The following is a 50,059-nucleotide window of genomic DNA, read 5'->3' on the forward strand; positions in this document are numbered from 1 at the left end:
TCTGACCACCGCCGAAAGGACGGCTGACACTGTTGGACAAGCGAACTTCCTGTATCAACCCTTTTGGTATCTCGCGCACGAAGCGTGAAACCTTGTTGTAGGTTTCACTGCCGTAGAGGCGACGGGTTTCAGCATAGGTCATCACCAGGTTTTGCATCGCGCGGGTGATGCCGACATAGGCCAGACGGCGTTCCTCTTCAAGGCGGCCGGGTTCTTCAAGGCTCATCTTGTGCGGGAACAGGCCCTCTTCCATGCCCACAAGAAACACATACGGGAACTCCAGGCCTTTTGCGCTGTGCAGCGTCATCAACTGGATACCGTCTTCGTGTTCTTCTGCCTGAGTGTCGCCAGCCTCCAGTGATGCGTGGCCAAGGAATGCGGCTAATGGCGAGAGCTCTTCGTCTTCTTCGTTGTTCTCGAAGTTACGTGCAGCGCTGACCAGCTCCTCAAGGTTTTCTACCCGGGCTTGGCCTTTTTCGCCCTTTTCGGCTTGATGGTAGGCAATGAGCCCGCTTTGCTCGATTACTGTTTGAGTCATGAGGTGAAGCGGCATCTCCATGACTTTTGCAGCGAGGCCTTCGATCAGCTCAATAAAGCCTGCGATAGCGCCCGAAGCACGACCAGGCAACGCTTTATTAGCGATGAGCTGGCGCATGGCTTCCCACATGGACACATCACTGTGACGGGCGTGCTCACGAATGGCTTCAACTGTTTTTTCGCCGATCCCGCGAGCCGGAACGTTAATGACTCGTTCCAGTGCCGCGTCGTTGCCACGGCCCTCCAGCAGTCGCATGTAGGCCATGGCATTTTTGATTTCAGCACGTTCAAAGAAGCGCTGACCGCCATAAATACGGTACGGAATACGTTCGCGAAGTAACGCTTCTTCCAGCACCCGTGATTGGGCGTTGGAACGGTACAAAATAGCGATGTCTTTATGAGCCAGGCCCGTTTTCAGGGCGCTTTCAATGGTTTCGACGACGTAGCGCGCTTCATCGTGTTCGTTGAAAGCCGCGTACAAATTAATCGCTTCGCCTTCGCCGCCATCCGTCCACAGTTCTTTACCCATGCGCCCACTGTTGTTGGCAATCAGGGCGTTGGCCGCTTTAAGAATGCCAGCAGTTGAACGGTAGTTCTGTTCCAGACGAATGGTTTCCGCATCCGGGAAGTCAGTGGAGTATTGGTAGATATTTTCAATCTTCGCGCCACGCCATCCGTAGATCGACTGATCGTCATCGCCCACGACCATCAAGCTGTCGCCGCCTTGTGCCAACAGACGCAGCCACGCGTATTGCACGGCGTTGGTGTCCTGGAACTCGTCCACCAGAATGTGCCGGAAGCGTTTCTGGTAGTGCGCCAGTAAGCCTGGGTTATCACGCCACAGATCCAGGGCGCGCAGGAGCAGTTCAGAGAAATCAATCACGCCTGCCCGCTGGCACGCAACCTCATAGGCCTCGTAAATGCTGCGCATGGTGGCCAGGAATAAATCACCACTGGCTTGAATGTGTTGTGGGCGCAGGCCTTCATCTTTTTGGCCGTTGATGAACCATTGCGCCTGCCGCACAGGCCAGCGCTGTTCGTCCAGCCCCAGTTCTCGGATCACCCGTTTGACCAAGCGTTGTTGGTCATCGCTGTCGAGAATCTGGAACGTCTGGCTCAGACCGGCTTCCTGCCAATGAGCACGCAGCAGGCGGTGTGCCAGGCCGTGGAAAGTACCCACCCACATACCGGCCGGGTTGATACCCATAAGCTGTTCGATGCGGTGGCGCATCTCGGCAGCGGCCTTGTTGGTGAAGGTCACCGACAGCACTGAGTGCGGGGACGCGTTTTCGACCTGGATTAACCAAGCGATACGGTGCACCAGCACACGGGTTTTGCCGGAACCTGCGCCGGCCAGAACCAACTGACGCCCGACACTGGCCGTGACGGCCTGACGTTGGGCATCGTTGAGAGAATTTAACAAGAGAGAGAGATCATCGCGCATCTGAGCATTCTAGGGCGCGCGGCCAACCCCGGCAAACCCCAATGCCGATCGGCCCCGCCTTATTTTGTCGTCCGTAAGGCTGTTTATATGAACAGTCATACAGAGGGGTATGCCTTTATTTGAATAGTTTGGGGGAATTGGATCCATTCATAAGCGTTTTATCCCGTTTGGACATATGCATTGCTTGTGTATGCTCGGGGGTACTTTTAGTCACCCTCTTATAAGAATTATGCTGATGATTCAGGGTTTTAGCTCGCTGGGTACTTCTTTCGGCATAGGCGCTGGGTGTTTGCTGTCCTTAGGCGCTGTTCTTGTCTGGCAAGTCAAAAAACGCTATGTCGCAGGGAATGCGCAGCAACAAAAACTCTTGGATGATCTGCAACTCGCCAATGCTCGCAGCGAGCAATTAAACGCTGTGCTTGCCCGAGAAATAGAGCAACGGCGTTTAGCGGCCACTGTGTTTGAAGCAGCCAGTGAAGGCATCGTTATTCTTGATCCGGCTTACACCATACTGGCCGTCAACCAGGCATTTAGCTGTATCAGCGGTTATTCGGTTGAGGAGTTGGTTGGGCATCGAGTGATTGAACTGGCGTGCGGTCGCGACGCCTTTCGGCATTCTCTGACAATTCAAGGCTCGCTAGATCTGCAGGACAGTTGGCAGGGTGAGTTAGTTGAAGCCCGTAAAAACGGCGAGCTTTACCCGCAATGGTTACAACTCAAAGTGGTACGCGATGGCGCCGATACAATCAGCCATATCGTGGCATTCATAAGTGATCTTTCGGCGCGACGAATTTCTGAAGAGCGAGTGCGGCATCTCACTCATTTTGATGAACTGACGGGGTTGGCCAACCGCCTTTTGTTTAAAGAGCGCCTGGAAGAAGCCAATCAACGTTCGCGACCAGGTTCAAGCAGCCTCGCATTGCTGCACATCGACCTAGACCGTTTCAAACGACTCAATGACAGCCTTGGGCATGAGCTGGCCGACCAAGTGCTGCAACACGTCGCTGAGCGCATGAAAAAGGCCATGCCCGAGGCCGACACCATTGCGCGATTATCCGGCGACGAATTTGCGGTGTTGTTTGACACCTATGGCAGCTTGACCAGCTTGGCGCGTGTCACTACCCGGCTTTTAAGCAAGCTTGGCAGACCGCTGATGATCGACGGCCATGAATTGGTGATCAGTGCATCAATTGGCATCAGCTTAATGAATGACAGCGCTCGTGACAGTGCGATGTTGGTCAATCAGGCCAGTCAAGCCATGCAGCAAGCCAAGCACATAGGTGGCGGTACTTTTCAATTTTTCAGTCATAGCTTGCAACACAGCACACTTGAACGATTTCAGCTGGAAAATCAGCTGCGCAAGGCGATTGTCGAAGACCAGCTCAACGTGTTCTACCAGCCAAAGTTATGCCTGAAAACCGGTCGTCTGCATGCCGCTGAAGCGTTGGTGCGTTGGGACCATCCACAGTTGGGCAGCGTGCCTCCCAGCGACTTTATCGCACTGGCTGAAGAAACGGGGCTGATAGCTGCCATTGGCGAGTTCGTACTTCGTGAAGCCTGTCGACAGGCGTGTGAATGGCAGCGCGCAGGGCTGGCGCCGATACGGGTATCGGTGAACTTGTCGGGGCATCAGTTACGTCAAGGCAAGCTGGTCAGTCAGGTGCGACAAGTCCTTGAAGAAACCGGGCTGGCGCCGCACTGTCTTGAGCTTGAATTAACCGAAAGTCAGTTGCTCGATAATGTCGAAAGCGTAATTGTGGCCTTTCAACAGTTGCATGAGCTGGGGGTAAAGCTGGCGATTGATGATTTTGGCACCGGGTATTCGTCGCTCAGCTATCTCAAACGATTTGCTGTCGACTATGTGAAGATCGATAAGACCTTCATTCGCGGTGTAGGGCGTTGCAGTGAAGACGATGCAATCACCATTGCAATTATTGCGATGGCCCACAGCCTCGACCTGCAAGTGGTTGCCGAAGGGGTTGAAGACGAGACCCAGCTCGCGTTTCTTAAGCATCAGCAGTGTGACGAAGTGCAGGGGTACTTGATCAGCCGACCGGTTAACGCAACGGCTTTGGGTGATTTATTGCGCTGCGGTGTCGTTATTTTGTAGTGCTCAAAAGTGCGGCTTCACAGGGGGTACAGGTTTTTAGGTGACGTATTGGTTGGGCAAAAAGCGAATTCTTGTAGTATAACTACAAGATTGCTACATCCCCGGCGCCTGCCGCTTACAGACCGAGTCCAGTCATTTGAACCTGCTGCAACATATCGCCCAGTCACGCCACCTGTTACGTAAATCGGAACTCAAGGTTGCCGATCACGTGCTGCTTGATCCTGCGGCTGTAATGCACAGTTCCATGGCAGACCTTGCGCATAGCGTCGGAATCAGCGAACCCACTATCGTGCGTTTTTGCCGTGCGATAGGTTGTTCAGGGTTTCAGGATCTAAAACTCAAGCTTGCGCAAAGCTTGGCTGCGGGTGCCAGTTTTGGCCAATTTGCGATCCATGAAGACGATTCGGTTGCTGATTACAGCCTGAAAATCTTTGACACGACGTTGCACACGTTAATGGACGTGCGCGAGAAGCTTGACCCGGTTGCATTGCAAAGAGCCGTGACGGCCATGTCGCAAGCTCAACGTGTTGAGTTTTATGGTTTTGGAGCCTCGGGTGCTGTCGCAGCAGATGCTCAACACAAGTTCTTTCGCCTGTTACTGACGGCGGCTGCGTATTCTGACCCCCACATGCAAGCTATGTCGGCTGTGACGTTAAAGCCTACCGACGTGGCGATCTGTATTTCTCAGTCAGGCCGCTCCAAGGATTTGCTGATTTCCGCCAACCTGGTTCGCGAGAGTGGCGCTACGTTGATTACGTTATGTCCTAGCCAAACACCCTTGGCTGAACTGGCGACCATCAACCTTGCAATTGATGTGCATGAAGACACCGAAATCTATACTCCGTTAACCTCTCGTATTGCCCACCTGGTGGTGATTGATGTGCTGGCGATGGGCGTTGCCATGGCTCGCGGGCCGAGCTTGGTCAACCACCTCAAAAGCGTTAAACGTAGCCTTCGCAGTTTGCGCTTGTCGCCTAAATCGCTAAAAAGCCACGAAGATTAATAGCACGCTAACCGTCTCCCAAAGGGAGAGGGCTAGGGAGAGGGGATTTGGATTCAGCGTTCATTCCCCTGTCATCTCTTCTTCGCAATGCCGTCACAAACAAAGCGCATCGTAAAGCTCCCGTACACGCCTTGGGAGACTCGAAATGGCCCAGCCTTACGAAGAACGCAACAGCGCCGTCAAAACCCGCCGTCAGCAAGAAGACCAGCGCCGCATGGCTTTTCGTCGCGCGATCGAAGACCGTACGGACCAGCGTCAGCTGCGTCTGGAAACAGCCGATTACCCCGATCTCAACGGTCTCAATTACTGGCATACCGCCCCGGCAACTGACCGTCGAAGCGCTCAACCAACGCGCTGATTTGCTGGCGCTCCGTGCGTATAAATCCCAGAAATGCATGCGCCACGGGAGACAGACGTTTCGCCTTGGCCTGCACCACACACCAACTGCGATACAGCGGTAACTCCTCAACCGGCAACTCACGCAACAGGCCGGTCGCCAGTTCCAGGCTGACGGCGTGGCGGGTTAACAGCGCCACGCCCAATCCTGCAACCGCGCATTCGCGCTGCGATTCGTTGGATGACACTTCAAGGGTTTGACCGAAGTGCACACGCTTTTCTTTGAAATACTCTTCACACGCCAAGCGCGTGCCCGAACCTTGCTCACGCATCAGCAAGGTATACGGCTCCAGGTCTTGCAAATGCAGCGACCCGCGCTCACACAGCGGATGATCAGCAGGCGCTACCGCGACAATCGGATTATTCAAAAACGGCAAAAACTCCAGGCCCATGTCTTGCGGCACCATCGACATGATCACCAAATCATCACGGTTATCCGAAAGCCGACGAACCGCCTGTGCCCGGTTGACCACTGTGAGCTGCAAATTAACCTCGGGATGCTGGCGCTTAAACGCTGCAAATAAATGCGGCACAAAATATTTTGCACTCGATTCGATGGCTAATTTCAACTGGCCCTGCAACGAACCCAGCATGTCCGATAACTGCATATCGAGATTTTCAAGCCGCCCAAAAATGTCACGACTGGCTAACTGAAGCGCTTCAGCGGCTTCGGTCATGTACAGCTTTTTGCCTACGTAATCGAATAATGGCTGACCAATCAGCTCTTCCAACTGACGAATTTGTAGACTTACGGCGGGTTGCGTCAGCGACATTTCCTCTGCTGCTCGGCTGTAAGAGCGCAAATCACAGACTTCATTGAAGATCTGTAATTGTCGAAAAGTTATACGCATCAATGACTTACGCATTTTATTGAAGTTATCCGAAGCAATAAGTTTTCTGACTATAAGTCTTTACTTATGCACGACCCAAGAATTATTGATTTTTGTTTATTGTTGCGTGGGTCTAGTGTGGCGACACAACGGTTCAGACACATTTGGACACGTGCCGACCTGGTCTAGCAGGTCGTTTGTTCCATGGGCTTTAGGGAAAATCCAAGTGATAAAAAAGATCCTGATCGCCAACCGCGGAGAAATTGCTGTCCGTATCGTGCGTGCTTGCGCCGAGATGGGCATTCGTTCCGTAGCGGTCTATTCCGAAGCGGACCGCCATGCTCTGCACGTAAAACGGGCCGACGAAGCGCATAGCATTGGCGAAGACCCGCTAGCCGGTTATCTGAATCCGCGCAAGCTAGTGAATCTGGCGGTTGAAACAGGCTGTGATGCGCTGCATCCGGGCTATGGTTTCCTGTCGGAAAACGCTGAACTGGCAGATATTTGCGCCGAGCGCGGAATCAAGTTCATCGGCCCAGCCGCAGAAGTTATCCGCCGCATGGGCGACAAAACTGAAGCGCGTCGCAGCATGATCAAGGCGGGTGTACCGGTTACGCCGGGCACTGAAGGCAACGTTGCCGACATTCATGAGGCCCTGCTTGAAGGCGAGCGCATTGGCTATCCGGTCATGCTCAAGGCCACGTCAGGTGGTGGCGGTCGTGGGATTCGTCGTTGCAACAGCCGTGAAGAGCTGGAGCAAGCCTTTCCACGCGTGATCTCTGAAGCGACCAAAGCATTCGGTTCGGCTGAAGTATTTCTCGAAAAATGCATCGTCAACCCTAAGCACATCGAAGCGCAGATTCTCGGTGACAGCTTTGGCAACGTGGTGCACCTGTTCGAGCGCGACTGCTCGATCCAGCGGCGTAACCAAAAGCTCATCGAAATTGCCCCAAGCCCTCAACTGACCCCGGAACAGCGCGCCTATATCGGTGACCTGTCAGTGCGTGCAGCCAAGGCAGTGGGTTACGAGAATGCCGGTACTGTGGAGTTCCTGCTCGCCGAGGGCGAGGTGTACTTCATGGAGATGAACACACGGGTGCAGGTGGAACACACCATCACCGAAGAAATCACCGGCATCGACATTGTTCGTGAGCAGATTCGCATCGCCTCTGGCCTGCCTCTCTCGATCAAGCAAGAAGATATTCAGCACCGTGGGTTTGCCCTGCAATTCAGGATTAACGCTGAAGACCCGAAAAACAACTTCCTGCCCAGCTTCGGCAAGATCACCCGTTACTACGCCCCCGGCGGGCCTGGAGTGCGTACCGACACGGCGATCTATACCGGCTACACCATCCCGCCGTACTACGACTCTATGTGTCTGAAACTGGTGGTATGGGCGTTGACGTGGGAAGAAGCGATGGACCGTGGTTTGCGCGCCCTCGACGACATGCGTCTGCAAGGGGTCAAAACCACTGCCGCGTACTACCAGGAAATCCTGCGTAACCCGGAATTTCGTAGTGGCCAGTTCAACACCAGCTTCGTAGAAAGCCACCCGGAACTGACCAATTATTCGATCAAGCGCAAACCCGAAGAGCTGGCTCTGGCCATCGCTGCTGCCATTGCCGCCCACGCAGGCCTGTGAGGAATACAACAATGTCTAAAAAGATTTTCGTTACCGACACCATCCTGCGTGACGCCCATCAGTCGCTGCTGGCCACTCGCATGCGTACCGAAGACATGCTGCCGATTTGCGACAAGCTCGACAAAGTCGGCTACTGGTCGCTTGAAGTGTGGGGCGGCGCGACCTTTGACGCCTGTGTACGTTTTCTTAAAGAAGACCCGTGGGAGCGTCTGCGCCAACTGCGTGCGGCATTGCCTAACACTCGTCTGCAAATGCTGCTGCGCGGTCAGAACCTGCTGGGCTATCGCCATTACAGCGACGACGTCGTTAAAGCATTCGTCGCTAAAGCGGCTGTCAACGGCATCGACGTCTTCCGCATCTTCGATGCCATGAACGACGTACGTAACCTGCGTGTAGCCATTGAAGCTGTCAAAGCCGCTGGCAAGCACGCTCAGGGCACCATCGCCTACACCACCAGCCCGGTGCACACCGTTGAAGCGTTTGTGGCTCAGGCCAAGCAAATGGAAGCCATGGGTTGCGACTCGATCGCGATCAAAGACATGGCTGGCCTGCTTACACCGTTCGCCACGGGCGACCTGGTTAAAGCACTGAAAGCTGAAGTCAGCCTGCCGATCTTCATCCACTCCCACGACACGGCCGGTCTGGCGAGCATGTGCCAGCTCAAGGCCATCGAGAACGGCGCTGATCACATCGACACCGCGATCTCCAGCTTTGCGTGGGGCACCAGCCACCCGGGCACTGAGTCCATGGTTGCGGCCCTTAAGGGCAGCGAATACGACACCGGCATCGACTTGGCGCTGTTGCAGGAAATTGGCCTGTATTTCTATGCCGTGCGTAAGAAATACCATCAGTTCGAAAGCGAATTCACCGCTGTCGACACTCGCGTACAAGTGAACCAGGTGCCGGGCGGGATGATCTCCAACCTCGCCAACCAGCTCAAAGAGCAGGGCGCTCTGAACCGCATGAGCGAAGTGCTGGCCGAGATCCCGCGTGTGCGTGAAGACTTGGGCTTCCCACCGCTGGTAACACCGACCTCACAAATCGTGGGCACTCAAGCGTTCTTCAACGTTTTGGCAGGTGAGCGCTACAAAACCATCACCAACGAAGTGAAGCTTTACCTGCAAGGCGGCTACGGTAAGGCGCCGGGCGTTGTGAACGAACAACTGCGTCGTCAGGCCATTGGTAACGAAGAGCTGATCGACGTACGTCCAGCTGATCTGCTCAAGCCAGAAATGGTCAAACTGCGTGCCGAAATTGGAGCACTGGCCAAGTCCGAAGAAGACGTCCTGACCTTCGCCATGTTCCCGGACATCGGTCGCAAGTTTTTGGAAGAGCGAGCGGCGGGCATCCTGACTCCCGAAGTGCTGCTGCCTATTCCTGAGGCGGGTGGCGTGAGCAAGGCGGGCGGCGAAGGCGTACCGACCGAATTCGTGATCGACGTGCACGGCGAAAGCTACCGCGTCGACATCACCGGCGTAGGCGTCAAGGCAGAGGGCAAGCGTCACTTCTATCTGTCGATCGATGGCATGCCGGAAGAGGTGGTGTTTGAGCCGCTCAACGAATTCGTGGGGGGCAGCTCGAGCAAGCGCAAGCAGGCCAGCGAGCCAGGCCACGTCAGCACGGCCATGCCAGGCAATATCGTCGATGTGCTGGTCAGTGTGGGCGATACGGTCAAGGCTGGCCAATCGGTACTGATCACCGAAGCCATGAAGATGGAGACCGAAGTACAGGCCGCCATTGCCGGCAAAATCATCACCATCCATGTCATCAAAGGCGACCGCGTTAACCCGGGCGAAATTCTGATCGAAATCGAAGCCTGATACTGCCTTTGATACAAACGCTTTAAACCTCGGGGGAGCATGTGCTCCCCTTTTTTTTTGCCTGTGTGACATCTTCATTTGCTCTTTAAGCGTCAACACAAGTAGCAATAGATCACTGATAAGAACCAACGATTGAATACAGTGAATATCCATTGCGATGCTGAAGTATGTCTGTGTTGGTCACGCTTCTCTTATCGTTCGCTTGCTTTGCGGCTGACTCAATCAAACCAAGGTATAAGCCCTGAGAGGTTAATAGCCGCACGGGGATATTAATCCAGGTGCTGAGCCCTTTTGCATCTGCTACGACCCCCAATGCAGAGTCTGTAGAGCTCTTGAGGTTTGAGTAGGCTGGGAAGTCTACTCGGTCAATGTCATGTTGATCCATGATCAATTGTGCGTGTGCATACAGCACATTTGCAGGCTTATAGTCACGCCACACGCGTTCGCCTTCACTCATGCCAGAGGCCAGTTGAGCGTCTCGCAAGTAAGCGCTCAGCCCGATCCATGGAACTTTGGTGTCACGGTGACTGAGTGGTTGCAGAAGTCCTGATGTCTGCTTGCGGAACTCAATATCGCGCTCTGTCAGATCCAGAAATGCGACCTGGCGTTCAATGGGCGTAAACGCTCCGCAAGCATCAAATGCGATGTGTGAAAGCGAAAGCCTGTCCAGCCCTTCAAATGGATTATTAGAAGAAACATTGGCATGCAGTTTTTCTTGGCCGTAAAAGGACTTCAAAAGATAGTTGCTCGCCTGCATGGACAGGGCGATACGTTGTCGCGTTTGTGGTTCAGGTAACTCACGCAAGGCTAACGCGTCTAGACCCTGCGTAGAGAGTTGTAGATGAAGGTTTTGTATAAAGCGCTCAAATCCATCTGCCGCAGATGAGTTGTTGGCTTCAGTGCGTTGCAATAGGGCGGTTATTTGCAAAGCGGCAGAAGACAAGGACACTTGGATCGCGGTACTGGGAGTTATTGCTTCGGCGGCAGCCGCCTTGGGCGTATCGGTAACCAGATTGTCGACCATCTTCAGCGTTGTACCGGCTGCAATGGACCGATAGCTCATCAAAAAATTAGCTCGAATTTCGGCCATAGGAATTCCTCGGATTCTGCATGCCACATTCTTATGGCGCAGATCTGTTTTTGTTTGGGAAGTATTTAATGCCTGTGTCGAAAACTACATCGACACTTTATCGAGATAACTTTAATGAGCTGACGACAGTTAGACGGTAAATGTAAAAATTTCAGAAGTTGCTAATAGTAGAATGCGAAAGTTGCTGTGTAGCTGTAGGGGATTTTCCACTTTGGAGATTGGAATGTAAGACATGTGGCGGAATTTTCTCCAATGGACGTAGCGTTTTTAAAGAAACGTGGCCCTGAAACATGTACTACATGTGAAGCAGAAAACCTGCATGTTGTACCTGCACCTACACGCCTGTAGGTAGCGCTGACCTCTGAAGAGGTTCCTCCAAACGTAAAAGAAATAGGGAGGATTTGACCGGGGCCAAGGGTGGTTGGGAATTGACTGTTGTGAGAGCTGGATAAAAGTCTAAGAACATCAGGTGTTGAATTTTGTAGCGTGAGATTGACTGAGTTTGCATGCGCGACATGAGCTAAAAGCCAAGGGCAGCTAAAAGCAATGGAAAGTGCAATCGTTTTTAAAGTCGAGAGGTTCATTTATATAGTCCATTATATTCAAGGTAGTCGTTAATTCTGGGTAAGAATTTAACGCTCACAGGTCTGAATAAAGGATATTTAATTGTTTTTTAATAATGGAGCTCTGGTGTCTCAAGGGGTGCCGAGTCCATTGGCTTGTGCGAGGTATGTCATGCATATCTGGCGTCTATAAAAGGTTTTATATATTTCGTGCGCGGTAGGAAATACGCCCTTGTGAGCCACTTGGGTCACCTCGGGTGGAGCTCTTATCCTGCCAGCTCAGGTATTCATGAAGCGGGTCGGAAATCCCTTTGGCCTCGTTTTCTGTTTCGCGCGCAGTGTGCGAGGTTGCATACCAGCAGCAGACTTGGAGCTGTACGGGATTTGTTGTCTGCAATTTTTGTCTCGTCCCCAAACAAAAACGCCCAACATTCCTTGTAGGGCGTATTGATCAAAATTTATACAGCGACACGCCTGCATTCTTCCAGCGTCTTGATTTGACCGTTTTCAGATTGGTTATCCAGTGCCAGCCATTTTTCAAAGCCTGCCGCTATAGGGGGCCATTCCGTACCAATAATGCTGTACCACGTGGTATCTCTATTTTTACCTTTAACCACCATATGCTGACGAAATACGCCTTCGTATGTGTACCCTAATCGTACTGCGGTACGTTTGGAGCGGGCGTTGTCATTGTTGCACTTCCACTCCAAACGGCGATTGCCCAACGCAAAGGCTTCCTTGGCCAGCAAGTAAACCGCTTCGGTACTTTTAGGCGAACGCTGCATCGGGGCACCGAAGGTGACGTGGCCGATTTCTATTCGCCCGTGATCCGGCACGATGCACATCAAACTGATGGTGCCTTGAGCCTGGCCGGTCTTTAAGTCGATTACGGTATAAAAGTGCGGGTCGCGACTGGCCGCGTTGTTTTGCAGCCACGCGTCAAATGCCTCACGTTCAGTGAACGGCCCATAGGGCAAGTAATCCCATAGCGCGGGATCACTGTCTGGCCCTTGGAAGGCTAGCCATAATTCATCGCCATGACGGGTCGGGTCGAGCTTTTCCAGACGAATGTATCGCCCTTCCAGTGTTCGGTTGTCCGGGGTTTTGGCCGGTTGCCAGTGTTGTAGATCTTCAGGCATTGCGGGCTCCTTTTTTATGACAAGGCTTTGCGAAACTGAATAAACCCAGGCCGTTCGGCAAGGCGTTCATAGAGGGCAATCGCGGTGGCGTTGGTTTCGTGGGTCAACCAATGAACTTTGGCACACTGTGCAGCGCGGGCCGTGGCGTACACATGTTCGATCAACTGGCGGCCCACACTGGTGCCCCGCGCGTCCGGGCTAACGAAAAGATCTTGCAGATAGCATGAATTACCAATGCTCCAGTTGGAGCGGTGATAAATGAACTGAACCATGCCGACTGCCTTTTCACCCTGCCAAGCCAGCGCAAGGTGGGTCGGTTCCACTGGATCCAGAAAGCGCTGCCACGTTGAGTCGGTGACGTTGACGGGCAGTTCAGTCTCGTAGAAATGCAGATAGGCCTGCCACAGCGGTCTCCATGCATCGTAATCCGCAGCGGTGGCGGGTTTAATCTGGATGGGCAGCGTCATGGGGGCTATTCCTTAGCAATTAATCTAGCGAGTGCATGGTCGTGTGGGTTGCTGTTGGCCAGCAGCCCATCGCGTACGCCTGCCTGATCGGCAGCGCTGCGATTTTGGCTGAGTTTGCGTTTGCCAATGAGGCGCGCGATGGGCAAGCGGAAACCGACGATGGCCTTAAGCATGCTGTCGATGTAGTCCGCAGGCGCATCACTCACCGCCCAGGGGTGTGGTCGGTTGGCTTCATGGCGGTTGCTGAGTTGGCTGACCAGTTCAAGCAAGCGAGGTGCATCTTCAAACACTTCAGGCTGCGCATAGGCGTGTACCGCTACATAGTTCCAGGTAGGCACCGCTTTGCCATGTTCGGCTTTGCTGGGGTAGAACGACGGGCTGATATAGGCTTGTTCGCCCGCAAAGATAACCAGCGCTTGCGCCCCTTCAGCCAGCTCCTGGCACTGCGGGTTGGCGCGGGCCAGGTGTCCGTAAAGCGTGCCGTATTGACCTTCCTCAGGGGTGAGCAGCAAGGGCACATGACTGGCTATCAAACCTTGGCGACCCTGTGTGATGAGCACTGGGAGGGCGGTGGCCTGCATCTGTTCCTGCAGCGTCCGGGTGTCGTTTTCTGCGAAAGCGCGAGGTACGTACATGGATATTTCCCTTGGCGAATGGCTGCATCCTAGGCAGGCTAATGGTTCGTTGTAAGAGCCACTAATGACCATTTTCGTAGGTCCAATGTATGCCTGACTCTGCGTTGTCCATCGCCTTCAATCCTGCCGGTATTGAGCTTGATCCGAAAAAGGGGTTAAGCCGCCAGCTTTATCAGGCATTGCGCCTGCGTGTGCTGGATGGTCGCTTAAGCAGCGGCTCACGATTGCCTGCCAGTCGTGACTTGGCTGTGGCGTTGGGTATTTCGCGTAATAGCGTAGTGCGAGCGTACGATCAGCTCTATGCCGAAGGCTTTATTGAAGGGCGTATTGGAAATGGTACATATGTGGCGCACCTGCCAGAAAAAACCGCGCCGACAAAAAAGTTGTCCACCAAGTTGTCCACAGGCTTTTCAACAAGGTTATCCCCAGCCTTATCCACAAAATCGGCGGTTTTACCTGTAATTACATCCAGTAAAGTTATCCACAGCTCGGCTTTGTGCAGGGTCTCCAAACACGCTTTGGACCTGCCTCCGAGTGGCCCGCCGCGTGCTTTTCGAGTGGGTGTGCCTGCCTTCGACTTATTTCCTTTCCCGGTCTGGAGCAAGCTGCAAGCGGCATTTTGGCGCAAGCCCGATCTTGAACAGCTGTGTTATGGCAACCCGGCAGGTGATAAGCGTCTGCGTGAGCTTATTGCTGCTTATTTGCGAACTTCGCGGGGGCTTGCCTGCTCCGCTGAGCAAATTTTGATCACAAGCGGTGCGCAGCAGGGAATTAGCCTTTGTGCACAGCTGCTGGTTGAGCCTGGTGAGGGGGTTGCGGTGGAGAATCCAGGCTATCGCGCAGCGGCTCATGCGTTTTCGATTGCGGGGGCTGCTGTGCAGGGTGTCGCGGTGGATGAACAGGGCATGAGGTGCGATGCCTTGGCCCATTTGAACAATTGCCGGCTGGCATATGTCACCCCGTCACATCAATACCCCACCGGCGTCACCATGAGTTTGGCTCGGCGCTTTGAGCTGCTGGAGTGGGCAGAGCGAAATCAGAGCTGGATTGTCGAGGACGACTACGACGGTGAATACCGGTATAGCGGTGCGCCACTGGCCCCTTTGGCGGCGCTGGATCGTCAGGGCCGGGTCATTTATGTGGGCACGTTCGGCAAGATCGCATTTCCCGCATTACGCCTTGGGTATTTGGTATTGCCTGAAGGTCTGGTCGAGTCTTTTGCCCGGCGACGCTCTCTGGATATGCGCCATTCGGAGGTCAGCACCCAAGTGGTCATGGCCGAATTTATGGCCGCAGGACACTTTCAGCGGCACATCCGGCGCATGCGCCGGGCGGCGCTGAGTCGGCGTAACACGTTACTGACGCATTGGCCTCAGGGCGTTGAGGGCGTCGGGCCGATGCCGAGCATTGTCGCGGGGCTGCATGTGGCGGTGCCTGTTGTCAGCTGCGAGCGTGAGCAGGTATTGCTGGCGCGGGCCAAAGAGGCCGAAGTGGAAATAGTCGGGCTGAGTCGTTATTGGCTGGAAGATACAGTTGAACCTGTGGATAACCGCGCAGGCCTGGTATTGGGATTTGCGGCGGTACCGGAGGTTGAGATCAAAGCAGCTTTGGAACGGTTGGCTAAGGTGTGGCGCTAAAAACTCTCGCCCTTGATCGCCGGGCGAGGGTCAGTTCAGGGCGCTGTTTCAAACATCACTACGGCTTTCAAATCCTTCCAGCACATTGACCGCATTGATGCCGATTTCTTCAACGGCATAACCGCCTTCCATCACAAATAGCGTGGGCTTGCCTAAACCCGCAATGCGCTCACCCATACGCAGATAATCCGGGCTATCGAGTTTGAACTGGGAAATGGGGTCGTTTTTGAACGTGTCCACACCGAGCGAAACCACAATCACATCCGCGTCGTAGCGTTCTATTTCAACGCAGGCCAATTCCAGCGCCTCACTCCAGCGGTCCCAGGCAGAACCTGCGGCCAAGGGATAGTTAATGTTGAACCCTTCACCAGCCCCTTCTCCGCGCTCATCCTCATAGCCTAGAAAGAACGGAAACTCCGCCTCGGGGTGGCCATGAATCGAAGTGAACAATACGTCGTTGCGTGTATAGAAAATTGACTGTGTGCCATTGCCGTGGTGGTAGTCCACGTCGAGGATTGCGACCTTGCGACGGCCCTGATCAATGAATGCCTGAGCTGCAATTGCCGCATTGTTGAGGTAGCAGTAACCGCCCATCAAATCGCTGGCAGCGTGATGACCCGGCGGGCGGCACAGTGCAAAAGCGCTGTGTGCGCCATTTTGAATGGCCGCCTGAGCCGTAAGGGCAACTTGTGCAGCGCTGTAGGCTGCTTGCCACGTGCCGGCTGTAATCGGTGCGCCGCCGTCAAAGCTGTAATAACCCAGTTGGCCGTGCAGGCTGGTGGGTATTACGGCGCGAAGTGTGCGGGCCGGCCAAGTGTAAGGCAGCAAATCGCCGTCACGGCCATGCGCGGTCCAGCGATCCCACGCGCCTTCGAAAAAGGCCAGATACGCCGCGTCGTGTACGCGCAGAATCGGCTCTCGACCAAAGTCTTTTGGGGGCTGCACAGCGCCCAGTTTGCGTGAGTGCACTCGCTGCAATATATGATCGGCGCGCGAAGGCATTTCGAAGCAAGGCAACAGCTGTCCGTCCATCAACTCGCAGCGGCCATGATGCAGATGGTGATCATCGGAATAGATTGTCAGCATTTTTGTTGTTCTCCGCGGGCGTAATCAATGACTTCCAGTGTTGCGGCATCGGGTATTTCAGAGAACGACTGGAATGGCCAAAAAGAGATTTATGTGGCCGAAATGTATGACCGTAATTCGTCCCATTTTGGACGCGAGTGCCCTGTTCAAGCGCGAAACTGGCTGGGGGCTACGCCGCTCCAGCGGATAAAGGCATGGCGAAAACTGGCGGTCTCGCTAAAGCCCAGCGTCTCCGCAATTCGATAAATCGGCCATTCGGTTTCATGCAGTAACAGTTTGGCGCGCTCAAAGCGCAACTCATCGAGCAGGTTCTGATAGCTGCACCCGGCCTCATGCAAATGCCGGCGCAAGGTGCGCGGTGAGCTGTTCATTTGTTCCGCCAGCCCTTCGAGTCCCGGCGCAGCATGGAGCTGGACGGCGAGCAGTTTGCGAATCTTCGCCAACCAGGTTTGTCGCCCTGTGAACTCCAGATTTTGCTTTCGGCAACGTTCAGCCATGGCTTGATGGGTGATCGGATCAGCCAGCGGCAGAGGTTGGTCGAGCCAGTGGCGGGAAAAAGCGAAGGCGTTGTCTGGGGCGTTAAATGTACTCGGGCAGTCGAACGTGCTGGCATAGCGCGCGTGATAGTCAGGTCGACTGTGAGTAAAACGCGCAGCCATCAAGGCAAACGGCTGCCCGAGCAAGTCCTCGCAGATCACCTTCAAAGAGGCCAGACACAGTTCGGCATTGAATATGGCCAGTAACGGGCTTGCCGAGTAGTGATCAGCGCAGAACCAAACCTGATTGCCTTCAACCTTCAGGCTTAACTGGAAAAGTGTTCCCAGCAGCGCCGGGTAGCGAAGGGCCAGTTGTAAAGCGTCACCTAACGTTGCACTGGTGAGCAGGGCGTAGCCCAGCATGCCGTAGGACGATACGTGCATGCGCTGGCCTAATTCCAGGCCGATTTCGCGGCGCAGAGCGACGGCGTTGGCGCATACCTGCATCTCTTGTGTGGTGGTAATTCGCGTGTCTGAGCGGCTCAAGTCAGCAGGTCGTATGCCACTGCCTGTCAACAACGTGTCGCAGGGCAAGCCTTGAGCCTTGAAAGTGCTGAGCACCAGCGAGACCGCATTGAGGGTGGTGAGGTGGGAGTGCAGCATGTTCGCTTCCTGCCTGGGGGTGCAGGAAGCGAGCAAGTTGTGTGCCGTTGCTGAGCCTTGCCTTAGGCCAACTCTCCACACACATCCAGTTCTACCAACTGACGTACTTCAGCCAGTGGCAGATCAGCCCCCAGCAACGCATGTAGCTTGCCGAACGCTGCTTCGCGGGTCATGCCGCCACCCGACAGAACGCCAGCCGCGCGCAACCGGCTGCCAGCTTCGTACACGTCGAGCTCCACACCGCCTTCGTGGCATTGAGTAATTGCGACCACCACGATGCCGTTTTCTTGCGCCCGTTGCAGGCTGGCCAGAAAATCCGGGTTATCACTGGGGCCGGTGCCGCTGCCGAAGCATTCCAGCACCAGCGCCTCTATCCCGCTGTTGAGCAACGCATCGAGCTGAGCGGCGCCAATGCCAGGTACCAGCGGTAAGACGCCCACACTGGCTTCGTGCTTGGCTTGGCGGTACATCAGCTCGCCCGGTAATGCATCCGCTTTCGCCGCGCCGCCATTGCGCTTGAGCGCCACAAAAGGGTTGCGCCCGAAGCTGCGTACTTTGGCACAGCGCGTCGGCGCCAGCAGTGCGCCGTGGAAGTAAAGCTGAACGCCACTGGGTTGCCCTTGAGCCAGCGCGCTCAAGGCGCCGCTAACGTTTTCCCAGGCATCGCTGTCAGGTACGCCTGCCGGCAGCATGGAGCCTGTGAACAGCACTGGCGCAGGCAAGCCTACAAGTTGAAAGCACATCGCCGCAGCGCTGTAGGCCAGTGTATCGGTGCCATGCAGGACCAATACCGAGTCGCAGCCATCCTGGTCAATTGCGTCGATGATTGCCTGGCGCAGACGTAGCCAATAGGCGGGCGTCATGTTGGCGCTGTCGATCAGCGGGTCCATCTCGCGAAAGCGCCATTGCGATACTTGCAGGTGGGGTTGGCTGGCGAGGTATTCAGCCATGCGCGCTTCGAAGCCGGAAGCGGGAGCCAGACCGTTAGCGCTGGCTTGCATGCCAATTGTTCCGCCGGTGTAGAGCACCATCACGCGTTGGGCGCTGGGATGAGGGGCTGGCGTCATTAACAGGGTCTCCATAAGCAAAAACGCGGCGATTCTGTGAAGAATCGCCGCGTGAGTGTCAGCGTTTTATTTCTTCGGCCTTGGCGGCCGGGAGGGGCGGCCAGGCCTTCAGATCGAGATTCAGATCCGGGAATTTACTGGAATCGAACACCGGTGTCTTGATACCCGCACGTCGTTGGTCGTCGTAGTCCTTGAGCACGCGCATGCAGATCTTGAACAGCATGGCCAAGGCGACCAGGTTGACGAAGGCCAGCATGGTCATGGCGATGTCTGCGAAGGCGAAGACGGTTTGCAGGTTTTCAATCGACCCCCAAAAAATCAGCACCAGCACCAGCGCGCGGTAACCCATCAGCGCCTTGCGGCTTTCACCGACCAGGAAGCGCAGGTTGTTTTCGCCCAGGTAGTAGTTGTAGAGCATCGAGGTGAACACGAACAATGCCAATGCCACGCTGATGAACACGCGGCCCCACTCGCCTACAACGGCGGCCAGCGAGTTTTGGGTCAGGGCAATACCATCACCTTCAAAGCCCGGCGTGTAAAAGCCGGAAAGAAGAATCAGAAGCGCGGTACAGGTGCAAATCACGAAGGTGTCGAGGAACACGCTGAACGCTTGAACTACACCTTGTGCGATTGGATGTTCTACGTCCGCCACGGCGGCCACGTTCGGGGCGCTGCCCAGACCGGCTTCGTTGGCGAACACGCCGCGTTTTACACCCATCACAATGGCGCTGCCGATCAAGCCGCCAAACACTGGGTCGAGGCCGAAGGCGCTTTTAACGATATGGCCCAGCATGGCCGGTACGTGATCGAACTGCAGCACGATGACGTAGAGGGTCACGGCGATGTAAGCCAAGGTTTTGACCGGCACCAGCAGGTCAGCAACCGAAGCGATACGTTTGATCCCGCCGATAAACACCAGACCCAGCAGGATGGCGATGGCAAAACCCGAGTAGCTCACTTTAAAGCCGAAGGCATCTTGCAGCGAGTGGGTAACGGCGTGAGCTTGCAGGCCCATAAACGCGAAACCGAATGTGATAAGCAGCAGGACGGCCATCAGTTTGCCCATCCAGATTTTACCCAAGCCATACTTCATATAGAAGGACGGACCGCCGCGCAGTTGGCCTTCAGCGTCGCGACGCTTGTACAGCTGGCCCAGCGAGCACTCGATCAAGCTGCTGGACATGCCGACCAGTGCGGTCACCCACATCCAGAACACGGCACCGGGGCCACCGAGGGTGACGGCAATGCCGACGCCGGCAATGTTGCCTGCACCTACACGGCCCGCCAGGCTCAGCATCAAGGCCTGAAACGAACTGAGTTCGCCAGCGCTGCTGCGCAGGCTGTCTTTGAAAACCGAAAACATGTGCAGGAAGTAACGGAACTGTACGAAACGCGAGCGGATCGTGAAGTAACCACCGAGCCCGACCATGAGCACGATCAGCACTTTCCCTGAGAGGAAGTCATTGATGACTTCAAGCATGGATTATTCCTCGCTGTTTTTATCTGATGGCAAAACGGCCGGATCACGATCACGCATTACGCCCGTCGAGACAGGGCATAAAACGAGGCGATCAAGTGGATACTGGCCATCTTGCTGCTTGGTTTACGATGCTGTTTCCGTGCTGTTGTTGGCCGCTGGTGCTGGGGCCGGGCACAGGAAGAGGGGCGGCACTATACCTAGGAGTGTAGGAATCGTCTCCATAAGTGACGGTTTTTTCATCTACTCGCTGTCAGAAATGCCCTTAAAGCTACCCGTTACTTCGTTGAGGGGGTGGGGTTAAAGGTCAAATCGCGGGCAAAAAAAAGGGCTTGCAGACGTGTCTGCAAGCCCTCAAAAGGTGAGAGGTGTCTAGTCCCTCGACCTGGTGAGCGTAAAGCGTGTTACAGCATCAGGCCTTTAGAGGCACCAGACGCGGAGCAATCATGTTTTCCGGGCGCAGGATGTCGTCGAGCATGGCGTCGTCGAGCAAACCTTCTTCGCGCACCAGTTCCAGCACGCCACGACCGCTTTCAAGGGCGATACGGGCGATGCGGGTGGCGTTTTCGTAGCCGATGTACGGGTTCAGTGCTGTCACCAGACCAATCGAGTGTTCAACCAGTTCACGGCAACGTGCTTCGTTGGCGGTGATGCCGACGATGCAGTGCTCGCGAAGCATGTCCATTGCACGTTGCAGCAGGCGGATCGAGTCGAAGATTTTGAAAGCGATCAGCGGCTCCATCACGTTCAGTTGCAGTTGACCGCCCTCGGCTGCGATGGTCAGGGCCAAGTCGTTACCGATGATTTGGAAAGCCACTTGGTTAACGGCTTCCGGGATTACCGGATTGACCTTGCCAGGCATGATCGAGCTGCCTGGCTGACGCGCTGGCAGGTTGATTTCGTTGATGCCAGTGCGTGGGCCGCTGGACAGCAGGCGCAGGTCGTTGCAGATCTTCGACAGTTTGACCGCAGTACGCTTGAGCATGCCGGAGAACAGGACGAAAGCGCCCATGTCGGAGGTGGCTTCGATCAAGTCAGCTGCTGGAACCAGCGGGTGGCCGCTGATGGTCGCCAGACGAGTCACGGCCAGGTGCTGGTAACGCGGGTCGGCGTTGATGCCAGTACCGATTGCGGTACCGCCCAGGTTCACCTCGGTCAACAGCTCGGGTGCCAGTGTTTTCAGGCGAGCCAAGTCTTCGCCCAGCGTAGTGGCGAAAGCACGGAACTCTTGACCCAGCGTCATGGGTACAGCGTCTTGCAACTGGGTGCGACCCATTTTCAGCACGTGGCTGAACTCAACACCTTTAGCAGCGAAGGCTTGAATCAGGCTGTCAAGGCTGGCCAACAGAGCGTCATGACCCAACAACAGGCCCAGACGGATGGCCGTCGGGTAGGCGTCGTTGGTGGACTGCGCCATGTTGACGTCGTTGTTGGGGTGCAGGTACTGGTACTCGCCCTTCTGATGGCCCATGGCCTCCAGCGCGATGTTGGCGATGACTTCGTTGGCATTCATGTTGGTTGAAGTGCCAGCGCCGCCTTGAATCATGTCCACCACGAACTCTTCGTGGAAATCGCCTCGAATCAGGCGGGCACAGGCTTCACTGATAGCAGCGTGCTTGGCGTCGCTCAGATGACCCAACTCACGGTTGGCGTCAGCAGCGGCCTGTTTAACCATGGCCAGGCCCACAACCAGCTTAGGGTAATGCGAAATCGGAACACCGGAGAGACGGAAGTTATTCACCGCTCGCAGGGTCTGGATGCCGTAATACGCTTGAGCGGGTACTTCGAGTACGCCAAGCAGGTCTTTTTCAGTACGGAAAGATGCAGCGGAGGACATGATAGAAATCATCTCGATAAGGACCCGGTCAAGGCCGGAACGCTGCGAATCCTAGGCTTGCGGACTATTAAGGGCCAATGCCTTTAAACACTATCCTATGCAGAAACGGCATAATGCATACGTGACGCGAACGCAGCGTCGAGCGTGTGATCCATTTTGGTGCGCGTCCGGGAGGACTCAATGAATCTAGAAAGTAAATGGTTAGAGGACTTCAGTGCCCTGGCCGCGACTCGCAGCTTTTCGCAGGCGGCAGAACGTCGTTTCGTCACGCAGCCCGCCTTCAGCCGACGTATTCGCAGCCTGGAAGCCGCGCTGGGACTGACCTTGGTGAACCGTTCCCGCACTCCTGTCGAGTTGACTGCAGCCGGTCAGCTGTTTTTGGTCACGGCACGCACGGTGGTCGAACAGTTGGGTGAAGTGTTGCGTCACCTTCATCACCTCGAAGGAGGGCAGGGCGAAGTGATCCAGGTGGCCGCTGCGCACTCCCTGGCTTTAGGGTTTTTCCCGCGGTGGATTGCCCAGTTGCGCAATGACGGGTTGAACATCGCGACGCGTCTAGTTGCGACTAACGTCGGGGACGCCGTTCATGCTCTGCGCGAAGGCGGCTGCGATTTGATGCTGGCTTTCTACGATCCGGATGCGGCGCTACAGATGGACCCGGAAATATTTCCGTCTTTGCATTTGGGCAATACCGAAATGCTGCCGATCTGTGCAGCCGATACGGACGGCAAGCCTTTGTTTGATTTGGAAGGCGATGTGAGTGTGCCGTTGCTGGCCTACAGCGCGGGCGCCTTTTTAGGCCGGTCGGTGAATTTGTTGCTGCGCCAGCGCAGCCTGCGCTTCACCACTATTTACGAGACGGCCATGGCCGACAGCCTCAAAAGCATGGCGCTTGAAGGGCTGGGCATTGCCTGGGTACCGCATTTGAGCGTGCGCGCTGAGCTCGCGCGAGGCGAGCTGGTGGTCTGCGGTGGCCCGCAGTGGCATGTGCCGCTGGAGATTCGCTTGTACCGCTGTGCCTTGGTGCGCAAGGCCAATGTACGGTTGCTGTGGCGCAAGCTGGAGAACCCGACCGGCCTGGCACCGACCTGATGCGTTTTTTCGTCTGACCTAAGAGTCAATAAAACCGGGTGTCCGGACGGTTTTTGCCGGGCAAGACAGATGGTCGCCAAAGGTGCTTTTAACGCACTTCTTTGGGGTATACTGCGCGGCCTTCGGCCGGCACGACCGGCCTTAATTCCTATAACAAGCCACGTCGGTTCCCCCGCGTGGCTTGTTGTTTTTTGACGCGCCTGCGGGCGCCCAAGAGAAGAGGCGCGACGATGAGTGCATTAGTAGGCGTGATCATGGGCTCCAAGTCCGATTGGTCCACCCTCAGCCACACCGCCGATATGCTGGAAAAACTCGGCATCCCTTACGAAGTCAAAGTGGTCTCTGCCCACCGCACTCCGGATCTGCTGTTTCAGTATGCTGCCGAGGCCGAAGGCCGCGGAATTGAGGTCATCATTGCCGGTGCCGGTGGCGCGGCACATTTGCCGGGCATGTGCGCCGCTAAAACGCATTTGCCGGTGCTCGGCGTTCCGGTGCAATCGGCCATGTTGTCAGGTGTCGATTCGTTGCTGTCGATCGTGCAAATGCCAGCGGGTATTCCAGTTGCAACCCTGGCCATCGGCAAAGCGGGCGCGATCAATGCCGCGCTGCTGTCAGCCAGTATCCTGGGCGCCAAGCACCCACAGTTTCATGCCGTGTTGAAAACATTCCGGGCTGAACAGACAGACACCGTGCTGGACAATCCAGACCCACGCGTAGCCTGAGGTTTTTGACGATGAAAATCGGTGTAATCGGTGGCGGTCAGTTGGGCCGCATGCTGGCTTTGGCGGGCACTCCGCTGGGCATGAACTTCGCCTTCCTTGACCCTGCGCCAGACGCCTGTGCGGCTGCGTTGGGTGAGCATATCCGTGCTGACTATGGCGATCAGGATCACTTGCGCCAATTGGCGGATGAAGTGGATCTGGTGACGTTTGAGTTTGAAAGTGTGCCGGCTGAGACCGTGGCATTCCTGTCGCAATTTGTGCCGGTTTATCCGAGTGCCGATGCGCTGCGTATTGCCCGTGACCGCTGGTTCGAAAAAAGCATGTTCAAAGACCTGGGCATTCCGACCCCGGCGTTTGCCGACATTCAGTCCCAGGCTGATCTCGATGCCGCGGTCGCCAGCATCGGTCTGCCTGCCGTGCTCAAAACCCGCACCTTGGGTTATGACGGCAAGGGTCAAAAAGTGCTTCGTTCCCCTGAAGATGTCGTTGGTACGTTTGCCGAATTGGGCAGTGTGGCGTGTTTGCTGGAAGGCTTTGTACCTTTTACCGGTGAAGTGTCGCTGATTGCTGTGCGCGGTCGTGATGGCGAAACACAGTTTTACCCGCTGGTGCACAACACTCACGACAGCGGCATTCTCAAGTTGTCCGTGGCCAGCACCGACCACCCGTTGCAGGCACTGGCTGAAGATTACTCCAGCCGTGTGCTCGAACAGCTGGATTACGTCGGGGTGATGGCGTTCGAGTTCTTTGAAGTCGACGGCGGGCTCAAAGCCAACGAAATTGCACCGCGTGTGCATAACTCCGGCCACTGGACGACTGAAGGCGCTGAATGCAGTCAGTTCGAGAACCACTTGCGCGCCATTGCCGGCTTACCTCTGGGGTCGACGGCCAAAGTGGGCGAAAGCGCCATGCTCAACTTTATCGGCACAGTACCGCCGGTGGAGAAAGTCATTGCCATCGCTGACTGCCATTTGCATCACTACGGCAAGGCTTTCAAAGTAGGTCGCAAGGTCGGTCATGCCAACCTGCGTTGTGCCGACATGGCCACGTTGCGAACGCAGATCCAACAGGTTGAAGCGTTGATCGACGAAGCTTGAATCATTAATCGGCGGGAACCATTCGGTTGTCGCCGCTCTCAGATGGCGTGATGCCAAAGTGCTGACTAGGCTTTGGCTTACGCCATCAAATGAGAGGACGCGTCTATGGGCATCATCGGAACCATTTTTATCGGCCTGATCGTTGGCCTGCTGGCTCGCTTCCTGAAACCGGGTGACGACAGCATGGGCTGGATCATGACCATCCTGTTGGGTATCGGCGGCTCGTTGGCGGCAACCTATGGTGGTCAAGCGTTGGGTATTTACCACGCAGGCGAAGGTGCAGGCTTCATCGGTGCGGTGATTGGTGCGGTGATCTTGCTGGTGATCTACGGCCTGGTTACGAAAAAGAGCTGATCGCGTGTTTAGCCCTCTCTGCGCCACGCCCGGAGAGGGCTAAACTGCACGCCGTCTTCAGCCCTTCTTGATCGAGCCAGTCATGCGCCGTTTTTTATTAATCTTCCTTTTGCTGGGCGCAGGCCTGGTCCACGCGGCAGAACTGCCCGAAACCGACTGGCTGGAGCTGATGCCCAAGTCGGATCAAAAAGCCCTCGAAGAAATGCCCGAAATCGACCATGACTCGCCTGAGGCCATGGGTACGTTTACCGATAAGGGCGGAATGAAACAAAGCAAAGGCCTGCCTGCCGTCATGTATTCCACTAAAACGGTGCCTGCCATGAACGGCAAGACAATCCGTTTAGGCGGCTATCCTGTGCCGCTGGAAACCGACTCGAAGGGACGCAGTACGTTGTTTTTCCTGGTGCCTTACCCTGGGGCATGCATTCACGTGCCACCTCCGCCGCCTAATCAATTGGTGTTGGTGCGTTATCCAAAAGGCTTGAAGCTGGACGATATTTACACGCCCTTGTGGGTGATGGGCACGCTGAAAGTTGAGAGTGTGAGCAATGACCTGGCTGATGCAGCCTATGCGCTGGACGCCAGCAAGGTGCGGGTGGTGGTTGAGGAGGATTTGTAAGCGATACGTCACACCCTCACGCTAGCCGTCTCTCAGAGAGAGAGGGAATCGATTGAGCGATGCTTAAAGTTGATAGCAATCTGACAGAACGGCTTTGAATCCAAAATGGACTCGGTCAGACCCCTCTCCCGCCGGGAGAGGGTGAGGGCAGGCCTTACCTACCCCCGCAAGCGACCACTGCCAATGCTCACACCCAGCGTATGTTTGGCCCCCGGCGCCAGCGTTATCACATCGTCCATCACATTGGCCGTCTCGATGCACAGCATGCGCTGCCAGCCATCTGCGGCCATATCGCTGAACGTGGCGGTTTTGTCGATCCACGGGTTCCAGATCACGGCAGAGTTCGAGCCACAACTGGTCAGTTCAATGCGGCGCGACCAATCGGGATCGACGATGCTCAGATGCTTAGGGGTGTTGAGATAAATGCGATCGGTCTCGCCAGTAAAGGTTAAGTCCCCCGCTTGCTGAACACGTTTCCAGTCGTCCAGTGTTTCGATATAGGTCAGCCCGTCGACGCCTTCGACCTTAACCTTGCGCACATCGCTGACCGCAAAGTAGCTGTGCAGCGCTTGGCTGATACTGACCGGGATGCTGCTGCGGTTGTGGCTGGTGAGGCTGATGTGCAGTTGCGAGTCCAGACTTACAGTCATCGTCAGCTCAACATCATGTGGCCAGCCGGGCAGGCCGCCTTCAACATGCGGCAGCCTCAATTCGACACGCAGTGCTTCCCCGGCATTATTAATCTCAACCAGTTCCCACTCACGGGTGCGCACCAGGCCGTGGGCCGATGCGGGTTCATCCGACTTGCGCATGGCTTGAACGCTGGCCGGGTTGAGTGCCAGATTGCCAAACCATGGCCAGCACACCGGCACGCCGGTGCGAATACCTTTGCCGTGCTTGTACTGAGCTTTCTCATTGAGCCAGATAATCGGCGGCTCATCGCCCACTTGATAGCTGAGCACTTGAGCGCCTTGTTTGGCGATCAAGAGTTGTGCCTGCCCATGCTGGAAGTGCCAGCACTCCAGTTCGTCCAGGGTGACTGACTCAATATGATGCATGACAGGCTCTCTGTTTCAGTAGTAAGGACGGCAGTAGACCAGCAATTAGCGACGAGGTTTAACCGCGAGATGGAACTGCGCGCGTACGACCGCTGCCATCAATCGCGACGAATACAAATACTGCCTCGGTAACTTTGCGCCATTCGCTGGACAGCGGGTCGTCGCTCCATACTTCAACCATCATCTGGATTGAGCTGCGGCCAATTTCCAGCGCTTCGGTATAAAACGATAACTGAGCACCGACGGCCACAGGAACCAGAAACGCCATACGATCAATCGCGACTGTGGCTACGCGGCCGCCGGCAACTTTGCTGGCCATTGCGGTGCCCGCCAGGTCCATTTGAGACACCAGCCAACCACCGAAAATATCGCCAAAGCCGTTGGTCTCACGGGGTAGGGCAGTGATTTGCAAGGCCAGATCGCCCTGCGGAATTGGATCTTCTTGTTCGAGCTCTAACATGCCGAAGGGCCTCTGACCCGTGATTCATTAAGGTAGTGCGGGTGAATAAGCGTCTTTAGAAAAACGATTCAGCCCGAACATACTACGTTCGTCACGTTCTTCATAAGCCGCGCTAAAGAAAACTCTGCGAAATCGGCTGGAGATGCCCAGCAGGCGCTTTCGCACAGCAATCTTAATGTTTCAGGATGTTTGTGCGGTCAACGAGTATATCGGGGGATAGCCGGGCCGACGACCTTCTGATTCTGCTTTTTGAGTGCGTCATGCGTCTAGCTCTACGCATTTGCAAACAATTTGTTATCTTTCAACGCCTGTCTAGCCCCTGCCGGTGCAGTTGCAGCTTGCGCCGAGCCTAATAAGAGATACCTGACCTCATGATCACCGAAGCTTCCAGTGCTGCGCCGCCATCGCGGCCGTTAACCCGTAATGATTACAAAACCTTGTCGCTGTCTGCTTTGGGTGGTGCGCTGGAGTTTTACGATTTCATTATTTTTGTGTTCTTCGCCACCGTGGTCGGGAAATTATTTTTCCCGGCGGATATGCCCGAGTGGCTGCGCCTGATGCAAACCTTCGGCATTTTCGCCGCCGGCTACCTTGCCCGGCCGTTGGGTGGCATTGTCATGGCGCACTTCGGCGATTTGCTGGGGCGTAAGAAGATGTTCACCTTGAGCATCTTTATGATGGCGGTGCCGACGTTGATCATGGGCTTGCTGCCGACCTATGAACAAATTGGCATGTGGGCGCCGATTCTGTTGCTGTTGATGCGCGTTATTCAAGGTGCAGCCATTGGTGGCGAAGTGCCGGGGGCTTGGGTGTTTGTTGCAGAGCACGTCCCCCCGCGTCACGTGGGCTATGCCTGCGGCACGCTGACTTGCGGGCTGACAGCGGGCATTTTGCTGGGCTCGCTCATGGCTACCGCGATCAATTCGATTTATACCCCGGCTGAAGTCTCTGATTACGCGTGGCGGATTCCTTTCTTGATGGGGGGTGTATTCGGTCTGTTTTCGGTATACCTGCGCCGTTGGTTGCACGAAACGCCGGTGTTCGCCGAACTGCAACTGCGTAAGGCGCTGGCCGAAGAAGTACCGCTCAAAGCTGTACTGCGTGAGCATCGCGGGGCCATTGTTATTTCAATGCTTCTGACCTGGTTGCTGTCTGCCGGAATCATCGTGGTCATTTTGATGACCCCGACCGTTCTGCAAACGGTGTACGGGTTTTCCGCCACTACGTCGCTGCAAGCGAACAGTTTGGCGATTGTGTTCTTGAGCGTGGGCTGCATCGCTTCGGGTGCTCTGGCTGATCGCTTCGGGGCGGGCAAGGTGTTTGTCATCGGCTGTGCCGCATTGCTGATCACCTCGTGGACGTTCTATCACAGCCTGTTGCAACACCCGGACTGGCTATTCCCGTTGTACGCGCTGAGTGGTTTGTTTGTTGGCACCATCGGAGCAGTACCCTATGTGATGGTTAAAGCCTTTCCGGCGGTGGTGCGTTTTAGCGGCTTGTCGTTTTCCTATAACTTGGCCTACGCCATCTTTGGGGGCCTGACGCCAATGGCAGTGACGCTGTTGTTGAAAGAAAGCCCGATGGGCCCGGCGTACTACGTAGCAATCATTTGCACGATGGGGCTGCTGGTGGGCGCGTATTTGTGGAACAAAGGTCGCTGACCTGTCGTCACACTGTCTTGCCCTCCCCCTCGAAAGGCCATCATTTTTCAACGAATGATGGCCTTTCATCTAATTGTCACAATCGGTTCATAGAGTGGTCACACGGCCTGCTGATACTGGCCACCGATTCTTCTAACCCCGTTTGCTAGGAGTAAGGCATGAAACTGAAGCGTGTGATGGCGGCCCTGACTTTTGTCGCCGCAGGCGTTGCAACTGCGAATGCGGTTGCCGCGGGTGTTGATCCGGCGATCCAGCCGTACGTTAAGACCACTGGTGTGTCGGGCAACCTTTCCAGCGTTGGTTCCGATACCTTGGCGAACTTGATGACGCTGTGGGCTGAGGCGTACAAAAAAGAATATCCAAACGTAAATATCCAGATTCAGGCTGCCGGTTCCTCGACCGCGCCTCCGGCCATCACTGAAGGCACCGCTAACCTGGGCCCGATGAGCCGCAAGATGAAAGATAACGAGCTGGCTGCCTTCGAACAGAAGTACGGCTACAAGCCAACCGCTATCCCGGTGGCGGTCGATGCATTGGCCGTGTTCGTGCACAAGGACAACCCGATCAAGCACCTGACCATGGAACAGGTGGATGCGATCTTCTCTTCAACCCGTCTGTGTGGCGCCAAAGCTGACGTTAAAACCTGGGGTGATCTGGGTGTGACCGGCGACCTGGCCAACAAGCCGGTGCAGCTGTTTGGTCGTAACTCGGTCTCCGGCACTTACGGTTACTTCAAGGAAGAAGCGCTGTGCAAAGGCGACTACAAGCCTAACGTGAACGAACAACCAGGCTCGGCTTCGGTTGTACAGTCGATCAGCAGCTCGCTAAACGGTGTGGGTTACTCGGGCATTGGTTATAAAACTGCCAGTGTAAAAACCGTGCCTTTGGCTAAAAAGGGCAGCACAGAGTTCGTCGAAGACACCGAAGAAAACGCACTGAACGGCAAATATCCGCTGTCGCGTTTCCTCTATGTGTATGTGAACAAAGCGCCAAACAAGCCGTTGAACCCGCTGGAAGCCGAGTTCATCAAGCTGGTGCTGTCCAAGCAAGGTCAGGAAGTGGTCGTGAAAGACGGTTACATCCCGCTGCCAGCCAAAGTCGCCGCAAAAGCCTTGGCTGACCTGGGTCTGAAAGAAGGTAACTAAACCCGTAGCAGTTGCCGAAGGCGACGTCCGATCGCGCAGCGATCGCAAGAATAAAGCATGCGGTTTAACTGAAAGCCCGCGTGACTGAATTTACGACGGCTACGCCGCCGGACGCCGCCTGCAGCAGCTGCTACGAGTTTGAGCATTATTGGTTTCACCACAGTTTTTCACTCCGCTGCCAGCACCGTCGGGCGGCGGATTTTTTGCGTCACTGCTTTGTCATCTTTCTGTCATACAGGACCGCTAGGGTGTGCGCATGAATGATCTGGCCAATTCCCCAATGACTACGACTTCCGCTCCCAAGCGCATTGATTTCAATACGCCTGAACTGCAACGCAAGCGGCGCATTCGCGCGCTTAAAGATCACCTGACCCGCTGGTACGTGTTTGTTGGCGGTCTAGCTGTGCTCGGTGCAATCACCCTGATTTTCTTCTTCCTCGGCTATGTGGTTTTCCCGTTGTTTCAGGGCGCAGACCTCACAGCCAAACAGGCGATTACCCCGGTGTGGATGCAAGATGCCGGCAAGCCGCTGATGCTCTCCGTCGAGGAGCAGAATCAGGTGGGTATGCGGGTCTCCGATCAAGGCTTGGTGTTGTTCTTCAATGTGAAGAACGGCGATGAGCTGTCGCGGGTCAATTTGCCGCTGCCGGCAGACACGCACGTCACATCGATTGGTGAAGATCAACCGGGTAACCCGGTGGTGGCGCTCGGCTTGTCCAATGGTCAGGCGCTGGTGTTCCGCCACACTTACCGGGTCAGCTATCCGGACGGTAAAAAGACCATCACCCCGGCCGTTGAGTACCCCTATGGCGAAACGCCCATTGCGCTCGACCCGCAAGGGCGCCCACTGGACCACGTTAACCTGAGTGTCAATGATTCGACGCTGGTGGTGGCAGCTTCCACGGGCGCGCAATTGAATGTGGTGTCGCTGGCCAGCGAAGAAAACATGATGACCGGTGAGGTGACGAACTCCGAAACCCGCATTGACCTGCCGCAGATGACTGAGCAGGTGAAAGCTCTCTATGTCGACCCGCGTCAGCAATGGTTGTATGTGATCAACGGCCGCGCGCAAGCCGATGTGTTCAGCCTGCGCGACAAGAGCCTCAACGGGCGGTACAAGCTGGTTGATGATGCCACGACCGAAATTACCGCCAGCACTCAGTTAGTAGGCGGTATCTCGCTGATCTTCGGTGATTCTACAGGTGGTCTGAGCCAGTGGTTTATGGCTCGCGACCCGGATGGCGAGCAACGCTTCAAGCATATCCGCAGTTTCCAGATGGGCACTTCACCGATCGTCGAGATCACGGCCGAACAGCGTCGTAAAGGCTTCCTGGCCCTGGATGCGGCCGGTGAAATCGGTGTGTTCCACAGCACGGCGCACCGTACCCTGCTGGTAGAAAAGGTTGCTGAAGGCCCGGGCATCATGGCGCTGTCGCCCCGTGCCAACCGCATCATCGTGGAGGAGGGCGGCAAGCTTGTCCCTCTGACGCTGAAGAACCCGCACCCGGAAGTCTCCTGGAGCGCGTTATGGAGCAAGGTCTGGTACGAAAACTACGACGAACCTAAATACGTGTGGCAATCGACGGCGGCCAACACCGACTTCGAACCGAAGATGAGCTTGGCACCGTTGACCTTCGGCACATTGAAGGCGGCGTTCTACGCCATGCTGCTGGCGGCGCCGCTGGCCGTTGCGGCTGCCATCTATACCGCTTACTTCATGGCTCCGAGCCTGCGCCGCAAGGTCAAGCCGGTCATTGAATTGATGGAAGCGATGCCGACCGTGATTTTGGGCTTCTTTGCCGGCCTGTTTCTGGCGCCGTACGTAGAAGGCCACTTGCCGGGGATTTTCAGCCTGCTGATGCTGCTGCCCATCGGTATCCTGGTCGCGGGCTTCGCCTGGAGCCGCCTGCCTGAGTCGATCCGCCTGCGCGTGCCGGATGGCTGGGAAAGCATGATTCTGATCCCGGTTATCCTCTTTATTGGCTGGTTGTCGCTGTACATGAGCCCGTTTATGGAAGCGTGGTTCTTCGGTGGCGACATGCGCCTGTGGATCTCTCACGACCTGGGCATCACTTACGATCAGCGCAACGCGTTGGTGGTGGGTTTGGCGATGGGCTTTGCGGTCATCCCCAACATTTACTCGATCGCTGAAGATGCCGTGTTCAGCGTGCCGCGCGGCCTGACCCTGGGTTCGTTGGCACTGGGCGCCACGCCGTGGCAGACCATGACCCGCGTGGTCATCCTGACCGCCAGCCCGGGGATTTTCTCGGCACTGATGATCGGCATGGGCCGCGCCGTGGGCGAGACCATGATCGTGTTGATGGCCACGGGCAACACGCCAGTCATGGAAATGAACCTGTTCGAAGGTCTGCGCACCTTGGCGGCGAACGTGGCGGTGGAGATGCCTGAGTCGGAAGTGGGCGGCAGTCACTACCGCGTGCTCTTCCTCTCGGCGCTGGTGCTGCTGTTATTCACCTTCATCATGAACACACTTGCCGAGCTGATTCGTCAGCGTCTGCGCAAGAAATATTCGTCGCTTTAAGGAAGGTAGAAGTCTGTGAAACAGAATTCCCTCAAAGGTTGGTTCAAGAGCGGCGCTCCCGGTGTGTGGATCAGCGGTGGTGCGGTGTCGCTGGCGGTGATCATGACCATTGGCTTGCTGGCAGTGATCGCCGTGCGCGGGCTGGGGCATTTCTGGCCTGCTGATCTGGTGCTGGCGCAATACAACGTGCCGGGCTCTGCCAATCACGTGGTGCTGGGCGAGGTGGTGCAAAAAGAAGAAGTGCCGCGCGAGCGCCTCAAAAGTGCCGGTCTACCTGTCCCTGATCAAGGCCCGGAGTTTATGACCCGCGAGCTGATCAAGGTGGGCAACCGTGACCTCAACGGCAACGACTTTACCTGGGTAGTGGGCGAATGGTTGACCAATCAGACCACGCCGCCAGAACTGTTAGCCATTGAGCGCCGCGAGTGGGGCAACTTCTACGGTTACCTGGTCAATGTGAAAGAAGACGGCAAGGTGGTCGCTGAAGGCGCTGCTGCCTGGCCAGAGCTGCAAGCCAGGGTCAAACGCGTCAATGACCTGGCCAAACAACTGAGCCAGTTGGAAAAGAAAGACATTGGCGCCATCAACTATGGGCTAGAGCGTATCCGTCTGCATGGCCGCAAGCTGGAGCTGGAAGGCAAGCTGACCCCACAGGCTCAAGCGGACATGGAAACCGAACGTGCCGAACTCAATGCGCGTTACAAAGCCATTGAGGATCGCCTGGGCGACTTGCACGCACAATTCAACCGCGACAGCCTGACAGCCCGCGATGCCAACGGCAAAGAGCTGGAAATCAGCATTGGCAAAGTGGTTAAGGCTTATCAACCGAACGCCATGAACAGCTGGCAGAAGCTGGCCATGTATTTCAGCAACATCTGGGAATTCCTTAGCGAAGACCCGCGTGAAGCCAACACCGAAGGAGGCATTTTCCCGGCGATTTTCGGCACCGTGATGATGACATTGATCATGGCGGTGATCGTGACTCCGTTCGGCGTGCTCGCAGCGGTGTACCTGCGCGAATATGCCAAACAGAACACCCTGACCCGTGTGATCAGGATCGCGGTCAACAACTTGGCGGGTGTGCCGGCGATTGTGTACGGGGTGTTCGGTCTGGGCTTCTTTGTTTACGTGCTGGGCGGCTCTGTTGACCGCCTGTTCTTCGCCGAAGCCTTGCCAGCACCGACCTTTGGTACGCCTGGCCTGATGTGGGCGTCATTGACATTGGCGCTACTGGCTGTGCCTGTTGTAATCGTGGCCACTGAAGAAGGGCTGGCGCGTATCCCGCGTACGGTGCGCGAAGGTTCGCTGGCGCTGGGTGCAACCAAGTCCGAGACCTTATGGAAGATCGTGCTGCCTATGGCCAGCCCGGCCATGATGACCGGCATGATCCTCGCCGTGGCCCGTGCTGCGGGTGAAGTTGCGCCGTTGATGCTGGTGGGCGTGGTCAAACTGGCACCGTCGCTGCCCTTGGATGGCAACTACCCCTATTTGCACCTTGATCAGAAAATCATGCACTTGGGCTTCCATATTTATGACGTCGGGTTCCAGAGCCCGAACGTCGAAGCGGCACGGCCGTTGGTCTACGCCACGGCGTTGTTGCTGGTCATGGTGATTGCAACGCTCAACTTGTCGGCCGTGTGGATACGTAACCACTTGCGCGAGAAGTACAAGGCGCTGGAAAGCTAATAGATACGCCTCAAGCGGCAAGCTACCAACGGCAAGTCAATGCCGCCGCCGCTTTTGCTCAAAACTTGCAGCTTGCAGCTAGAAGCTTGCAGCTACGAACGGAGTGAGACCATGCAGCATGAAACCTCAACCCACGGCATTAATATGTCTGCCCTGGGTCGCACCAAACAGAGCCTGAACCTGGAAAATGAAGAAGTAGCCATTGAAGTGCCAGGCCTGAATCTTTACTACGGCGATAAGCAGGCGCTGTTCGACGTTAACCTGAACATCCCGAAGCAACGGGTGACGGCGTTTATCGGCCCGTCGGGCTGTGGCAAGTCCACCTTGCTGCGTACCTTTAACCGCATGAACGACCTGGTTGATGGCTGCCGCGTTGAAGGTGAAATCAACCTGTACGGTAATAACATTTACCGTAAGGGCGAAGACGTGGCCGAGCTGCGCCGTCGTGTCGGGATGGTGTTTCAAAAGCCGAACCCATTCCCCAAGACGATCTACGAAAACGTGGTGTACGGTCTGCGCATTCAGGGCATCAACAAAAAGCGCATTCTTGATGAAGCGGTTGAGTGGGCGCTTAAAGGTGCAGCCTTGTGGGACGAAGTCAAAGACCGCTTGCATGACTCGGCGCTGGGCTTGTCCGGCGGCCAACAACAGCGTCTGGTGATTGCCCGTACCATCGCGGTCGAGCCTGAAGTGCTGTTGCTTGATGAACCGTGTTCGGCACTGGACCCGATTTCGACACTCAAAGTCGAAGAGTTGATTTATGAACTCAAGTCCAAGTTCACCATCGTCATCGTGACCCACAACATGCAGCAGGCGGCGCGGGTGTCGGATTACACCGCGTTCATGTACATGGGCAAAATGGTGGAGTACGGCGACACCGATACCCTGTTCACCAATCCGGCCAAAAAACAGACCGAAGACTACATCACCGGGCGCTATGGCTAGACGCAGCTGCAAGCCGTCAGCTTCACGCGGCGAGAACATGCAGATCGGCGTTACGACACAATCAACTTGTAGCTTGAAGCTTGTCGCTTGAGGCTTTTGCGGAGCAAACCCATGATTTCAAAGGATGGCCTCACCCATCACATTTCCGCGCAGTTCAATGCGGAGCTCGAAGACGTACGCAGCCACTTGCTGGCAATGGGTGGTCTGGTCGAGAAGCAGGTTAACGATGCGGTCACGGCGTTGATCGAGGCCGATTCGGGTTTGGCGCAACAGGTACGTGAGGTCGATGACCAAATCAATCAGATGGAGCGCAACATCGACGAAGAGTGCCTGCGCATTCTGGCCCGTCGACAGCCTGCAGCCTCTGACTTGCGCTTGATCATCAGCATTTCCAAATCGGTGATCGATCTGGAGCGCATTGGTGATGAGGCGACCAAAATTGCTCGCCGTGCAATCCAGCTGTGTGAAGAAGGTGAAGCACCGCGCGGTTACGTTGAAGTGCGGCACATCGGCGATCAGGTGCGCAACATGGTGCGTGATGCACTGGATGCATTTGCCCGCTTCGACGCCGATTTGGCCCTGTCGGTGGCGCAATACGACAAGATCATCGACCGCGAATACAAGACAGCACTGCGTGAGTTGGCCACCTACATGATGGAAGACCCGCGTTCTATTTCGCGTGTTCTGAGCATTATCTGGGTACTGCGTTCGCTGGAGCGCATCGGCGACCACGCACGTAATATCTCCGAGTTGGTGATTTATCTGGTACGCGGCACCGACGTACGGCACATGGGCCTAAAGCGCATGAAGCAAGAAGTTGAAGGCACGGGCGGTGATAACGCTCATGTTGTGCCCCCGGCTGACGATAAATAAGACTGCCCGAGTCAAAAAACGCCCGGCTTAATGCCGGGCGTTTTGCTTTTCGGCGTTTATATTCAAGGCACATGGCTATCATTTGGCGCATGGTGGGCGGAATTTTAAGGAGCGGTCGATGAGCAAGGTCAGTGTGCTGGTGGTGGATGACGCGTCGTTTATTCGCGATCTGATTAAGAATTGCCTGCGTAATTATTTTCCGGGCATCAGGATCGAAGACGCCGTCAACGGCCGCAAAGCTCAAGCGCTGCTGGCTCGCGAGTCGTTCGACCTGGTGCTTTGTGATTGGGAAATGCCGGAAATGTCGGGTCTTGAGTTACTGACCTGGTGCCGTGAGCAGGATCACCTCAAAACCCTACCCTTCATCATGGTCACCAGCCGTGGCGATAAAGAAAACGTGATTCAGGCCATTCAGGCCGGAGTTTCGGACTTCGTTAGCAAGCCTTTTACCAATGAGCAATTGCTGACCAAAGTGAAGAAGGCGTTTACCAAAGCGGGTTTGCTGGACGCGGTGATGAGTAGCGCGCCTGCACGTACCAGTACCGGGTTCGGGAATGACTCATTGAACGCCCTTACGGGTGGCAAGGCTCAAGTGGTCGCGCCTGCTGCACGTCCGGCTTCGGCCCCGGCAGCACCCACCTCGCCGCCCGCTGCCACACAATCGCTGTCAGGCCGCGGGCAGGGACAACTCCGGCTGCCTAGCGGAACGCTGCCTTGCGTCATCAAAGCGTTGAGCTTGAAGGAGGCGTTGCTGGTGGTACGTCGTGGCGATGTGCTGCCACAGGTGCTGGCAAGTGCAGTGTTGGACCTTGAGCAAGGCGAGAGCGCCGAGGTGGCGCGCTTAAATGGCTACCTGCACGCCATCGTGGCTTTCGAGCCCAAGCCCGACAGCGACTGGCTGCAATTAACGTTTCGGTTTGTGGACCAGGATGCCGAGAAAATGAACTACCTGTCGCGGCTGATTGCCTTCGGTACGGCGCAAAAGCACTTCGTACCGGGTGCGTAACACCGTTACCCAAATGGTGTAGCCGCTGCCGCAGGCTGCGATAAGGTCCGCAAGACCTTCGCTTTGAATTTAATAAAGCGGGTTGCTACGCAACCCATCGCAGCCTGCGGCAGCGACCGCAGGTGTTCAATTCAAGGCAACTGCAACCCGCCAGAGGCTTTATGCAACGCTCGCAGATGTTCACCAATCTGTTTGACGTTGGCTTCGGTGGCGGCAATTTCGGCGGCGCGAGAAGGCTCCAGCAAGCTGCGTACCTCTTTGTCCAAATCACCGGTCAGACGCAGTAATTGTTGCTGGCGCTGGCTGCTCTCGGACTCAAGCATTTCCCACTCTTTGGCTTGTGGCAGGCCATAGCCACTGCTGCCCAACAATTCGGCCGGACGACTAAGAAAACCGCTACTGGCGAGAATTTCTTGCAAGGTCTTGTTGGCTTTATCCATGCCGCCATCTTTAAGTCCGCGGGCCCCCAGGTACTTCTGTTTCACCTCGTCCTGAGCCAGCAGGAGCTGGCGCCTGAAGCCGGCTTGCTCCAGCAGCAGTAGCGCTGCGCTGGCGCGTATATCCGCCTGTTCGATCCAGGGCCTGCGCTCATCTGCGTTCAAGGCCAGCCAGTCATCAACGTTGCTCTGCTTGATCGGCAACCGGGTCTTGAGCACGTCAAACATGGCCTGATAACGGTCTCGGTAGGAGTCGAACCGATAGCCTAAGCGCAGCGCTTCTTTCGGATCATCCAGCACGCTGGTGTCTGCCAGCCCGCGGGCCTTGAGCACGTCAAGCAGACCATTGGGCATGATGCTGTCCAGGCCCTGGAGCTGAGTGTTGCCGCTACCACTGCGCAACAGCTTGAGGGTCTCAACCGCACAGTTATTGGAAATAAAGTAATAGTCGCCGTCGTAACTCCAGTGCATCTCGGCGGCGTGCTCGACCACCTCTTCAATTTCAGAGCGATTTAGATTGAGCGGCACAGAAGCCAGGCTGCGTAATTCTGTCTTGGTGTATTCATCGATGACTTGCGCCAAGGGCAGCACGAACAGCCGTGACGGGTACGCCCCCGTCAGACCATCCCAGCTTGAAAGCTGTACGTCGTTCACGAATGCGCGGTAGGACAACACCAAGTGTTCCTGCAAATCCAGGCGGCAGTCGGGGCCACGTGGGCGGCCAGGAGCACAGATCACCAGGCGCAACATGCTGTGGCCCCAGCGGCTGGCCCACTCTTGGTTGGCTTCTGCCAGCAAGTAGTCAACGGCATACACACGCTCGGGATCGACGGTGCCCAATGGCTGTTTGCCAAAGTCGTTGCCTGCATTAAGAAAAGCGAATGCCTGGGGGCATTTGTCTTTGGCGGCAGGTGCCCAGCCAAAATGCTCTTTGTAGTAGCGATACAGGGCCGGACGACGGCACGCGTAAGCCGGGTCAAGGAGAAAGTACTCCATATTGACCGCAACAAATTCTTTGGGGTTGGTGACTTCGTATAAATCGGGACTGCGAACAATCTGGTGGTTATCTTGCTCGCGTTCGCCACGGCGGCCTACATATTGCTGCCATCCGGCAAGGTCCAGCAGTCGAGGGTCATCACTGAGGGTAAAGCGTCGTTCGGTTTGACCCCGGCACTCATCGGGCAAGCCGATCAAGCCAGCACTGCTGCTTTGTCGAGTGCAACGCTGGATCAGAGTCCGTTGTGTGGCAGGCCAGAGGCGGGCGCGGTCATATAAGTGGGTCAATTCATGCAGCACGGTGGCGAGTAATTCGCGACGAACAGTGCCATGCGGGCGCTGGGTCTGCTGGGTTGCAGCTGATCCGTCTGTCAGCCCCGCCAGTAACTTGCGATTGAGGTCAAGTTCAGACACCAGAGACGCCTGTCCATAGGCGTTACTCGGCATGTCATCGGTCCAGCCCACTAGAATCTGACGATCCAGTTGCTCGACAAAGCGCGGTGGAAGGCTCTGCATGGCTTCATCCAGCAGGGCTTGACTGGCCTGCTGTTCGGCTGGGCTAAGGCCCTCGCTCTTGAGTTTCAGATGCAGAGCGGCCTGAGCGCTGCCAAGGGTAAGCAGCAGGCCACAGGCGGCTAGCCACCGCATTATCGACCTCACAGTGCGAGGATGGCTTCGGCGAGTTCTTGATCGCTGGCGTTGCGAGCCTCAGGTACACGGACGCGCAATGTATTAAAGGCTGATTCCAACTGAACCCCGCGAATCTCGCCTTTGCTGGCTACGAAAGTGGCGGCGTCGTCGTGGGCTTCGCGCACGACCTTAGAGTCGCGAATGGAAGTGGTGGTGTCAGAGGTGAAGTCGATGGTACGACCAAAAGCCCGAACAATGATGTTACTGGTCTGCACAACGGTCTGCGCGTGCGCGACTTCCGCGAGCAGCAACAGGCCAAGGGTGGCGACAATTAAAGGGCTACGCATGAAACTTCTCCAGAAAACACGGGTATTTATTGGACGAGGATTGCTTGTGCCAGTTCAAGGTCACTGGCGTTCAATTTTGGCTGAGTATTGTGCAAATAGTGCAAGGCGGATTCCAGCGTTGAGCCGCGAAATGTGCCATCAGTGGCAACAAAGACGGCGGCATCGTCCTGGGCGGCACGTATTAGTTTTTGATCGAAAGGCGCAGATGTCACTTTGCTGGTGACGTAACCACTGAGCACCACATTCTGGGTGGTCAGATCGAAGGCGAAGGCTGATGGAATACAGCAGAGTATGAATAGGGGCAGTAAGAAAAAACGCATGGCTCTCAAGGCTGTTTAAATGAGGCTCAAGGCTACTGGAGTAGAACCAGAAAGGCGTAAGGTTTTGTAGCCGCAGTAGTGTTTAGCCGCGGCTACAACTTTACAGAATCAGATCGTCAGAATCGCCTGAGCCAGTTGTGTGTCAGTGGCTTGCAACTGGGGTGCTTGCTGACGAATGAATTCGAACGCGCTCTCAAGTCTCACGCCGCGAACGCTCCCTTCGCTGGCCACGAAGCTGGCGGCATCGTCACGGGCAGCACGGACAATCTTGTTGTCACGAAACGAGCCTGTAGCGTCAGAGGTCAGGTCTGTCGTTTGCTTGAGTGTGCCCACGATAGCGTCTGTGGTGACGATAAAGCTGGAGGCATTGGCGCCTGCGGCCAAGGTCAATAATGCAGCGGCGCTGAGAAGGCGAAGAGTGGGCATGGTGAAACTCCAGAACATGAACTTATTAAAATAGGCAACTTCAAGTCGAATAGTAGGCGTACACCTGCGCATAGCAAAGATTGTTTTACTTTTTGCTGTAGGCAATGTGCTCTAGATCAGCCATTACCTAAACTGTACCTGTTTAATTTCAATAACTATAAAACTGTACCTGTCGTGGGTTATCTCACCTTATAGGCCCCTGAAAACGACAAAACCCGTCAGCGGTTACCCGCGACGGGTTTTGTTTTTTCAATTCAGGGTGCTGGCAGTGGACCGGTGGTCAGGGCCAGCGAGCGCTGTTTAGCGCCAGAACGGCTTGCTCAACTCTTCGTAGCGTTGTGCTTCGCTAATCCCGGCGTCAGCCAGAAGACGCGAGTCCAGACGGGCCAGTTGATGGCGGCTGGAGATACGGCGCTGCCACAACATCAGGTTGGCAAGTACGCGCAGAGGCATTGAAGCCTGGGTGTTTACAGCATTGCTTTCGTTGAACAGATCGGAACTGAGTGTACGTTCCATGTCGGCATCCTTCCGCTTGTGGCGGCATTGGCTAGTGGTTTAACTGATGCCAATGATCCTCCTCTATGTCCAGACTCAGTAGATACAGTTCATCTGTATTGCGATGGGCCAGTTAACTGTTTAGAGGTGCTGTATGGCTCAAAACGGGCACAACTGTACCTGTCCGCACTTATTTGGTGCAAAATTGGGGTTTTGTAAAGGTTTTGGGGGTGTTCTTCTGAGGAATGGACCAGTACAGCAGTACAGTTTTAGACAGCAGACATAAAAAAGCCGCTGCAAAAACCGAGTTTTTGTCAGCGGCTGTCTAGAACAAGTGTTACGGCAGCATTTTCCCGGTTTCTTCCAGGTTTATATGCCAGCTCAGCGCTTCACGCAGGATATGCGGTGTATGACCGCCGATGGCGCAGGCCTTGGTGAAGTAATCGTTCAACGCATCGCGGAAGTCCGGGTGCACACAGTTGTCGATGATGACGCGTGCGCGCTCACGCGGTGCCAGGCCACGCAAGTCGGCCAAGCCTTGTTCAGTAACCAGGATATCCACGTCATGCTCGGTATGGTCGACATGGCTGACCATTGGCACAACGCTGGAAATGGCACCTGCCTTGGCAATCGACTTGGTGACGAAGATCGCCAGGTGTGCGTTACGGGCAAAGTCACCCGAGCCGCCGATGCCGTTCATCATCCGCGTACCGCAAACGTGAGTAGAGTTGACGTTGCCGTAGATGTCGAACTCCAGCGCGGTATTGATACCAATGATGCCCAAGCGACGAACCACTTCAGGGTGATTGGAGATCTCTTGTGGGCGCAGGACCAGTTTGTCTTTGTAACGCTCCAGATTGCCGAACACGTCCGAGTTACGACGTTCCGACAGGGTGATGGAACTGCCCGATGCGAAGCTCATCTTGCCGGCGTCAATCAAGTCGAAGGTCGAATCCTGCAGCACTTCGGAGTACATGGTCAGGTCTTCGAACGGCGAGTCGATCAGGCCGCACATCACCGCGTTGGCGATGTTGCCGATACCGGCTTGCAGTGGCCCCAGTTTGTTGGTCATTCGCCCGGCTTCAACTTCTTGCTTGAAGAAGTTGATCAGGTGGAAGGCGATACCGTCTGTTTCGCTATCAGGCACGGATACAGTAGACGGAGAGTCCGGCTTGTTAGTGATAACGATGGCTACGATCTTTTCCGCCGGGATCGCAATGGCAGTGCTGCCAATACGGTCATCAACCTTCACCAGCGGGATGGGTGTACGGGTCGGGCGGTAGGTCGGAATGTAGATGTCGTGCAGACCTTCCAGATTCGGATTGTGCGCCATGTTGATTTCGACGATTACCTGTTTGGCGAAAATCGCGAAGCTAGCGGAGTTACCTACAGATGTAGTCGGGACAATATGACCTTGTTCTGTAATGGCAACGGCTTCGATAACCGCGATGTCCGGCAACTTGAGCTGATTGTTACGCAGTTGCTCAACGGTTTCGGACAGATGCTGGTCGATAAACATCACTTCGCCAGCATTGATGGCTTTGCGCAGAGTGCTATCTACCTGGAACGGCATGCGACGTGCCAGGACACCGGCTTCGGTCAGTTGTTTGTCGAGATCGTTACCAAGGCTGGCACCCGTCATCAACGTGATTTTCAGTGGCGACTTTTTGGCGCGCTCGGCCAGTGCTTGCGGGACGGCTTTGGCTTCGCCGGCACGGGTGAAACCGCTCATGCCGACGGTCATGCCATCTTGGATAAGGGCGGCGGCTTCTTCGGCGCTCATGACCTTATCGTGTAGGGAGTTCAGACGAATACGTTCACGGTACATGGATTGTTATCTCAAGGAACGGAAGCAAGATGCGCAGTCTATTCATTTTCAAAGCCCCACGTCCCGCTACCATGGTCGAATGCATGGGGGCGGGGTAGAGCCTTTGGTCGGCTTCCTGCTGGAAATAAAAAACCCCGGTAATTTTAGCGCCGGGGTTTTCAGTGTTGAAGAGGCGGGGATGTTACTCGACCGCTTTGACCATATCTTCAATAACTTTTTTGGCGTCGCCAAACACCATCATGGTTTTATCCAGATAAAACAGCTCGTTATCCAGACCTGCATAGCCGCTGGCCATGGAGCGTTTGTTGACGATGACGGTCTTGGCTTTGTAAGCCTCGAGAATTGGCATGCCGGCAATCGGTGATTTCGGGTCATTCTTGGCCGCCGGGTTGACCACGTCATTCGCGCCCAGCACCAGTACCACATCGGCCTGACCAAATTCGGAGTTGATATCTTCCATTTCGAACACTTGATCGTAAGGCACTTCTGCCTCGGCCAGCAGCACGTTCATATGGCCAGGCATCCGGCCCGCGACCGGGTGAATCGCGTACTTCACGGTCACGCCGCGATGGGTCAGTTTTTCGGTCAGCTCTTTCAGTGCATGTTGGGCGCGCGCCACAGCCAGACCGTAACCCGGAACGATGATGACCGTATCGGCGTTAGTCAGCAGGAAGGTTGCGTCATCTGCGGAACCGGATTTAACCGGGCGTGCTTCTTGTGCACCTGCCGGGCCACCCACGTCGGTTGCACCGCCAAAGCCACCAAGGATCACGTTGAAGAACGAGCGGTTCATCGCCTTACACATGATGTATGACAGGATTGCGCCCGAAGAGCCGACCAACGATCCGGCAATAATCAGCATCGAGTTGTTCAGCGAAAAACCGATACCGGCCGCTGCCCAGCCCGAGTAGCTGTTCAGCATCGACACCACGACCGGCATATCAGCGCCGCCAATCGGGATGATGATCAACACGCCCAGTACGAACGCCAGAGCCAGCATCAGGGCGAACGCCGAGAGGTTGCCGGTCAGCATAAAGGTGATGCCCAGGCCGAGAGTGACCAGCCCCAAGACCAGGTTCAGTTTGTGTTGACCGCTGAACTGCACCGGAGCGCCTTGAAACAGGCGGAACTTGTATTTACCCGAGAGCTTGCCGAACGCAATAACAGAACCTGAGAACGTAATCGCACCAATGGCCGCGCCCAGGAACAGTTCCAGGCGGTTGCCCGCCGGAATGGCGTCGCCCAAATGTTTAACAATGCCAAGTGATTGCGGCTCGACGACAGCAGCGATCGCAATAAAGACCGCTGCGAGGCCGATCATGCTGTGCATGAAGGCAACCAGTTCCGGCATTTTGGTCATTTCGACGCGTTTGGCCATGATCGAGCCGGCTGTGCCGCCTACTAACAGGCCCACAATCACGTAACCAATTCCCGCCGTGGCAATTTCTGCGCCGAGCTTGTAGATCAAGCCTACGGTGGTAATGACAGCCAGGCCCATCCCAAGCATGCCGAACAGGTTGCCGCGGCGTGAGGTGGTGGGGTGTGACAGGCCTTTGAGAGCCTGAATGAAGCAAATTGAGGCGACCAGGTACAGAACAGTAACCAGATTCATGCTCATGGCTTACGCACCTCTTCTTTGGCTTTAGGTGCTTTTTTCTTGAACATTTCCAGCATGCGCCGGGTGACCAAAAATCCACCGAATACGTTAACGGCGGCCAACGCCACCGCCAGAGTGCCCATGGTTTTACCCAGTGGCGTGACGGTCAGCGCGGCGGCCAGCATGGCGCCCACAATAACGATGGCGGAGATGGCGTTGGTAACGGCCATGAGCGGCGTGTGCAGCGCAGGGGTTACGTTCCAGACCACGTGATAACCCACATAAATGGCCAGCACAAAGATGATCAGGTTATAGATACCGGGGGAGATGAGCTCTTCCATTGTTGTTGTCCTCAGCCGTTTTTGCGCACGACTTGACCGTCGCGGCACATCAGGCACGCAGCGACGATGTCGTCTTCAAGGTTGATCTGGAACTGCCCTTCAGGTGTGAAGACCAGCTTGAGGAAATCCAGCAGGTTGCGGGCATAGAGCGCAGAAGCGTCTGCGGCAACCATTGCCGGCAGGTTGGTGTAGCCGACGATGGTCACGCCATGCTCAACCACTACCTCATCGGCCACTGTTAGCGGGCAGTTGCCACCTTGAGCGGCGGCTAGATCGATCACGACGGAACCGGGCTTCATTTGCGCTACGGTTTCTGCACTCAACAACACGGGCGCCTTGCGACCCGGGATCAATGCCGTGGTGATGACAATATCGGCCAGCTTGGCACGCTCATGCACGGCCTGGGCCTGGCGCTGCATCCAGCTAGCGGGCATTGGACGTGCATAACCGCCTACGCCGACAGCGCATTCACGCTCTTCATCGGTTTCGTATGGCACGTCGACAAATTTGGCGCCCAGGGATTCGATTTGCTCTTTTACAGCAGGTCGTACATCTGATGCCTCAATAACTGCGCCCAATCGCTTGGCCGTGGCGATTGCCTGCAAGCCGGCAACCCCTGCGCCCAGGATCAGGACTCGGGCCGCCTTCACCGTGCCGGCCGCTGTCATCAGCATTGGCATGAAGCGCGGGTAGTGGTGAGCGGCAACCAGTACGGCCTTATATCCCGCAATGTTGGCTTGGGATGACAGAACATCCAGGCTTTGTGCGCGGGAAGTCCGGGGTGCAGCTTCAAGGGAGAATGCTGTGATGCCATGCTCGGCCAGTTTGGCAATGGTTTCATTGCTGAACGGGTTGAGCATGCCGATGAGCACGGTTCCACTGTTAATGAGGGCAAGTTCGCTGTCGTTAGGGGCGACGACTTTCAGAATCAGTTCGGCGCCATACGCCTCTGCTGCACTGCCAATAGTCGCACCAGCGGCTTCATAGGAGCTGTCAATAACGCTGGCGTTAATGCCGGCGCCACGTTGAACAGTCACCTTATGGCCTTGGCCGATCAGCTTCTTGATGGTTTCCGGGGTTGCGGCAACCCGCGTTTCACCCTTCTGGGTTTCGAGAGGAACACCGATGTGCACGTCATATCTCCTGCGTGATCTTTTATAAGAAAGCCAGCGCACTGCGGATGGTGCGTCTGGGGCGGCCGATCAGCACGGTCCCTCTTTAATTTAGGAGGGGCGCCGCATAATGCAGGCGATTTTTTGGCCCTTCAAGAACTTATGGAGGATGACGACATCTTTACTACAAGTCATGCAGTGACCGAATGTCGCAACTAATCGCTACAGGCCTTTAACTACGTGGCTCTTGGCTTGAATAGATGTTTTGGTACGTTTTTTCACATTTCTTTTGGTTATCGCTGCATAACTTTAAGAAATACCCTGTAAGCCACGTGGTTACTGGTCTTCAGCGATGTCGAGCTAGACATTGGTATCGAATGCTGATATGCGACATTTACTTATATATGTAGTGCGTTTTTTGTATGAACTACCTAATTTATCTGGACGATGCATCTTTTAAAGCGGGCTGTATCCAGCTGCTTGCTTGATCAGCCAGTCTCGGAAGGCGTGCAGTGAGGCGGACTCTATTTTTCTTTCAGGGATTATCAAGTAATACCCCTTGTTGCTGAGCAAGCTGCGCTCATGCGCAATCACCAGGCGTTTCTCAGTCAGTTCACGCTGGATCAGAAAGGGTGGGATCAGGGCGACTCCCATTTGATGCATGGCCGCCTGTGCAAGCATCGAGAATAGTTCATAGCGCGGACCTGTCATGTCGCGAGGCACATTCATACCTTGAGCGTTAAACCACTGGCGCCATGCATAAGGGCGGGTGGTTTGTTGCAATAAGGGGAGGTCGGCCAGCGCTTGGGGGCTGAGGCTTTGCTGGTCGCCCAGCAATGATGGATGGCAAACAGGGACGGGGTTCTCGCCCATCAGGCGGTAGGAAGATGTGCCGGACCACTCGGCATCGCCGAAGTAGATGGCTGCGTCAAAGTCGGTGTCGGCGAAGAGGAAGGGGCGGGTTCGATTGGTAAGGTTGACCGTGACATCCGGGTGCTTGAGTTGGAAGTCCTTAAGGCGTGGGAGCAACCATTGCGTTCCGAAGGTCGGTACAACGGCCAGCTCAATGGCGTTGGCTCCTTGCTGGCCCATGACCGAGAGTGTGTCGCGTTCGACTGCATCAAGCTGAGTGGCTATCCGTCGACTGTAGGACAAGCCTGCTTCGGTCAGTTTTACACCACGCTTGGAGCGTCTGAACAACTCCACGCTCAAGAACTCTTCAAGGCTGGCAATTTGTCTGCATATGGCACCTTGAGTAAGAGAAAGCTCGTTGGCGGCCTTGGTAAAGCTTTCATGGCGAGCCGCTGCTTCAAAGCTGATCAACGCAGTTGTGCTGGGGATTTTTCGGCGCATGTACGGCTTCCTCACAAAAGGTCGTCAAATATGGCTTTATTGTTTGTTATGGAGTGAGAAATTATCACAAGCCCGTGCTGAATCCTCGTTTGTTCTTCTATATAGAGGGATCTAGGATCGGGTCACGGTATTCGATCAACTTCGCGAGGGTTCACTCATGGCGGGTAAGGCTAGCTTCAACTGGATTGATCCACTTTTGCTGGATCAGCAGCTCACTGAAGAAGAGCGCATGGTGCGCGACAGCGCCGAGCAATTCGCTCAGCACAAGCTGGCTCCGCGCGTACTTGAGGCTTTCCGTCATGAGAAGACCGACCCTGCGATCTTTCGCGAGATGGGTGAGACTGGCTTGCTGGGTGCAATGATTCCTGAGCAGTACGGTGGCAGCGGCCTTAATTACGTAAGTTACGGATTGATTGCGCGCGAGGTAGAGCGTGTTGATTCGGGTTATCGCTCGATGATGAGCGTGCAGTCCTCTTTGGTCATGGTGCCAATCAATGAGTTCGGTACTGAAGCGCAGAAGCAGAAGTATCTGCCTAAGTTGGCATCTGGCGAATGGATTGGGTGTTTTGGGCTGACAGAGCCTGATCACGGTTCCGACCCTGGGGCGATGGTGACTCGTGCGCGCAAAGTGGACGGAGGCTACAGCCTGACCGGCGCCAAGATGTGGATCACTAACAGTCCTATCGCTGATGTGTTTGTGGTGTGGGCCAAGGATGACGAGGGTGATATTCGTGGCTTTGTGCTGGAAAAGGGCTGGAAAGGTCTGAGCACACCGGCGATTCACGGCAAGGTGGGTTTGCGTGCATCAATCACCGGCGAGATCGTGATGGACAATGTGTTTGTCCCCGAAGAGAACATCTTTCCGGATGTGCGAGGTCTGAAAGGGCCTTTTACCTGTCTGAACTCCGCACGCTATGGCATTGCGTGGGGGGCGCTTGGGGCTGCTGAATTTTGCTGGCACACCGCGCGTCAATACACGCTGGACCGCAAGCAATTTGGGCGGCCTTTGGCAGCTACGCAGTTGGTGCAGAAGAAGCTGGCAGATATGCAGACCGAGATCACGATGGCGTTGCAAGGCTGTCTGCGCCTGGGGCGTATGAAAGATGAAGGTACGGCGGCAGTTGAAATCACCTCGATCATGAAGCGAAACTCCTGTGGGAAGTCACTGGACATCGCTCGTATGGCGCGGGACATGTTGGGGGGGAATGGGATTTCAGATGAGTTCGGTGTGGCGCGACATCTGGTCAACCTTGAGGTGGTCAATACCTATGAGGGCACGCATGACGTGCATGCTTTGATTTTGGGGCGTGCGCAAACCGGTCTTCAGGCGTTCTATTGATAGGAGCGCAGCGCATGGGTGCTCTATCGCATTTGCGGGTGTTGGATTTGTCGCGGGTATTGGCCGGGCCATGGGCGGGACAAATCCTGGCGGATTTGGGTGCTGAGGTGATCAAGGTCGAGCGCCCGGGTAATGGCGATGATACGCGTGCCTGGGGGCCTCCGTTTCTTCGGGACGCTAATGGCGAGAGTACGGGCGAGGCTGCGTATTACTTGTCGGCCAATCGTAATAAGCAGTCGGTCACGATCGACTTCACCAAGCCTGAAGGTCAGCGGTTGGTGCGAGAACTGGCAGCGAAGTCGGATATCGTCATCGAGAACTTCAAGGTTGGAGGGCTTGAGGCTTATGGATTGGACTATGCGTCGCTTAGTGCGCTGAATCCTGAGCTGATTTACTGCTCTATCACCGGCTTTGGTCAGACAGGTCCTTACGCTAAGCGGGCGGGTTATGACTTCATGATTCAAGGCTTGGGCGGGCTTATGAGTCTGACTGGGCGGCCTGAGGGTGAGGAGGGGGCCGGTCCGGTGAAGGTAGGGGTCGCACTTACGGATATTCTGACCGGGTTATATTCAGCGGTCGCAATATTGGCTGCGCTGGCTCATCGCCAACATGATGGTGGTGGGCAGCATATCGATATGGCGCTGCTGGATGTTCAGGTGGCGTGTCTGGCGAATCAGGCGATGAATTACCTGACAACAGGCGTTGCGCCGCAGCGCCTTGGGAATGCGCATCCGAACATCGTGCCTTATCAGGATTTTCCTACCGCGGATGGCGATTTCATTCTCACGGTGGGTAACGACAGTCAATTTCGTAAGTTCGCGGCGGTGGCTGGGCGCGCTGAGTGGGCTGATGATCCGCGTTTCTCCACTAATAAGTTGCGCGTAGCGAATCGCAGGGAGTTAGTGCCTCTGATACGCCAGGCTACGGTGTTTAAGACCACGGCTGAATGGGTTGCGCAATTAGAGGCTGTTGGCGTGCCTTGTGGGCCGATCAATGACTTGGCGCAGGTGTTTGCAGATCCTCAAGTGCGGGCTCGGGGTCTGGCTTTGGAGTTGCCACATGTGTTGGCAGGCCTGGCTCCGCAGGTGGCAAGTCCGATTCGTTTGTCTAGGACGCCGGTTGAGTATCGCAATGCGCCCCCTTTATTGGGTGAGCATACCGGGGAAGTGCTGGAGCGGGTCCTGGGGCTGGATGCCAAGGCTGTTGGGGCTTTGCGTGAGTTGGGTGTGTTGTAGCTATATAAGAAGGAGGGCGTTAGCCCTCCTTCTTATATAGGAGAAGAGCGTGAATTTTGAGTTATTTGATAGAGAGCCTCAATTACCGCTTGACCTAGAATTCTAACGGCCTATAATTCGCCCCACTTCCGGCGCAGTCGAAACGGAAAACTCCTTGAGATTCAATGAGTTGTACGGTTTTCGGCAGTGTCAGCTTCAAGTCATCGAAGCAGGAAATGAGGTGTTGACAGCAGCGTGTAACGCTGTAGAATTCGCCTCCCGCTAACGAGAGATCGAAAGCGCAAGTGGTTGATGTTACAGAGGAAACTTTGAAAGCATCTTAAAATAACCGCTTGACAGCAACAGAGGCTGCTGTAGAATGCGCGCCTCGGTTGAGCGAAAGCTTAACCAACCGCTCTTTAACAACTGAATCAAGCAATTCGTG

The 50,059-nt window shown here is 55.5% G+C and carries 42 protein-coding genes and 1 pseudogene (1 of these 43 running past the window's edge); 20 read left to right on the forward strand and 23 right to left on the reverse strand.

From position 1 onward, the window contains the following. A protein-coding gene (gene uvrD / locus FJD38_RS13665; protein ID WP_122783531.1) for a DNA helicase II crosses the window boundary here: on the reverse strand, positions 1–1,981 show its 5' portion. 203 nt of this gene lie to the left of the window's left edge; the window shows 1,981 of its 2,184 coding nt (coding positions 1–1,981); the start codon lies at positions 1,979–1,981; the stop codon falls past the left edge of the window. 433 nt (positions 1,982–2,414) lie between these two features. Here uvrD and FJD38_RS13670 point away from each other — a divergent pair. The 3 genes and pseudogenes from FJD38_RS13670 to FJD38_RS13680 form a co-directional block, all read left to right on the forward strand. Beyond that, positions 2,415–4,091 (forward strand): annotated as a pseudogene (locus FJD38_RS13670) (putative bifunctional diguanylate cyclase/phosphodiesterase); the annotation flags it as partial. A 136-nt stretch (positions 4,092–4,227) separates the two neighbouring features. Then, on the forward strand, positions 4,228–5,094 hold the full coding sequence (gene hexR, locus FJD38_RS13675; protein ID WP_122783533.1) for a transcriptional regulator HexR: 867 nt from the start codon (positions 4,228–4,230) through the stop codon (positions 5,092–5,094). 145 nt (positions 5,095–5,239) lie between these two features. After that, a complete protein-coding gene (locus tag FJD38_RS13680; protein ID WP_122783534.1) occupies positions 5,240–5,452 on the forward strand; it encodes a PA3496 family putative envelope integrity protein in 213 nt (70 codons plus the stop codon). On the opposite strand, the gene FJD38_RS13685 is transcribed toward FJD38_RS13680, so the two are convergent. After that, positions 5,394–6,356 carry a LysR family transcriptional regulator gene (locus FJD38_RS13685; RefSeq protein WP_122783535.1) on the reverse strand — a complete coding sequence of 321 codons (963 nt, stop codon included), beginning with the start codon at positions 6,354–6,356 and terminating at the stop codon, positions 5,394–5,396. The genes FJD38_RS13680 and FJD38_RS13685 overlap by 59 nt on opposite strands. 190 nt (positions 6,357–6,546) lie before the next feature. Between FJD38_RS13685 and FJD38_RS13690 the strand changes: the two genes are divergently transcribed. After that, on the forward strand, positions 6,547–7,962 hold the full coding sequence (locus FJD38_RS13690; RefSeq protein ID WP_122783536.1) for an acetyl-CoA carboxylase biotin carboxylase subunit: 1,416 nt from the start codon (positions 6,547–6,549) through the stop codon (positions 7,960–7,962). An 11-nt stretch (positions 7,963–7,973) separates the two neighbouring features. Continuing rightward, entirely contained in the window at positions 7,974–9,782 is a 1,809-nt protein-coding gene (gene oadA, locus FJD38_RS13695; protein WP_122783537.1) for a sodium-extruding oxaloacetate decarboxylase subunit alpha, read from the forward strand. Between the two features lie 112 nt (positions 9,783–9,894). On the opposite strand, the gene FJD38_RS13700 is transcribed toward oadA, so the two are convergent. The 4 genes from FJD38_RS13700 to FJD38_RS13715 form a co-directional block, all read right to left on the reverse strand. Beyond that, positions 9,895–10,872: a hypothetical protein gene (locus FJD38_RS13700; RefSeq protein ID WP_146385764.1), complete on the reverse strand. Its 978-nt coding sequence runs from the start codon at positions 10,870–10,872 to the stop codon at positions 9,895–9,897. A gap of 1,021 nt (positions 10,873–11,893) precedes the next feature. After that, positions 11,894–12,574 (reverse strand): GNAT family N-acetyltransferase, encoded by a 681-nt coding sequence (locus tag FJD38_RS13705; protein WP_146385765.1) that lies wholly within the window; start codon positions 12,572–12,574, stop codon positions 11,894–11,896. A 14-nt stretch (positions 12,575–12,588) separates the two neighbouring features. Beyond that, a complete protein-coding gene (locus tag FJD38_RS13710) occupies positions 12,589–13,041 on the reverse strand; it encodes a GNAT family N-acetyltransferase (RefSeq protein ID WP_146385767.1) in 453 nt (150 codons plus the stop codon). Positions 13,042–13,046: 5 nt separating this feature from the next. Next, positions 13,047–13,676 carry an FMN-binding negative transcriptional regulator gene (locus FJD38_RS13715; RefSeq protein ID WP_146385769.1) on the reverse strand — a complete coding sequence of 210 codons (630 nt, stop codon included), beginning with the start codon at positions 13,674–13,676 and terminating at the stop codon, positions 13,047–13,049. A gap of 89 nt (positions 13,677–13,765) precedes the next feature. Here FJD38_RS13715 and pdxR point away from each other — a divergent pair, with 89 nt between their 5' ends. After that, a complete protein-coding gene (gene pdxR, locus FJD38_RS13720; RefSeq protein ID WP_146385771.1) occupies positions 13,766–15,313 on the forward strand; it encodes a MocR-like pyridoxine biosynthesis transcription factor PdxR in 1,548 nt (515 codons plus the stop codon). Positions 15,314–15,361: 48 nt separating this feature from the next. Here the strand turns inward: pdxR and FJD38_RS13725 are convergent, their stop codons facing one another. From FJD38_RS13725 to aspA, 5 genes are all read right to left on the reverse strand, one after another. Next, positions 15,362–16,399 (reverse strand): histone deacetylase family protein, encoded by a 1,038-nt coding sequence (locus tag FJD38_RS13725; RefSeq protein WP_146385773.1) that lies wholly within the window; start codon positions 16,397–16,399, stop codon positions 15,362–15,364. Between the two features lie 146 nt (positions 16,400–16,545). Then, positions 16,546–17,538: an AraC family transcriptional regulator gene (locus FJD38_RS13730; protein ID WP_146385775.1), complete on the reverse strand. Its 993-nt coding sequence runs from the start codon at positions 17,536–17,538 to the stop codon at positions 16,546–16,548. A gap of 62 nt (positions 17,539–17,600) precedes the next feature. Then, entirely contained in the window at positions 17,601–18,605 is a 1,005-nt protein-coding gene (locus FJD38_RS13735) for an asparaginase (RefSeq protein WP_146385777.1), read from the reverse strand. Between the two features lie 58 nt (positions 18,606–18,663). Next, positions 18,664–20,085 carry an alanine/glycine:cation symporter family protein gene (locus FJD38_RS13740; RefSeq protein ID WP_122783546.1) on the reverse strand — a complete coding sequence of 474 codons (1,422 nt, stop codon included), beginning with the start codon at positions 20,083–20,085 and terminating at the stop codon, positions 18,664–18,666. Positions 20,086–20,494: 409 nt separating this feature from the next. Further along, positions 20,495–21,919 (reverse strand): aspartate ammonia-lyase, encoded by a 1,425-nt coding sequence (gene aspA / locus FJD38_RS13745; RefSeq protein WP_122783547.1) that lies wholly within the window; start codon positions 21,917–21,919, stop codon positions 20,495–20,497. Between the two features lie 180 nt (positions 21,920–22,099). On the opposite strand from aspA, the gene FJD38_RS13750 reads away from it, so the two are divergent. The 5 genes from FJD38_RS13750 to FJD38_RS13770 all read left to right on the forward strand — a co-directional run bounded on the left by FJD38_RS13750 (position 22,100) and on the right by FJD38_RS13770 (position 25,803). Further along, a complete protein-coding gene (locus FJD38_RS13750) occupies positions 22,100–23,011 on the forward strand; it encodes a LysR substrate-binding domain-containing protein (RefSeq protein WP_146385779.1) in 912 nt (303 codons plus the stop codon). 230 nt (positions 23,012–23,241) lie between these two features. Beyond that, positions 23,242–23,733 carry a 5-(carboxyamino)imidazole ribonucleotide mutase gene (gene purE / locus FJD38_RS13755; protein ID WP_122783549.1) on the forward strand — a complete coding sequence of 164 codons (492 nt, stop codon included), beginning with the start codon at positions 23,242–23,244 and terminating at the stop codon, positions 23,731–23,733. 11 nt (positions 23,734–23,744) lie between these two features. Beyond that, on the forward strand, positions 23,745–24,830 hold the full coding sequence (locus tag FJD38_RS13760; RefSeq protein ID WP_122783550.1) for a 5-(carboxyamino)imidazole ribonucleotide synthase: 1,086 nt from the start codon (positions 23,745–23,747) through the stop codon (positions 24,828–24,830). 105 nt (positions 24,831–24,935) lie between these two features. Next, positions 24,936–25,184 carry a GlsB/YeaQ/YmgE family stress response membrane protein gene (locus tag FJD38_RS13765; RefSeq protein WP_122783551.1) on the forward strand — a complete coding sequence of 83 codons (249 nt, stop codon included), beginning with the start codon at positions 24,936–24,938 and terminating at the stop codon, positions 25,182–25,184. 82 nt (positions 25,185–25,266) lie between these two features. Next, complete coding sequence (locus FJD38_RS13770; protein WP_146385781.1) at positions 25,267–25,803, forward strand: DUF3299 domain-containing protein; 537 nt, start codon at positions 25,267–25,269, stop codon at positions 25,801–25,803. A gap of 158 nt (positions 25,804–25,961) precedes the next feature. Here the strand turns inward: FJD38_RS13770 and FJD38_RS13775 are convergent, their stop codons facing one another. Then, positions 25,962–26,861: a D-hexose-6-phosphate mutarotase gene (locus tag FJD38_RS13775; RefSeq protein ID WP_146385783.1), complete on the reverse strand. Its 900-nt coding sequence runs from the start codon at positions 26,859–26,861 to the stop codon at positions 25,962–25,964. Between the two features lie 58 nt (positions 26,862–26,919). Next, positions 26,920–27,321, reverse strand: a complete 402-nt coding sequence (locus FJD38_RS13780; protein WP_122783554.1) for an acyl-CoA thioesterase — start codon at positions 27,319–27,321, stop codon at positions 26,920–26,922. A 371-nt stretch (positions 27,322–27,692) separates the two neighbouring features. Between FJD38_RS13780 and FJD38_RS13785 the strand changes: the two genes are divergently transcribed. The 7 genes from FJD38_RS13785 (at position 27,693) to FJD38_RS13815 (ending at position 37,179) form a co-directional block, all read left to right on the forward strand. Beyond that, on the forward strand, positions 27,693–28,982 hold the full coding sequence (locus FJD38_RS13785; protein ID WP_146385785.1) for an MFS transporter: 1,290 nt from the start codon (positions 27,693–27,695) through the stop codon (positions 28,980–28,982). Between the two features lie 158 nt (positions 28,983–29,140). Next, entirely contained in the window at positions 29,141–30,127 is a 987-nt protein-coding gene (locus tag FJD38_RS13790) for a phosphate ABC transporter substrate-binding protein PstS (RefSeq protein WP_122783556.1), read from the forward strand. A 256-nt stretch (positions 30,128–30,383) separates the two neighbouring features. Beyond that, positions 30,384–32,669: an ABC transporter permease subunit gene (locus tag FJD38_RS13795; RefSeq protein ID WP_146385787.1), complete on the forward strand. Its 2,286-nt coding sequence runs from the start codon at positions 30,384–30,386 to the stop codon at positions 32,667–32,669. A 15-nt stretch (positions 32,670–32,684) separates the two neighbouring features. Then, complete coding sequence (gene pstA, locus FJD38_RS13800) at positions 32,685–34,355, forward strand: phosphate ABC transporter permease PstA (RefSeq protein WP_122783558.1); 1,671 nt, start codon at positions 32,685–32,687, stop codon at positions 34,353–34,355. Positions 34,356–34,466: 111 nt separating this feature from the next. Beyond that, a complete protein-coding gene (gene pstB / locus FJD38_RS13805; protein WP_122783559.1) occupies positions 34,467–35,300 on the forward strand; it encodes a phosphate ABC transporter ATP-binding protein PstB in 834 nt (277 codons plus the stop codon). Positions 35,301–35,411: 111 nt separating this feature from the next. Continuing rightward, complete coding sequence (gene phoU / locus FJD38_RS13810; RefSeq protein WP_122783560.1) at positions 35,412–36,173, forward strand: phosphate signaling complex protein PhoU; 762 nt, start codon at positions 35,412–35,414, stop codon at positions 36,171–36,173. A gap of 118 nt (positions 36,174–36,291) precedes the next feature. Next, on the forward strand, positions 36,292–37,179 hold the full coding sequence (locus FJD38_RS13815) for a response regulator (protein WP_146385789.1): 888 nt from the start codon (positions 36,292–36,294) through the stop codon (positions 37,177–37,179). A gap of 131 nt (positions 37,180–37,310) precedes the next feature. Here FJD38_RS13815 and FJD38_RS13820 read toward each other — a convergent pair whose 3' ends face one another. From FJD38_RS13820 to FJD38_RS13865, 10 genes are all read right to left on the reverse strand, one after another. Next, the gene (locus FJD38_RS13820; RefSeq protein WP_146385791.1) at positions 37,311–39,272 is read right to left on the reverse strand and encodes an Lnb N-terminal periplasmic domain-containing protein; all 1,962 of its coding nucleotides are present in this window, start codon (positions 39,270–39,272) and stop codon (positions 37,311–37,313) included. Continuing rightward, complete coding sequence (locus FJD38_RS13825) at positions 39,269–39,589, reverse strand: DUF2388 domain-containing protein (RefSeq protein WP_122783563.1); 321 nt, start codon at positions 39,587–39,589, stop codon at positions 39,269–39,271. Before FJD38_RS13825 ends, FJD38_RS13820 begins: the two co-directional genes overlap by 4 nt. 26 nt (positions 39,590–39,615) lie before the next feature. Continuing rightward, entirely contained in the window at positions 39,616–39,909 is a 294-nt protein-coding gene (locus FJD38_RS13830; RefSeq protein WP_146385793.1) for a DUF2388 domain-containing protein, read from the reverse strand. Between the two features lie 108 nt (positions 39,910–40,017). Beyond that, complete coding sequence (locus FJD38_RS13835; RefSeq protein WP_146385795.1) at positions 40,018–40,335, reverse strand: DUF2388 domain-containing protein; 318 nt, start codon at positions 40,333–40,335, stop codon at positions 40,018–40,020. Positions 40,336–40,635: 300 nt separating this feature from the next. Continuing rightward, positions 40,636–40,851: a DUF1127 domain-containing protein gene (locus FJD38_RS13840; protein ID WP_122783566.1), complete on the reverse strand. Its 216-nt coding sequence runs from the start codon at positions 40,849–40,851 to the stop codon at positions 40,636–40,638. A gap of 316 nt (positions 40,852–41,167) precedes the next feature. Further along, positions 41,168–42,658: an acetyl-CoA hydrolase/transferase family protein gene (locus FJD38_RS13845; protein ID WP_122783567.1), complete on the reverse strand. Its 1,491-nt coding sequence runs from the start codon at positions 42,656–42,658 to the stop codon at positions 41,168–41,170. Between the two features lie 181 nt (positions 42,659–42,839). Continuing rightward, positions 42,840–44,276 carry an NAD(P)(+) transhydrogenase (Re/Si-specific) subunit beta gene (locus tag FJD38_RS13850; RefSeq protein WP_122783568.1) on the reverse strand — a complete coding sequence of 479 codons (1,437 nt, stop codon included), beginning with the start codon at positions 44,274–44,276 and terminating at the stop codon, positions 42,840–42,842. Further along, positions 44,273–44,596 carry an NAD(P) transhydrogenase subunit alpha part 2 gene (locus FJD38_RS13855; RefSeq protein ID WP_003438157.1) on the reverse strand — a complete coding sequence of 108 codons (324 nt, stop codon included), beginning with the start codon at positions 44,594–44,596 and terminating at the stop codon, positions 44,273–44,275. Before FJD38_RS13855 ends, FJD38_RS13850 begins: the two co-directional genes overlap by 4 nt. 11 nt (positions 44,597–44,607) lie before the next feature. After that, entirely contained in the window at positions 44,608–45,729 is a 1,122-nt protein-coding gene (locus FJD38_RS13860; RefSeq protein WP_146385797.1) for a Re/Si-specific NAD(P)(+) transhydrogenase subunit alpha, read from the reverse strand. A gap of 435 nt (positions 45,730–46,164) precedes the next feature. Next, a complete protein-coding gene (locus tag FJD38_RS13865; RefSeq protein WP_146385799.1) occupies positions 46,165–47,061 on the reverse strand; it encodes a LysR family transcriptional regulator in 897 nt (298 codons plus the stop codon). A 157-nt stretch (positions 47,062–47,218) separates the two neighbouring features. Between FJD38_RS13865 and FJD38_RS13870 the strand changes: the two genes are divergently transcribed. Continuing rightward, entirely contained in the window at positions 47,219–48,400 is a 1,182-nt protein-coding gene (locus FJD38_RS13870; protein WP_122783571.1) for an acyl-CoA dehydrogenase, read from the forward strand. Positions 48,401–48,414: 14 nt separating this feature from the next. Next, positions 48,415–49,635: a CaiB/BaiF CoA transferase family protein gene (locus FJD38_RS13875; protein WP_146385801.1), complete on the forward strand. Its 1,221-nt coding sequence runs from the start codon at positions 48,415–48,417 to the stop codon at positions 49,633–49,635. Positions 49,636–50,059 lie beyond the last annotated feature (424 nt).

It is taken from the genome of Pseudomonas saxonica (assembly GCF_007858365.1).
GTDB lineage: Bacteria > Pseudomonadota > Gammaproteobacteria > Pseudomonadales > Pseudomonadaceae > Aquipseudomonas > Aquipseudomonas saxonica.

What these genes read in the sequence shown, in the direction of transcription:
- FJD38_RS13680 (WP_122783534.1), top strand. Translation starts at nt 5,240, where the DNA reads ATGGCCCAGCCTTACGAAGAACGCAACAGCGCCGTCAAAACCCGCCGT.
- FJD38_RS13685 (WP_122783535.1), bottom strand. Translation starts at nt 6,356, where the DNA reads ATGCGTAAGTCATTGATGCGTATAACTTTTCGACAATTACAGATCTTC.
- oadA (WP_122783537.1), top strand. Translation starts at nt 7,974, where the DNA reads ATGTCTAAAAAGATTTTCGTTACCGACACCATCCTGCGTGACGCCCAT.
- FJD38_RS13700 (WP_146385764.1), bottom strand. Translation starts at nt 10,872, where the DNA reads ATGGCCGAAATTCGAGCTAATTTTTTGATGAGCTATCGGTCCATTGCA.
- FJD38_RS13705 (WP_146385765.1), bottom strand. Translation starts at nt 12,574, where the DNA reads ATGCCTGAAGATCTACAACACTGGCAACCGGCCAAAACCCCGGACAAC.
- FJD38_RS13710 (WP_146385767.1), bottom strand. Translation starts at nt 13,041, where the DNA reads ATGACGCTGCCCATCCAGATTAAACCCGCCACCGCTGCGGATTACGAT.
- FJD38_RS13715 (WP_146385769.1), bottom strand. Translation starts at nt 13,676, where the DNA reads ATGTACGTACCTCGCGCTTTCGCAGAAAACGACACCCGGACGCTGCAG.
- pdxR (WP_146385771.1), top strand. Translation starts at nt 13,766, where the DNA reads ATGCCTGACTCTGCGTTGTCCATCGCCTTCAATCCTGCCGGTATTGAG.
- FJD38_RS13725 (WP_146385773.1), bottom strand. Translation starts at nt 16,399, where the DNA reads ATGCTGACAATCTATTCCGATGATCACCATCTGCATCATGGCCGCTGC.
- FJD38_RS13730 (WP_146385775.1), bottom strand. Translation starts at nt 17,538, where the DNA reads ATGCTGCACTCCCACCTCACCACCCTCAATGCGGTCTCGCTGGTGCTC.
- FJD38_RS13735 (WP_146385777.1), bottom strand. Translation starts at nt 18,605, where the DNA reads ATGACGCCAGCCCCTCATCCCAGCGCCCAACGCGTGATGGTGCTCTAC.
- FJD38_RS13740 (WP_122783546.1), bottom strand. Translation starts at nt 20,085, where the DNA reads ATGCTTGAAGTCATCAATGACTTCCTCTCAGGGAAAGTGCTGATCGTG.
- aspA (WP_122783547.1), bottom strand. Translation starts at nt 21,919, where the DNA reads ATGTCCTCCGCTGCATCTTTCCGTACTGAAAAAGACCTGCTTGGCGTA.
- FJD38_RS13750 (WP_146385779.1), top strand. Translation starts at nt 22,100, where the DNA reads ATGAATCTAGAAAGTAAATGGTTAGAGGACTTCAGTGCCCTGGCCGCG.
- purE (WP_122783549.1), top strand. Translation starts at nt 23,242, where the DNA reads ATGAGTGCATTAGTAGGCGTGATCATGGGCTCCAAGTCCGATTGGTCC.
- FJD38_RS13760 (WP_122783550.1), top strand. Translation starts at nt 23,745, where the DNA reads ATGAAAATCGGTGTAATCGGTGGCGGTCAGTTGGGCCGCATGCTGGCT.
- FJD38_RS13765 (WP_122783551.1), top strand. Translation starts at nt 24,936, where the DNA reads ATGGGCATCATCGGAACCATTTTTATCGGCCTGATCGTTGGCCTGCTG.
- FJD38_RS13770 (WP_146385781.1), top strand. Translation starts at nt 25,267, where the DNA reads ATGCGCCGTTTTTTATTAATCTTCCTTTTGCTGGGCGCAGGCCTGGTC.
- FJD38_RS13775 (WP_146385783.1), bottom strand. Translation starts at nt 26,861, where the DNA reads ATGCATCATATTGAGTCAGTCACCCTGGACGAACTGGAGTGCTGGCAC.
- FJD38_RS13780 (WP_122783554.1), bottom strand. Translation starts at nt 27,321, where the DNA reads ATGTTAGAGCTCGAACAAGAAGATCCAATTCCGCAGGGCGATCTGGCC.
- FJD38_RS13785 (WP_146385785.1), top strand. Translation starts at nt 27,693, where the DNA reads ATGATCACCGAAGCTTCCAGTGCTGCGCCGCCATCGCGGCCGTTAACC.
- FJD38_RS13790 (WP_122783556.1), top strand. Translation starts at nt 29,141, where the DNA reads ATGAAACTGAAGCGTGTGATGGCGGCCCTGACTTTTGTCGCCGCAGGC.
- FJD38_RS13795 (WP_146385787.1), top strand. Translation starts at nt 30,384, where the DNA reads ATGAATGATCTGGCCAATTCCCCAATGACTACGACTTCCGCTCCCAAG.
- pstB (WP_122783559.1), top strand. Translation starts at nt 34,467, where the DNA reads ATGCAGCATGAAACCTCAACCCACGGCATTAATATGTCTGCCCTGGGT.
- phoU (WP_122783560.1), top strand. Translation starts at nt 35,412, where the DNA reads ATGATTTCAAAGGATGGCCTCACCCATCACATTTCCGCGCAGTTCAAT.
- FJD38_RS13815 (WP_146385789.1), top strand. Translation starts at nt 36,292, where the DNA reads ATGAGCAAGGTCAGTGTGCTGGTGGTGGATGACGCGTCGTTTATTCGC.
- FJD38_RS13825 (WP_122783563.1), bottom strand. Translation starts at nt 39,589, where the DNA reads ATGCGTAGCCCTTTAATTGTCGCCACCCTTGGCCTGTTGCTGCTCGCG.
- FJD38_RS13830 (WP_146385793.1), bottom strand. Translation starts at nt 39,909, where the DNA reads ATGCGTTTTTTCTTACTGCCCCTATTCATACTCTGCTGTATTCCATCA.
- FJD38_RS13835 (WP_146385795.1), bottom strand. Translation starts at nt 40,335, where the DNA reads ATGCCCACTCTTCGCCTTCTCAGCGCCGCTGCATTATTGACCTTGGCC.
- FJD38_RS13840 (WP_122783566.1), bottom strand. Translation starts at nt 40,851, where the DNA reads ATGGAACGTACACTCAGTTCCGATCTGTTCAACGAAAGCAATGCTGTA.
- FJD38_RS13845 (WP_122783567.1), bottom strand. Translation starts at nt 42,658, where the DNA reads ATGTACCGTGAACGTATTCGTCTGAACTCCCTACACGATAAGGTCATG.
- FJD38_RS13850 (WP_122783568.1), bottom strand. Translation starts at nt 44,276, where the DNA reads ATGAGCATGAATCTGGTTACTGTTCTGTACCTGGTCGCCTCAATTTGC.
- FJD38_RS13855 (WP_003438157.1), bottom strand. Translation starts at nt 44,596, where the DNA reads ATGGAAGAGCTCATCTCCCCCGGTATCTATAACCTGATCATCTTTGTG.
- FJD38_RS13865 (WP_146385799.1), bottom strand. Translation starts at nt 47,061, where the DNA reads ATGCGCCGAAAAATCCCCAGCACAACTGCGTTGATCAGCTTTGAAGCA.
- FJD38_RS13870 (WP_122783571.1), top strand. Translation starts at nt 47,219, where the DNA reads ATGGCGGGTAAGGCTAGCTTCAACTGGATTGATCCACTTTTGCTGGAT.
- FJD38_RS13875 (WP_146385801.1), top strand. Translation starts at nt 48,415, where the DNA reads ATGGGTGCTCTATCGCATTTGCGGGTGTTGGATTTGTCGCGGGTATTG.